This is a genomic window from Selenomonas sp. oral taxon 137 str. F0430 (assembly GCF_000183625.1).
Classification (GTDB): domain Bacteria; phylum Bacillota; class Negativicutes; order Selenomonadales; family Selenomonadaceae; genus Centipeda; species Centipeda artemidis.
Genome location: NZ_AENV01000005.1, coordinates 80,001 through 137,671 on the forward strand (window position 1 = coordinate 80,001; position 57,671 = coordinate 137,671).

General features: G+C 55.9%; 46 protein-coding genes, 15 tRNA genes, 2 rRNA genes and 1 pseudogene (2 of these 64 cut by a window edge). 53 read left to right on the forward strand and 11 right to left on the reverse strand.

Annotation, left to right across the window (positions count from 1 at the left end):
- The 15 genes from HMPREF9162_RS01705 to HMPREF9162_RS01775 all read left to right on the forward strand — a co-directional run.
- A 23S ribosomal RNA gene (locus HMPREF9162_RS01705) occupies positions 1-1,985 on the forward strand; it begins 1,104 nt to the left of the window's first position.
- A 74-nt stretch (positions 1,986-2,059) separates the two neighbouring features.
- Positions 2,060-2,176, forward strand: a 5S ribosomal RNA gene (rrf, locus tag HMPREF9162_RS01710).
- 5 nt (positions 2,177-2,181) lie between these two features.
- Positions 2,182-2,257, forward strand: a tRNA-Asn gene (locus HMPREF9162_RS01715).
- A gap of 160 nt (positions 2,258-2,417) precedes the next feature.
- A tRNA-Gln gene (locus HMPREF9162_RS01720) sits at positions 2,418-2,494 on the forward strand.
- Positions 2,495-2,535: 41 nt separating this feature from the next.
- A tRNA-Lys gene (locus HMPREF9162_RS01725) sits at positions 2,536-2,611 on the forward strand.
- A gap of 85 nt (positions 2,612-2,696) precedes the next feature.
- Positions 2,697-2,772 (forward strand) — tRNA-Lys (locus HMPREF9162_RS01730).
- 6 nt (positions 2,773-2,778) lie between these two features.
- Positions 2,779-2,854 (forward strand) — tRNA-Val (locus tag HMPREF9162_RS01735).
- 19 nt (positions 2,855-2,873) lie between these two features.
- Positions 2,874-2,950: transfer RNA gene (locus HMPREF9162_RS01740), tRNA-Asp, on the forward strand.
- 8 nt (positions 2,951-2,958) lie between these two features.
- Positions 2,959-3,034 (forward strand) — tRNA-Phe (locus HMPREF9162_RS01745).
- Between the two features lie 71 nt (positions 3,035-3,105).
- Positions 3,106-3,181 (forward strand) — tRNA-Thr (locus HMPREF9162_RS01750).
- A 1-nt stretch (position 3,182) separates the two neighbouring features.
- Positions 3,183-3,256, forward strand: a tRNA-Gly gene (locus tag HMPREF9162_RS01755).
- 14 nt (positions 3,257-3,270) lie between these two features.
- Positions 3,271-3,359: transfer RNA gene (locus HMPREF9162_RS01760), tRNA-Leu, on the forward strand.
- 19 nt (positions 3,360-3,378) lie between these two features.
- Positions 3,379-3,464 (forward strand) — tRNA-Leu (locus tag HMPREF9162_RS01765).
- A gap of 39 nt (positions 3,465-3,503) precedes the next feature.
- Positions 3,504-3,589 (forward strand) — tRNA-Leu (locus HMPREF9162_RS01770).
- A 1-nt stretch (position 3,590) separates the two neighbouring features.
- Positions 3,591-3,676 (forward strand) — tRNA-Leu (locus HMPREF9162_RS01775).
- Positions 3,677-3,742: 66 nt separating this feature from the next.
- Here HMPREF9162_RS01775 and HMPREF9162_RS01780 read toward each other — a convergent pair.
- Positions 3,743-4,867: a cation diffusion facilitator family transporter gene (locus HMPREF9162_RS01780; protein WP_009438227.1), complete on the reverse strand. Its 1,125-nt coding sequence runs from the start codon at positions 4,865-4,867 to the stop codon at positions 3,743-3,745.
- Positions 4,868-5,176: 309 nt separating this feature from the next.
- Here HMPREF9162_RS01780 and HMPREF9162_RS01785 point away from each other — a divergent pair, with 309 nt between their 5' ends.
- On the forward strand, positions 5,177-6,517 hold the full coding sequence (locus HMPREF9162_RS01785) for a triacylglycerol lipase (RefSeq protein WP_009752673.1): 1,341 nt from the start codon (positions 5,177-5,179) through the stop codon (positions 6,515-6,517).
- A 571-nt stretch (positions 6,518-7,088) separates the two neighbouring features.
- A complete protein-coding gene (locus HMPREF9162_RS01790) occupies positions 7,089-7,742 on the forward strand; it encodes a trimeric intracellular cation channel family protein (RefSeq protein ID WP_009752737.1) in 654 nt (217 codons plus the stop codon).
- A 243-nt stretch (positions 7,743-7,985) separates the two neighbouring features.
- Here HMPREF9162_RS01790 and HMPREF9162_RS01795 read toward each other — a convergent pair whose 3' ends face one another.
- The gene (locus tag HMPREF9162_RS01795) at positions 7,986-8,210 is read right to left on the reverse strand and encodes a molybdopterin-binding protein (protein ID WP_009350094.1); all 225 of its coding nucleotides are present in this window, start codon (positions 8,208-8,210) and stop codon (positions 7,986-7,988) included.
- A gap of 122 nt (positions 8,211-8,332) precedes the next feature.
- Positions 8,333-9,241, reverse strand: a complete 909-nt coding sequence (locus tag HMPREF9162_RS01800) for an LPP20 family lipoprotein (RefSeq protein WP_009438294.1) — start codon at positions 9,239-9,241, stop codon at positions 8,333-8,335.
- A gap of 193 nt (positions 9,242-9,434) precedes the next feature.
- Here HMPREF9162_RS01800 and HMPREF9162_RS01805 point away from each other — a divergent pair.
- Positions 9,435-9,523 (forward strand) — tRNA-Ser (locus HMPREF9162_RS01805).
- Between the two features lie 154 nt (positions 9,524-9,677).
- Here HMPREF9162_RS01805 and HMPREF9162_RS01810 read toward each other — a convergent pair.
- Positions 9,678-10,946: an SLC13 family permease gene (locus tag HMPREF9162_RS01810; RefSeq protein WP_009752762.1), complete on the reverse strand. Its 1,269-nt coding sequence runs from the start codon at positions 10,944-10,946 to the stop codon at positions 9,678-9,680.
- Positions 10,947-11,250: 304 nt separating this feature from the next.
- On the opposite strand from HMPREF9162_RS01810, the gene secA reads away from it, so the two are divergent.
- The 6 genes from secA to csaB all read left to right on the forward strand — a co-directional run bounded on the left by secA (position 11,251) and on the right by csaB (position 20,316).
- Complete coding sequence (secA, locus tag HMPREF9162_RS01815) at positions 11,251-13,893, forward strand: preprotein translocase subunit SecA (protein WP_009752749.1); 2,643 nt, start codon at positions 11,251-11,253, stop codon at positions 13,891-13,893.
- 316 nt (positions 13,894-14,209) lie between these two features.
- Positions 14,210-15,316: a peptide chain release factor 2 gene (prfB, locus tag HMPREF9162_RS01820; RefSeq protein WP_009752660.1), complete on the forward strand. Its 1,107-nt coding sequence runs from the start codon at positions 14,210-14,212 to the stop codon at positions 15,314-15,316.
- A gap of 192 nt (positions 15,317-15,508) precedes the next feature.
- Entirely contained in the window at positions 15,509-16,390 is an 882-nt protein-coding gene (locus HMPREF9162_RS01825) for an alpha-1,2-fucosyltransferase (protein WP_009752702.1), read from the forward strand.
- A gap of 16 nt (positions 16,391-16,406) precedes the next feature.
- Positions 16,407-17,090 carry an LmeA family phospholipid-binding protein gene (locus tag HMPREF9162_RS01830; protein ID WP_009752603.1) on the forward strand — a complete coding sequence of 228 codons (684 nt, stop codon included), beginning with the start codon at positions 16,407-16,409 and terminating at the stop codon, positions 17,088-17,090.
- 25 nt (positions 17,091-17,115) lie between these two features.
- A complete protein-coding gene (locus HMPREF9162_RS01835; RefSeq protein WP_009438311.1) occupies positions 17,116-19,164 on the forward strand; it encodes a DUF5693 family protein in 2,049 nt (682 codons plus the stop codon).
- 57 nt (positions 19,165-19,221) lie between these two features.
- Positions 19,222-20,316, forward strand: coding sequence for a polysaccharide pyruvyl transferase CsaB (gene csaB, locus HMPREF9162_RS01840; protein WP_009752581.1), 1,095 nt, complete (start codon positions 19,222-19,224; stop codon positions 20,314-20,316).
- Positions 20,317-20,454: 138 nt separating this feature from the next.
- Here csaB and HMPREF9162_RS01845 read toward each other — a convergent pair.
- Both HMPREF9162_RS01845 and HMPREF9162_RS01850 read right to left on the reverse strand, forming a co-directional pair.
- Positions 20,455-20,530, reverse strand: a tRNA-Ala gene (locus HMPREF9162_RS01845).
- An 83-nt stretch (positions 20,531-20,613) separates the two neighbouring features.
- Positions 20,614-20,865, reverse strand: a complete 252-nt coding sequence (locus HMPREF9162_RS01850; protein ID WP_037350133.1) for a hypothetical protein — start codon at positions 20,863-20,865, stop codon at positions 20,614-20,616.
- 147 nt (positions 20,866-21,012) lie between these two features.
- Between HMPREF9162_RS01850 and rfbF the strand changes: the two genes are divergently transcribed.
- From rfbF to HMPREF9162_RS01870, 4 genes are all read left to right on the forward strand, one after another.
- The gene (gene rfbF / locus HMPREF9162_RS01855; protein ID WP_009438233.1) at positions 21,013-21,792 is read left to right on the forward strand and encodes a glucose-1-phosphate cytidylyltransferase; all 780 of its coding nucleotides are present in this window, start codon (positions 21,013-21,015) and stop codon (positions 21,790-21,792) included.
- Positions 21,793-21,889: 97 nt separating this feature from the next.
- On the forward strand, positions 21,890-22,729 hold the full coding sequence (locus tag HMPREF9162_RS01860) for an N-acetylneuraminate synthase family protein (protein WP_009752569.1): 840 nt from the start codon (positions 21,890-21,892) through the stop codon (positions 22,727-22,729).
- A complete protein-coding gene (locus HMPREF9162_RS01865) occupies positions 22,726-23,199 on the forward strand; it encodes an HAD family hydrolase (protein WP_009752754.1) in 474 nt (157 codons plus the stop codon). Before HMPREF9162_RS01860 ends, HMPREF9162_RS01865 begins: the two co-directional genes overlap by 4 nt.
- Before the next feature lie 2 nt (positions 23,200-23,201).
- Positions 23,202-24,986, forward strand: a complete 1,785-nt coding sequence (locus HMPREF9162_RS01870) for a thiamine pyrophosphate-binding protein (RefSeq protein WP_009438295.1) — start codon at positions 23,202-23,204, stop codon at positions 24,984-24,986.
- A 151-nt stretch (positions 24,987-25,137) separates the two neighbouring features.
- On the opposite strand, the gene HMPREF9162_RS12915 is transcribed toward HMPREF9162_RS01870, so the two are convergent.
- Positions 25,138-25,650 carry a hypothetical protein gene (locus HMPREF9162_RS12915; protein WP_050782853.1) on the reverse strand — a complete coding sequence of 171 codons (513 nt, stop codon included), beginning with the start codon at positions 25,648-25,650 and terminating at the stop codon, positions 25,138-25,140.
- A gap of 124 nt (positions 25,651-25,774) precedes the next feature.
- Between HMPREF9162_RS12915 and HMPREF9162_RS12920 the strand changes: the two genes are divergently transcribed.
- From HMPREF9162_RS12920 to HMPREF9162_RS01920, 10 genes are read left to right on the forward strand one after another with little or no spacing between them, the layout of a single operon-like run.
- Complete coding sequence (locus HMPREF9162_RS12920; protein ID WP_050782855.1) at positions 25,775-26,101, forward strand: FkbM family methyltransferase; 327 nt, start codon at positions 25,775-25,777, stop codon at positions 26,099-26,101.
- A 12-nt stretch (positions 26,102-26,113) separates the two neighbouring features.
- The gene (locus HMPREF9162_RS01880) at positions 26,114-27,190 is read left to right on the forward strand and encodes a radical SAM/SPASM domain-containing protein (RefSeq protein WP_009752653.1); all 1,077 of its coding nucleotides are present in this window, start codon (positions 26,114-26,116) and stop codon (positions 27,188-27,190) included.
- On the forward strand, positions 27,187-28,230 hold the full coding sequence (locus HMPREF9162_RS01885) for a radical SAM/SPASM domain-containing protein (RefSeq protein WP_009752572.1): 1,044 nt from the start codon (positions 27,187-27,189) through the stop codon (positions 28,228-28,230). The genes HMPREF9162_RS01880 and HMPREF9162_RS01885 overlap by 4 nt, the downstream gene beginning before the upstream one ends.
- The gene (locus HMPREF9162_RS01890) at positions 28,227-29,153 is read left to right on the forward strand and encodes an FkbM family methyltransferase (RefSeq protein ID WP_009438303.1); all 927 of its coding nucleotides are present in this window, start codon (positions 28,227-28,229) and stop codon (positions 29,151-29,153) included. The genes HMPREF9162_RS01885 and HMPREF9162_RS01890 overlap by 4 nt, the downstream gene beginning before the upstream one ends.
- A 35-nt stretch (positions 29,154-29,188) precedes the next feature.
- Entirely contained in the window at positions 29,189-30,316 is a 1,128-nt protein-coding gene (locus tag HMPREF9162_RS01895; RefSeq protein ID WP_009752570.1) for an FkbM family methyltransferase, read from the forward strand.
- 13 nt (positions 30,317-30,329) lie between these two features.
- Complete coding sequence (locus HMPREF9162_RS01900; RefSeq protein WP_009752618.1) at positions 30,330-31,460, forward strand: class I SAM-dependent methyltransferase; 1,131 nt, start codon at positions 30,330-30,332, stop codon at positions 31,458-31,460.
- Positions 31,457-32,359, forward strand: a complete 903-nt coding sequence (locus HMPREF9162_RS01905) for an NAD(P)-dependent oxidoreductase (RefSeq protein WP_050782857.1) — start codon at positions 31,457-31,459, stop codon at positions 32,357-32,359. Before HMPREF9162_RS01900 ends, HMPREF9162_RS01905 begins: the two co-directional genes overlap by 4 nt.
- Positions 32,356-33,417 (forward strand): CDP-glucose 4,6-dehydratase, encoded by a 1,062-nt coding sequence (gene rfbG / locus HMPREF9162_RS01910; RefSeq protein ID WP_009438273.1) that lies wholly within the window; start codon positions 32,356-32,358, stop codon positions 33,415-33,417. Before HMPREF9162_RS01905 ends, rfbG begins: the two co-directional genes overlap by 4 nt.
- Positions 33,418-33,443: 26 nt before the next feature.
- Positions 33,444-34,808 (forward strand): lipopolysaccharide biosynthesis protein RfbH, encoded by a 1,365-nt coding sequence (gene rfbH, locus HMPREF9162_RS01915; RefSeq protein WP_009752748.1) that lies wholly within the window; start codon positions 33,444-33,446, stop codon positions 34,806-34,808.
- Positions 34,808-36,643: a glycosyltransferase gene (locus tag HMPREF9162_RS01920; protein WP_037350075.1), complete on the forward strand. Its 1,836-nt coding sequence runs from the start codon at positions 34,808-34,810 to the stop codon at positions 36,641-36,643. The genes rfbH and HMPREF9162_RS01920 overlap by 1 nt, the downstream gene beginning before the upstream one ends.
- Here the strand turns inward: HMPREF9162_RS01920 and HMPREF9162_RS01925 are convergent.
- The 3 genes from HMPREF9162_RS01925 to pyk all read right to left on the reverse strand — a co-directional run bounded on the left by HMPREF9162_RS01925 (position 36,627) and on the right by pyk (position 40,208).
- Positions 36,627-37,775 (reverse strand): YibE/F family protein, encoded by a 1,149-nt coding sequence (locus tag HMPREF9162_RS01925; protein ID WP_009438317.1) that lies wholly within the window; start codon positions 37,773-37,775, stop codon positions 36,627-36,629. The two genes, HMPREF9162_RS01920 and HMPREF9162_RS01925, sit on opposite strands and share 17 nt — an antisense overlap.
- A gap of 407 nt (positions 37,776-38,182) precedes the next feature.
- Positions 38,183-38,554: a RidA family protein gene (locus HMPREF9162_RS01930; protein WP_009438255.1), complete on the reverse strand. Its 372-nt coding sequence runs from the start codon at positions 38,552-38,554 to the stop codon at positions 38,183-38,185.
- A gap of 238 nt (positions 38,555-38,792) precedes the next feature.
- On the reverse strand, positions 38,793-40,208 hold the full coding sequence (pyk, locus tag HMPREF9162_RS01935) for a pyruvate kinase (protein WP_037350137.1): 1,416 nt from the start codon (positions 40,206-40,208) through the stop codon (positions 38,793-38,795).
- Positions 40,209-40,414: 206 nt separating this feature from the next.
- Between pyk and HMPREF9162_RS01940 the strand changes: the two genes are divergently transcribed.
- The gene (locus tag HMPREF9162_RS01940; protein WP_009350116.1) at positions 40,415-41,134 is read left to right on the forward strand and encodes a DUF4198 domain-containing protein; all 720 of its coding nucleotides are present in this window, start codon (positions 40,415-40,417) and stop codon (positions 41,132-41,134) included.
- Positions 41,135-41,523: 389 nt separating this feature from the next.
- Positions 41,524-42,273, forward strand: coding sequence for a hypothetical protein (locus HMPREF9162_RS01945; RefSeq protein ID WP_009438312.1), 750 nt, complete (start codon positions 41,524-41,526; stop codon positions 42,271-42,273).
- Between the two features lie 85 nt (positions 42,274-42,358).
- Here HMPREF9162_RS01945 and HMPREF9162_RS01950 read toward each other — a convergent pair whose 3' ends face one another.
- The gene (locus tag HMPREF9162_RS01950) at positions 42,359-43,729 is read right to left on the reverse strand and encodes an FAD-dependent oxidoreductase (RefSeq protein ID WP_037350079.1); all 1,371 of its coding nucleotides are present in this window, start codon (positions 43,727-43,729) and stop codon (positions 42,359-42,361) included.
- A gap of 213 nt (positions 43,730-43,942) precedes the next feature.
- On the opposite strand from HMPREF9162_RS01950, the gene HMPREF9162_RS01955 reads away from it, so the two are divergent.
- The 13 genes and pseudogenes from HMPREF9162_RS01955 to HMPREF9162_RS11720 form a co-directional block, all read left to right on the forward strand.
- A complete protein-coding gene (locus HMPREF9162_RS01955) occupies positions 43,943-44,884 on the forward strand; it encodes an AEC family transporter (protein ID WP_009752704.1) in 942 nt (313 codons plus the stop codon).
- Positions 44,885-44,899: 15 nt separating this feature from the next.
- The gene (gene wbaP / locus HMPREF9162_RS01960; protein WP_009752538.1) at positions 44,900-46,333 is read left to right on the forward strand and encodes an undecaprenyl-phosphate galactose phosphotransferase WbaP; all 1,434 of its coding nucleotides are present in this window, start codon (positions 44,900-44,902) and stop codon (positions 46,331-46,333) included.
- Positions 46,334-46,382: 49 nt separating this feature from the next.
- Positions 46,383-47,378 carry a glycosyltransferase family 4 protein gene (locus tag HMPREF9162_RS01965; protein ID WP_254655338.1) on the forward strand — a complete coding sequence of 332 codons (996 nt, stop codon included), beginning with the start codon at positions 46,383-46,385 and terminating at the stop codon, positions 47,376-47,378.
- Between the two features lie 283 nt (positions 47,379-47,661).
- Complete coding sequence (locus HMPREF9162_RS01970) at positions 47,662-48,654, forward strand: glycosyltransferase family 4 protein (protein WP_009752732.1); 993 nt, start codon at positions 47,662-47,664, stop codon at positions 48,652-48,654.
- A gap of 76 nt (positions 48,655-48,730) precedes the next feature.
- Positions 48,731-49,585 carry a glycosyltransferase family 2 protein gene (locus tag HMPREF9162_RS01975; RefSeq protein ID WP_037350081.1) on the forward strand — a complete coding sequence of 285 codons (855 nt, stop codon included), beginning with the start codon at positions 48,731-48,733 and terminating at the stop codon, positions 49,583-49,585.
- Between the two features lie 28 nt (positions 49,586-49,613).
- Positions 49,614-50,645 carry a GDP-mannose 4,6-dehydratase gene (gmd, locus tag HMPREF9162_RS01980; protein ID WP_009752636.1) on the forward strand — a complete coding sequence of 344 codons (1,032 nt, stop codon included), beginning with the start codon at positions 49,614-49,616 and terminating at the stop codon, positions 50,643-50,645.
- A pseudogene (locus tag HMPREF9162_RS01985) lies at positions 50,642-51,585 on the forward strand (GDP-L-fucose synthase family protein). Before gmd ends, HMPREF9162_RS01985 begins: the two are co-directional and overlap by 4 nt.
- A gap of 125 nt (positions 51,586-51,710) precedes the next feature.
- Complete coding sequence (locus HMPREF9162_RS01990; protein ID WP_009752775.1) at positions 51,711-53,456, forward strand: ABC transporter ATP-binding protein; 1,746 nt, start codon at positions 51,711-51,713, stop codon at positions 53,454-53,456.
- Positions 53,457-53,476: 20 nt separating this feature from the next.
- Positions 53,477-54,769 carry a class I SAM-dependent methyltransferase gene (locus HMPREF9162_RS01995; RefSeq protein WP_009752501.1) on the forward strand — a complete coding sequence of 431 codons (1,293 nt, stop codon included), beginning with the start codon at positions 53,477-53,479 and terminating at the stop codon, positions 54,767-54,769.
- Complete coding sequence (locus HMPREF9162_RS12925; RefSeq protein WP_037350083.1) at positions 54,759-55,265, forward strand: hypothetical protein; 507 nt, start codon at positions 54,759-54,761, stop codon at positions 55,263-55,265. The genes HMPREF9162_RS01995 and HMPREF9162_RS12925 overlap by 11 nt, the downstream gene beginning before the upstream one ends.
- A gap of 130 nt (positions 55,266-55,395) precedes the next feature.
- A complete protein-coding gene (locus tag HMPREF9162_RS02005; protein WP_009752671.1) occupies positions 55,396-56,280 on the forward strand; it encodes a GDP-mannose 4,6-dehydratase in 885 nt (294 codons plus the stop codon).
- A gap of 226 nt (positions 56,281-56,506) precedes the next feature.
- A complete protein-coding gene (locus HMPREF9162_RS02015; RefSeq protein WP_009438234.1) occupies positions 56,507-57,565 on the forward strand; it encodes a hypothetical protein in 1,059 nt (352 codons plus the stop codon).
- Positions 57,528-57,671, forward strand: partial view of a hypothetical protein gene (locus tag HMPREF9162_RS11720; RefSeq protein WP_139057069.1) — the 5' portion only. 1,302 nt of this gene lie beyond the right edge of the window; 144 of the gene's 1,446 nt are visible here — the first part of the coding sequence; the start codon lies at positions 57,528-57,530; its stop codon lies off the right edge, out of view. Before HMPREF9162_RS02015 ends, HMPREF9162_RS11720 begins: the two co-directional genes overlap by 38 nt.

Genomic DNA, 57,671 nt, shown 5'->3' on the forward strand with positions numbered 1-57,671 from the left:
AATGGCTTATATGGGCAGCTTAGGAGTCAGCGTGCGAGTGATAAGACCCGTACGCAAGAGGGAAACAGCCCAGACCGCCGGCTAAGGTCCCAAATGCTGTGCTAAGTGGAAAAGGATGTAGGACTTCGAAAACAACCAGGATGTTGGCTCAGAAGCAGCCACCATTAAAAGAGTGCGTAATAGCTCACTGGTCGAGAGGCCCTGCGCCGAAAATATCCGGGGCTCAAGCACAGAACCGAAGCCGCGGCAAAGTAGTAATACTTTGGGTAGGGGAGCGTTCTTACTTGGAAGAAGGCAGACCGGAAGGACTGCTGGACGAGTAAGAAGTGAGAATGCCGGTATGAGTAGCGAAACGACAGGTGAGAATCCTGTCCACCGAAAGCCTAAGGGATCCTGGGCAACGCTCGTCGCCCCAGGGTAAGTCGGGACCTAAGCCGAGGCGTAAAGCATAGGCGATGGACAACCGGTGAAAATTCCGGTACCGGGTCAGTTTGTTTGAGGATGGAGTGACGCAGGAAGGAAGCTGAGCGCGCGACTGGTTGGGCGCGTCGAAGGCGGTAGGCTAGTACGGAGGCAAATCCCCGTACTATAAGGCCGAGAACCGATAGATAGGAGAGACTACGGTCAATCTGAATTCAGCCGCACTACACTGCCAAGAAAAGCTTCTAACGAGAACTGATCCGCCCGTACCAAAACCGACACAGGTAGGCGGGGAGAGAATCCTAAGGTGCGCGGGAAAACCCTCGTTAAGGAACTCGGCAAAATGCATCCGTAACTTCGGGAAAAGGATGGCCGGAGGTTGTGAAGTTATTTACTGATGGAGCGACAGCCGGCGGCAGAAAAGAGGCCCAAGCGACTGTTTACCACAAACACAGGTGCCTGCGAAAGCGCAAGCTGAAGTATAGGTGCTGACGCCTGCCCGGTGCAGGAAGGTTAAGGAGAGTTGTTAGTCTTTGGGATGAAGCAGCGAACTGAAGCCCCTGTAAACGGCGGCCGTAACTATAACGGTCCTAAGGTAGCGAAATTCCTTGTCGGGTAAGTTCCGACCCGCACGAAAGGCGTAACGATTTGGGCACTGTCTCAACGAGGGACCCGGTGAAATTGAAATACCTGTGAAGATGCAGGTTACCCGCGACTGGACAGAAAGACCCCATGGAGCTTTACTGCAGCTTGGCATTGGTCTTTGGCATATAACGTACAGGATAGCCGGGAGACTGGGAAAATATCTCGCTAGAGGTATTGGAGTCACCGTTGGGATACCGGCCTTTATATGCTAAGGATCTAACCGGAATGTTAACAGCATTCGGGACAGTACCAGGCGGGCAGTTTGACTGGGGCGGTCGCCTCCGAAAGAGCAACGGAGGCGTCCAAAGGTTCCCTCAGCGCGGACAGAAATCGCGCGCAGAGCATAAAGGCAGAAGGGAGCTTGACTGCGAGACTGACGGGTCGAGCAGGTACGAAAGTAGGGCTTAGTGATCCGGTGGAAAGAGAGTGGAATTGCCATCGCTCAACGGATAAAAGCTACCCTGGGGATAACAGGCTAATCTCTCCCAAGAGTCCATATCGACGGGGAGGTTTGGCACCTCGATGTCGGCTCATCACATCCTGGGGCTGAAGCAGGTCCCAAGGGTTGGGCTGTTCGCCCATTAAAGTGGTACGTGAGCTGGGTTCAGAACGTCGTGAGACAGTTCGGTCCATATCCATCGCGGGCGCAAGATACATGAGGGAGGCTGCTCCTAGTACGAGAGGACCGGAGTGGACGAACCAACGGTGTACCGGTTGTCCTGCCAAGGGCACGGCCGGGTAGCTGCGTTCGGAAGGGATAAACGCTGAAAGCATCTAAGCGTGAAGCCCGTCCCGAGATGAAGTATCTCATCTCAATCAGAGAGTAAGACCCCTTGCAGAAGACGAGGTAGATAGGCTGGGCGTAGAAGTGCGGCAACGCATGCAGCTGACCAGTACTAATCGGTCGAGGGCTTGATTTATTTTTGTTGGTATTTCGCAACTAATTTGCAAAAGAGTTTCTTCTGTCTAGTTTTGAGTGAACAACACTCAATAGTGCGGTGATGATGCCCGGACGGTTCCACCTGTTCCCATTCCGAACACAGCAGTTAAGCGTCCGCAGGCCGAGGGTACTTCGTTGGAGACGACGTGGGAGAGTAGGTAGTTGCCGCAATATATTCCTCGGTAGCTCAGTTGGTAGAGCGTCTGACTGTTAATCAGAATGTCACAGGTTCGAGTCCCGTCCGAGGAGCCATTTTTGATTTCTCGCTGTAATTGCAGTAATAGATACAAGCGGTCAACGTCTGCCAATCACACGTCGCTCACGCTCGTGTTCTTGGGACGTTTTCGCATACGACCTGTTACCCGTTCATCGTTCGCGCTGTGCGCTCCGATTCACGGACAGGATCAGTAGTTGGGGTATAGCCAAGTCGGTTAAGGCACGGGACTTTGACTCCCGCATCCGTTGGTTCGAATCCAACTACCCCAGCCAATTTATCTCATCTCCGGATGGGATGTGTGGCGGCTGATAAAGGTTCACTAGCTCAGTTGGTAGAGCATCTGACTTTTAATCAGAGGGTCCCGGGTTCGAGTCCCGGGTGAGCCACCACTTTTTACTTTTTTAGGATACACTAGCGAAACGGAAGTTTTGATGCATCACTAGGCGCAAAAATCCCGTTTTGCGTCTCTATCATGACTCACTAGCTCAACTGGCAGAGCAACTGACTCTTAATCAGTAGGTTCACGGTTCGATTCCGTGGTGGGTCACCATTTTATGGGCGATTAGCTCAGCTGGGAGAGCGCTTGCCTTACAAGCAAGATGTCGGCAGTTCGATCCTGTCATCGCCCACCAAAGGATGCTTTTAGCACACGGCCCGGTAGTTTAGTTGGTTAGAATGCCGCCCTGTCACGGCGGAGGTCAGGGGTTCAAGTCCCCTTCGGGTCGCCATTTTTTATGCCTCGGTAGCTCAGTTGGTAGAGCAGGGGACTGAAAATCCCCGTGTCAGTGGTTCGATTCCGCTCTGAGGCACCACTTTTGACCATGTTGGTCATCTTTTGACGCAAAGGACAGTATCTCCGGCAGTTTGCTCCGATGTATCTGCCGCTGGCGTAGCTCAATCGGTAGAGCAGCTGATTTGTAATCAGCAGGTTGGGGGTTCAAGTCCTCTCGCCAGCTCCACGCGGGTGTAGCTCAATGGTAGAGCCCCAGCCTTCCAAGCTGGTCACGTGGGTTCGATTCCCATCACCCGCTCCATTATTGCCTACTGCGCCGGGGTGGCGGAACAGGCAGACGCAGGGGACTTAAAATCCCCCGGTTGGCAACAACCGTACCGGTTCGATTCCGGTCCTCGGCACCATTTTCACCTATATTGTCACGCGGTCGTGGCGGAATTGGCAGACGCGCTACTTTGAGGGGGTAGTGTTCACAAGACGTGTGGGTTCAAGTCCCACCGACCGCACCATTTTTTAGGCAGTAAATACCATTAACTAAATACAGTCACGCGGTCGTGGCGGAATGGCAGACGCGCTAGCTTCAGGCGCTAGTGATGGCAACATCGTGGAGGTTCAAGTCCTCTCGACCGCACCACGCGGTTGTGGCGGAATTGGCAGACGCGCTACTTTGAGGGGGTAGTGTTCACAAGACGTATGGGTTCAAGTCCCATCAACCGCACCATTTTGAAAAGATACCGTTACGGGAAACCGCAGCGGTTTTTTGTTGTGTTTTAACGGAAGAAAGAATTTAATACTCTCCGTCGGCATAATTGATGTCCGGGCGCGCGACGACGGTATAATCGGGGAAGAGGGCGGCGATTTCGCTGCGAATACTCTTTAGGATAGGGCGGTAGTCATAGCCAAAGTGGAAGGTGACGTCGAAGAAGAGTTCTTTGTGGCTGTCGTAGAGGCAGATGCCGTGGAAGCCGGCGATCGCTTCTTGTGCGGCGGCATGACGCGCTAAGATGTCGTGTACCTTTTTTGTATTCGGCGAGGTGAAATCGATGGCGTAGAATCCTACGGTGACGATGCAGTTAAATTCTTTGAGGAGGTCTCGCTCGATTTGGAAGAGCAGGGGATAGGTTTCGCTCAAGGTTTTGCTGCCGTCGAGCTCCACGTGGATGGAGCCGAGGTAGGAATCGGGACCATAGTTATTGAGCCGTAAATCATGCGCGCCGAGCACGAAGGGATAGGAGCGCACCTTATCATAAATCTCTTTCGTGAGTTCGCTGTCGACACGCTCTCCGAGGAGTATGGAGCCGGTTTCTTTGAGGATGTCAAGCCCTGCTTTGATAACGGCAAGGGAGATGAGACCGCCCGCATAGGCGTCGATATTGAGCTCCCATAGGAAATAAGCGGCTGCCGAGAGGAGCGTCACGACGGAGATGAGGGCGTCGCTTCTGGCGTCGATGCCGGCGGCTTTGAGTGCGCCCGAATGCACTGTCTGCCCTACGTTGATCGTGTAATTGGCAAGGAATACTTTTGCAATGATCGTGATGATAATGATGAGGACAAAGCCCGCGGAATATTCGACCGGCGTAGGATTCAGGATGCCTTCGACGGACTCTGCGGCGGCGCCGATCCCGGCGGCAAGGACGATCGCGCCGATGATGAGGGCGGTGATGTACTCAAGGCGCCCGTGGCCAAAGGGGTGTTCTGCATCCGGCAATTTGCCCGCCATCTTTGTCCCCGCGATGGTAATGATGGATGAAATGACGTCGGACAGGTTGTTGACCGCATCGGTGACGAGCGCAAGAGAGCCGGCAAGTGTGCCGACGGCAGCTTTGACGATGACGAGGAGGACGTTTGCGGCAATGCCGATATAGGATGTGCGCAGGATGCGCGCCTCGCGTGAGCCGGATGGAACGTTCATAATAGCTCCTTACTGTCAAGATGATATTCTGCGTGATGCGTACGATACCGGTATCTGACGTTATGCAAAGTGTATCGATCGTTTTTGTAGACCCTATGGAGAGCCGCCTGCCGGGGAGCGTCGTTAATTCATCGATTTTACCATAAAGATCCGGGGATTGCCAACGGATCATGGGAAAATCACTGCTTTGCGGTTAGGGGAGGGGGAGACGATGCACGATTGCGATTGAAATTGACAAAATGGAAAAAGTATATGAAAATATAGTCGGTATGAATTTGACGGGGCGATAACGAGGAGATCATTGATGTGATGAAAGCGGCGAAGGAGCGGAACATGCTTGCACGAGTTCTATTATGCATTGTCTTTTTCGTTGTCATTGGCATGCCGCAGCGTGCGCTTGCTGTGCCGTCCGATCTGCCGTCGCTCCTTTTTGTGACGGCCGCGGCATCGGAGGCGGCGTACAGCGGGGAGCTCTCCGAGATGCTGCGGGCACGGCTCGTCGCAGCGGGCTGGCGCATTGAGGGATATGAGACGCCGGGACGACGCCGGACGGTGGGACGGTTCTTCCATATGGTGCGGATGGCGCCGGACGGCAGCGAGACGCATCTTCTTTCGTTCCCGGGGACGGAGCGCGGGAGCGATGTGTGGACGGATCTGCGCCTGGGGCGTGCGGCGTTCGGCGGGCAGACGCCGACGGAGTTCCTGGAGACGGCGAATGAACCTATTTCTGACCGCAAAGAGACGCCGCTCGTGCATCGCGGCTTCCTGGACTATACGCAGGCGGCACTTTTTACCGACACGCTCGATGAATACGGCGGGCGTACGGCGGGGGAGGTGATTGCGGCGGAGCTGCGGGTACATCCGTCGGCAAAGATTTATCTTACGGGGCACAGTCTCGGCGGGGCGGCGGCGACCCTCGCAGCGGCGCGGCTCGCGGATATGGGCGTTTCGCCCGCGCAGCTCGAGGTGGTGACGTTTGGCTCGCCTGCGGTTGGTAATGCGGCATTTGTGCGCGCATATGCAGATAAGTTTACGCTGCATCGGGTGGTGATGCAGGGCGATCCGATGAAGGATTTGCTCGCGGCACCGCTCGGGTTTCGGCAGTTTGGTGAGAGGATCGCGTGGCATCCCGCGCCCTCGGTGGCGGCGTTCCCCCATGCGATGATTGTGTATGTGGATGCGGCGATTCGACAGCTCTATGACAGCGCGGGGACGGACAGCTTTCTCTTTCTCGCAGCACAGCCGAATCGGACGGCGGGACAGACGGTCTATGTTGCGCCGATCGCAGCGGATGTGGAGGGCGTGCTCGAGGCGGATGCGCCGTATATGAAGGCGCTTCTGCGCGATGCGCTCTATGCGCGTAATGCGGCAACGGTTTTCTCAGCGAAAGGGAGCGGCCTCTCTGAGACGGGGCTGCTGTCGGAGCTGGAGGAGCACCTAGCGGCAGCGCAGGAGGCAGGTGCGACGATGCTCTATGCGTACCGCATCTCCGGGGCAAAAGTACGTGACCAACGAGAGACGTACCGATTGACGCTTGAGCGCGCGGTCTACGATATGGAAGGGAACCTCGTCGCGGCATCGTCGCGGTCACAGGTGACGGGGACGTTGACGCCGATTGAGACGGTACTGTATCTGTTCACCCAAGACTGAGATGTGACGTGCGATATTTGCGCATGGCGTTGTCATATCATCGAATGCTTCGCTAGGAGTAGCTTTTTACTACGCCGTCGCTCGCATTCTCCTCATTCCTAGCCCTGCATCAAATCTTGCACGTCACTCAGGTTACGGCGGGATGTGACACGGGATTTTCGCGCCTAGCAGCGTCATTTTTGGCAAACGCTTCGTCGACGTAGGTTTTGGCTGCGCCTTCCTCGCGTTTGCCGCAATTCCTATGTACGCAAATAAAAAGACACGTACGCAACGTGTCTTTGTGCTGATATAATGGTTTGTGAGGTGCTGCCACAGCGGTAGGCGGTCAAATCTTGCCCCTAATTTTGAGGGGATGGGTGCTATGAACGAGACAAATGCAACACTGTTGCTTTTTATCGTCCTTGTCGTACTCTTAACAAAAAAGTAACCGCCCCTAGCTCACAACTTTAGGCGGTTACTTTTCCGTATAAAAGATTTGGGGCTGACCGTCTGCCGGAACACCTTTTCTAGGCATATTATACGATAAGAGACGATTGATGTCAAATCTTACATAGTAACAGGAGGTACTTTTGTGGATGCTGCGGCGCTTTGGCGACTGTTTGATATGATTGGGACGATTGCGTTTGCGGTGTCGGGGACGCTGGTCGGGATTTCGCGGCGGATGGATATCTTTGGCATCTCGGTGCTTGCTCTCGCTACGGCGATTGGAGGCGGGATGATTCGCGACTTGCTCGTGGGGATTACGCCGCCGATGACGCTGCGCGATACGACCAATTTCCTCCTGTCGGTCGGTGTTGCCGTTATCACCTGTCTGCTCTACCAATGGACGGCGCTTCATCGGCTGCGGCGCCGGCGTCTCCTCACGGTGTTCAATGTGTCGGATACGATCGGACTTGCGGCGTTCACGGTCACGGGGACGTTGACGGGGATTCGGTTTGTGCCGGAGGGCAGCTTTGTTCTGCCGATCCTGCTCGCTGCGATCACGGCGGTCGGGGGCGGGATGATCCGCGATGTACTAGCCTCGCGGATGCCTGTTGTGCTCTATGCGGAGGTCTATGCGGGGGCGTCGCTTGCGGGCGCGTTTGTATTTTGCCTCCTGCGCCCTGTGCTCGGCGTAGAGGTTAATTCGTGGCTTGCCTTTACGCTGGCACTCCTGATTCGGTTTGCAGCGATTCGGGGGAATTGGAGCCTTTACCATCCCCGCCCCCCAAGGCGGAAGAGATGACACGGGATTTTGGCGCATCGCTGTGTCATGTCGTCGAACGATTCGCTAGGAGCAGCTTTTTTCTGCGCCGTCGCTCGCGTTCTCCTCATTCCGCGTGCGCTGCATCCAAACTTCTGCTTCACTCAGGTTATGGTAAAGATGGGATCTTGACGCCTAGCGTTGTTACTCCGAAAATCCTGTACAAAAAATCCCTCTGCCCGTATGGTGCAGGGGGATTTTGTATGTCGTTATAGCACGGCGGTTTTATTTGCAGTGGTGGTGATCGACGCCGACCATGACGGACGTCGCCTTGATGACAGCGTATGCATCGCCGCCGACTGTGAGCCCGAGCTCCTCGATGGCGCTGAGAGTGATGGTCGCACTGATGACGTCGCCGCCCTTGAGCTCAATGCCGACGATGCCGTTGACGGCGCCCTTTTCGATTGATACAACCTTGCCCTTGAGCTGGTTTCTTGCACTCAGTTTCATAAAAAGTTCCCTCCTTAATTCATAATACTTATTTATTATAACACAAAACCCTCTGTAGATTTCGTGACAAAGGTCACATTTTACAGAGGATTTTGCAGAGGAAGGTGTATCGGCAGAAAGGGTCAGCGGATGAAGACGACGTTGGTGGCGTCGAGGAAGCCGCTTGCTCCGTTCTCGATCAGAACGCGGCGCGCATCGTCGGCGGAGAGGATGGGATTTGCCCCCGCATCTACGGCGACAGCGCGGACGACAAGCGGATTGCGTCCCGCACGCGTCGCGTCGGATTCGCTGCGGACATAACCCGCCATTCCGTTCTGCACAACTTTGTCGCTGTCAAGGTTCTTGTACCCGTAGATGGGACGTCCGTTGTCTGCCTTGATGACCGGGCTCATGACGGGACGCAGACCAAGTCCGCGGCAGTCGACGATGAGACCCGTATAGCTGCCGACGGCACGTCCGGAAGGCGCACTTGCGGCGGAACTGGTCGAGGGGGTGCGGCGTGCGGGCGCGGCAGGTGTTGTGTAGGTGCCGTATCCCGTGGTGTCGTAGCCGCGTCCGCCGTCGTAGGGCTCATAGACGCTGTCGGGAGACACCCATTGTGCACGCGTTTCGTTCCGTGTAAAGACGGAGCTTGCGAGTGAACCGACGCCAAAGACGGGAACCTCGAGGGTGACGGTGTAGGCACCGTCCTTCAGCGCTTTTTCACTTACGATACGTGCGCCGCGTACGAGGGCGCTGACGTGGGTGCGGACGGTGTCGTTTGCGACCATCATGTTCTCAACGGTGGTCGTGGCATCGACGTCCACGCCCTGAATCTGCTCGGCGAGCGCCCGGTAGGCGTCGGCAATGGCGGCACGTCGGGCGAGCGCACGTGCCTGTGCGGCACTGACGGTGCGCGCGGGGGCAATACCCGTCCCCTCGGCGCGGATGCTCCCGCCGTTCCAGTCAGTCGCCGCCTCCGCTGCGGGGAGCGAGATGAGCGCGAGCGCACACACGAGGAGTGCGCAGATGCCGGATTTTAATAGATGCATAGAGAAACCTCCTTGGCAATATTTGTGCTTATGCTTTCTCTAGCAATATCGCAAAGAAAGGATAAAGGAGGATGAAGCCGGGATTAGTATTCTGTGAAATCGTGGGGGAGGCGAGTTCGGGCGTGTTTTGCGGAAAAATTCCTTGCCAATGCGCCCGCGCGTGTGCTATAATGCCACATGTCGCAATCGCGATGGAGAGGTGTCCGAGTGGTCGAAGGTGCTTGACTCGAAATCAAGTGTGGTGATGAGCCACCGTGGGTTCGAATCCCACCCTCTCTGCCAGTAAAATCAATGCTCCCGAGGATTTTCCCCCGGGAGCTTTTTTGTGCCTGTTTTATAGGTGCCTGCCTCATATATGCCCGGCAGAAAACCCCGCCGAAGCATTACACCTCGGCGGGGTCGATATGTGTGCTCCAATTATAATAATGGGATGTTTTTATTTGAACGGCCACACGAGCGGGATGATCGCGACGCAGACGATGAGCGATACAAAGACGAGCGGCAGTCCGATCTTCACATAGTCCATGAAGCGGAATTTGCCGGGGCCGAGCACGAGCGTGTTCGGCGGGGTCGCGACCGGGGTCGTGAATGCGCAGGATGCCGCGATGCCGATCGCCATGACGACCGGGTACGGCGAGACGCCGATGGACTGCGCGATGGAGATGGCGATCGGCGCCAGCAGCGCCGCCGCCGCGGTGTTCGACATGAACTGCGTGAGACCGCACGAGAGGATGAACATGGCGACGACGATGAGGTACGGGGAGGGGGCGTCGCCCATCAGCTCGACGACGAAGTTCGCGATGAGTGCGCCCGCGCCGCTCTTTTCCATCGCGCTCGCCAGAGGAAGCATCCCGGCGAAGAGGAAGATGGTCGTCCAGTCGATGCCCTCGTATGCCTGCTTTTCATTGAGGCAGCCGGTGAGGACGCAGAGGAGACCGCCGATGATGGCGGACATCTGCATCGGGATGTGGATTTCCTTTTCGAGTACCATGGCGGTGACGACGCCGAGGAGGATCGCGGCGCAGATCATCATCTTGCGTGTGTCCTTTGCCTCTTCCTTTGCGCCGCTGCCGTCGGAGGTGTCGGAGTCGACCATGTGGCGCGGGCAGAGCTTGCGCCCAATGGTCAGCATGTAGATCATGCCCGCGATGGAGAGCGGCACGCCGATCCATGCGAACTCGAAGAAGCCGAACGGCTCAAGCCCTGTCGCCTGAAGCGTGGCGCTCATGAGGATGTTCGGCGGGGTGCCGATCATCGTGATCGTGCCGCCGACATTCGCCGCGACGGCGAGCGCCATGAGCTGCGGGGAGACGGGCAGTTTTGCCGCGGCGCAGATCTGGATGACGACGGGCATGAGGCATGCGACGGTCGCGGTGTTGGATGACACCGAGGACAGCACGATGGTGATGAGCATCAGCGCCGCCATGAGCGGCCGCTCGTCACTGCCCGACTTCTTGACGACGGCGATGCCGATTTTTTGCGCGAGTCCGGTCTGGAACATTGCCGCGCCGATGATGAACATGCCGGCGAACAGGACGACGGTGGAATTTGACAGGCCGGAAAAAACCTGCGCGGGCGTGAGGACGCCCAAAAGTCCGAGTGCGATCGCCGCGCCCATGGCGGTGACGGCGAGCGGGATAATTTCGGTGGCGAAAAGAAGTGCCGCGACGGCGAGAACGCCTAATGTGAGCATTGCTGCATCCATTGATTCAACTCCATTTCTTCAGTTCTAACTGTGTTTCCATCGAAAAAATTTAGAAACCTTCTATAATGTACTTCCTGAGAGAATACATAGATGTTAATATATACACCTCCTTTATTTCATGATAATAACACATAACTTGAATTAATTCAATTCATAAATGATTTCGATTAAACTTGAATACGCTTTTCAGGAGCTCACTTCAACTTTAGATATTGAACTTTTTGTGCAAAGGCGGGGGCTTTGTGCTATAATAAGGCGGATATTGTCTTTCGATCGGATATAATCATTAGGAGTGTGAAACCACTTGTTTGGAATATCTTCCATTTTGAAGCGTTTTCTTGGCGACAACAATGATAAGGAAATTGCGCGGTATCGCGAAATCGTCGATCAAATCAACGGTCTCGAACCGGCGATGACGAACCTCACGGACGATAAGCTGACCGGCTACACGCGCCGGTTTCGTGAGCAAATCGATAACGGCGCCCCGCTCGAGGAGATTCTCCCCGAGGCATTTGCGGTCGTGCGCGAGACGTCGCGGCGCGTGCTCGGAATGCGGCATTTCGACGTGCAGCTCATCGGCGGCATATGCCTGCACGAGGGGCGCATCGCGGAGATGCGCACGGGCGAGGGCAAGACGCTCGTCGCGACGACGGCGGTCTACCTCAACGCGCTTTCGGGGCGCGGCGTCCACATGGTCACGGTCAACGACTACCTCGCGCGGCGCGACAGCGAGTGGATGGGCAAACTCTACCGCTACCTCGGGCTCTCGGTCGGACTCATCGCGCACAACATGGATTTCCCGGAGCGCAAGGCGGCGTACGCCTCCGACGTCACGTTCGGCACGAACAACGAGTTCGGCTTTGACTATCTGCGCGACAACATGGTGCTCTCGGAGAGTCAGATGGTACAGCGCGATCTGCATTACGCGATCGTCGACGAGGTGGACTCCATCCTCATCGACGAGGCACGCACGCCGCTCATCATCTCCGGCCCCGGAACGAAGTCGACGGACAACTACGCCGTCATGGCAAACGCCGTGCGCCACCTCAAGGAGGGCGAGGACTACACCGTCGACGAGAAGCAAAAGACCGTCGCGCCCGCCGACAGCGCAGTGCCAAAGATCGAAAAGCTCGTCGGCATCCAAAACCTCTATGCGCCCGAGAACATCGAGCTCTCGCACTGCTTCACCGCCGCGCTGCGCGCCAAGGCGCTCATGCACCGCGACCGCGATTATGTCGTGCGGAACGACGAGATCGTCATCGTGGACGAATTCACGGGGCGTCTCATGGAGGGACGCCGCTACTCGGACGGTCTGCATCAGGCGATCGAGGCGAAGGAGGGCGTGAAGATTCAGCGCGAGTCGCAGACACTCGCGAGCATCACGTTCCAGAACTATTTTCGCATGTATGAAAAACTCGCGGGCATGACGGGCACGGCAAAGACCGAGGAGAACGAGTTCCTCAAGATTTACAAGCTCCCCGTCATCGTCATCCCGACGAATAAGCCCGTGCAGCGCATCGACCATCCCGACGTCATCTATAAGACGAAGGCGGCGAAGTACCGCGCGGTCGGGCAGTCGGTGAAGGAGATCCACGCGTCGGGGCAGCCCGTCCTCATCGGCACGACGTCCATCACACAGTCCGAGGAGATGTCGAACGTCCTCAGGAAAAACGGCATCCCGCACGTCGTCCTCAACGCGAAATTCCATGAAAAAGAAGCCGAGATCGTCGCAAACGCGGGGCAAAAAGGCGCCGTCACGATCGCGACGAACATGGCGGGACGCGGCACGGACATCAAGCTCGGCGAGGGCGTCGAGGAACTCGGCGGACTCTTCATCGTCGGCACGGAGCGGCACGAGTCGCGGCGCATCGACAACCAGCTCCGCGGGCGTTCCGGGCGTCAGGGCGACCCCGGCGCGTCGAAATTTTTCCTCTCGCTCGAAGACGACCTCATGCGTCTCTTTGCCTCCGACCGCATCGCAAGCATCATGGACAAGCTCGGCATGGAGGAGGACGAGCCGATCGAGCACGCCATCATCACGCGCTCGGTGGAGCACGCGCAGAAAAAAGTCGAAGCGCGCAATTTTGACATCCGCAAGCACGTCCTCGAATACGACGACGTTATGAATCAGCAGCGCGAGGTCATCTACGGCGAGCGGCGCAAGATCCTGTGCGGGGAGAACCTGCGCGAGAACATCCTCGCGATGGTCAAACACATCATCAAGGACGAGATGACGCAGTACGCGAACGAGAAGCTCTATCCCGAGGAGTGGCAGCTCGACGCACTCATCGAGGATGCGGAGAAGGTCTATGCGCCGCAGGGCAAGTTGAAAAAGGAAGAACTCGAAGCGCTCGCGCGCGACGAGATCCAAGAACTCCTCGAGCAGGTCGCCGAGGAGGGCTACAAGAATCGTGAGCTCATGTTCGGCGAGGAGAATATGCGCGAGCTTGAGAAGGTCGTCATGCTCCGCGTCGTCGATCAAAAGTGGATGGATCATCTCGACCACATGGATATGCTGCGTGAGGGCATCAACCTGCGCGCGTATGGACAGCGCAACCCGCTCGTCGAGTACAAGATCGAAGCGCTCGAGATGTTCGAAGCGATGGAAGCCTCGATCATGGATCAGATCGCGAACCTCATGTACCATGTGAGCATCGTCACCCCGCAGACCACGCCGCCCATGCAGAGTAATGTTGCGCCGGACGGTACGCCCGCACCCGCACCCGTCGCCGATCCCGCCGCCGCACAGCGCGCGCACGAACTGCTCGCGCGCGAGCGGTCAAAACTCGAGGATCACCTCCGTACTGCGCGCACCTCGCACGGCGGCGAGAGCGCACCCGCAGAAGCGCGCGCCGAAAAGGACGAGGACGGTAAGAAGATCGGGCGGAATGATCCGTGTCCGTGCGGGAGTGGGAAGAAATATAAAAACTGCCACGGCAAGGCGTGACGCGGGATTTTCGCGCCTAGCGTCGTCACTGTGTCGGTCGCGGCGGTCGACGTAGGTCTTAACTACGCCTTCCCTTGCGACCTCCTTGTTCCTAGCTATGCATCGAAACTTCCGCGTCACTTACGGTACGGTATGACGTGCGATCTTGGCGCATAACTGTGTCACTGCGGAAAATACTGCGCTTGACGTAGCTCTTAACTACGACGTCGCTTGTATTTTTCTTGTTCCTTGTTCTGCATCCAAGCTTACAGTTCACTATAGATCCTCCCTGTGAGGGAAAAGAATATTTTTGATTTTACTTTAGGAAAGAAACAACATGCTGGAAGATCTGAAACCAACACTCAATGATTTGGGCGAAAAGCTGGATCAGATGCGCATTTCCCTTGAAATCCCTGCGAAAGAGGAAAAAATCGCCGAGCTCGAATACAAAATGAGCGAGCCAACCTTTTGGGACGACGCGGCGGCGGCGCAAAAAGTCAATCAAGAACTCGCGGGACTCAAGGGCGGCGTCGACACCTACAAAGCGCTCGCCGCGAAATATGAAGACGCCGAAACCCTCTACGAGATGGGCATTGAGGAAAACGATCCCTCCATGGAGAGGGACATCCGGGCAGAGCTTGACCTCATCGCTGAGGGACTGGAGACACTCCAACTTGAGGTGCTCCTCTCGGGCGAATATGACGCGAACAACGCCATCCTCACGCTCCACGCGGGCGCGGGCGGCACCGAGGCGCAGGACTGGACGCAGATGCTCCTGCGCATGTACGGGCGCTGGGCGGAGCGGCACGGATTTACCGTCGAGACCGCCGACCTCCAGCCGGGCGACGAGGCGGGCGTCAAGTCCGCGAGCCTTTTCATCAAGGGGCACAATGCCTACGGCTTTTTGAAATCCGAAAAAGGTGTCCATCGTCTCGTCCGCATCTCCCCGTTTGACTCGCAGGCGCGGCGGCACACCTCGTTTTCTGCGTGCGACGTCATGCCCGAGATCGACGATGCCGTTGAGGTTGACATCGACATGGACGACGTGCGCGTCGACTACTACCGCGCGAGCGGTGCGGGCGGACAGCACATCAATAAGACCTCGTCCGCCGTCCGCATGACGCACGAGCCGACGGGCATCGTCGTACAGTGCCAAAATGAGCGTTCCCAGCTCCAAAACAAGGAGCAGTGCCTCAAGATGCTCCGCGCAAAGCTCTTTGAGCTGGAGCAGGAGAAAAAGGAAGAGGAACTCGCCAAACTCGAAGGCGTCCAGCAAAAAATCGAGTGGGGCAGTCAGATTCGCTCCTACGTATTCCAGCCGTATACCATGGTCAAGGACGTCCGCACGAACGCCGAGACCGGCAACGTACAGGCGGTTATGGACGGGGAGATTGATCCGTTTATTAGGGCGTATCTTAATGCAAAGGCGAACCACGACTTCTAGGTGTGACGCGGGATTTTCGCGCCTAGCTATGGCATGATTTCTAACATCGTGGGAAGTCGTGCCAATTAGGCGCGTCTTGTAGGGGCACACCACACGTGCCGTGCCCTCCCGCGATCTATGCGCGCGTACCGATAGAAGCCGAATGAGAGGATCGCGTCATTTTCATAAGGCGGCAAACGAAGGGAGCTGGTCATGAATATCGTTCTTATGAACGGAGGTCTCGGCAATCAGCTCTCCCAGTTCATCTTTCTCCGTTGGTTGGAGACGAAAACGGTCGCTCCGTGTATGATTGATGACAGTGCGTTCTTTGGAAGTCATGTGGAACATAACGGTTATGAACTTGAGCGTATCTTCGGCATTCGCCTGCCTCGACTGAGTGAGCGGTTTGATGCAGGCGTGTGGACGGATATGATACGCCGACGCGATGAGGGGATCAGCATTCCGCAGCAGTTGTATGATGCGGGCGGGCTGGCGGTTTTTGCCTATGATGCGGAGAACTTCAGTTATGACGGAAACACTGTCTCCATCGCCGCACAGGGCGTGCCTCTTGTCTCCGGCGGGAATGCATATTATCATGTCTACAACCTCGGAGCGACGGATCAGTGGGCGGAAATCGGCGATGCCGTGCGCGGGGAGCTGCGGCTCCCCTTGCTTTCTGACGGTACGGCGAACGCGTATTATGCGCGTCGTATACAGGCGGAATCGTCTGCTGCCGTTCATGTGCGGCGCGGAGACTTTTTGGAATGCGGACTGGACTCTCCGCCTGAGGATTTCGTAGACGGGATTGCAACGGTGGAGCGCGTATCCGGCAACGCGGTACACTACTACCTCTTTTCCAATGACCTAGACTATTGCCGATCGCATTGGCGGGCGCTCGGTCTGGAGAATGTCGCGGGTCGGCTGACTGTCGTTGAGGGGAACCGCGGTAAAAACGCCTATATCGATATGCAGCTGATGTCGCTCTGCAAGTATTTTATCACCTCTCGCAGCTCATTTAGCCTACTCGCCTACATGCTGAGCACGGTGCCCGGAAAAATGCTGATTGCGCCGATTTGGCAGCGATATAACGTATAAAGGAGGGACGCATCCCATGTGGAAAGCCGCCGTCACACTGCTCATCGTCGTTATCATCGCCGCAGGGGCGATGCTCGCCCTCCCTGCATTCGCCACGAACCTCATCGTTGATGCCCTGCGTGAGCAGACAGCGGCAGAGGACGTGCAGATTTCCATCACGGACAGCCCGCGTCTCATTTTCGGTGAGATCGGTGCGGTGGACGGCGTCATGCGGCAAGGGCGCATCGGCAAAATCTTTGTCCGCGAGCTCACCCTTACGGGAACAGGGCTGCACATCGCCCCCATGACGCTCCTGACCGAACACAAGGCTGTCCTCACCTCTGCCGAGACGGCGGAGCTGCGCGGCGTGATCGACGCGGAGGCGATCCGCGAGCTGATTACAAAATCCTCGGGGAAATTCGAGGATGTCGCCGTGACCGTAACGCCTGCGGGCGTTACCGCGACCGCAAAGACCAAGGCGCTCGGGCAGACCTTTGACGTGACGCTTGAGGGCGCGTTCGAGGTCGTATCGGGCGATCTTTACTACAAGATTCGCCGCATTTCGGCGCGCGGGCGCGGCATGAATACGCTCAGCCTCGACTCCCTGTTTCCCGACGTCGTTGTCGCGCGTGCCGATGCGCTCCCCCTCGGGCTTACCTTTCGGAGCGTAGAGGCGCGCGATGATGTCGTTATCGTGACGGCGGGTAAAGACGCACCGTGATTTTCGCAGCGGAGAAGGAAGGTTCATGAAGAAATTTCACTATCATCCCGTGCTGCTCGCAGCCATATTCATCGGACTTATTGCCTCGCTTGTCATCGGTATGCAGCGCCACGCCGTCGAGGAGGAGAGCCGCACGGTGGAGCTCGCCATCGACTATGAGGGACTCTTGGAGCTCGCCGCGCGCGAGGGACTGCCCGCGGACGAGGTGTTCGCGCGTGCGAAGGACGCGGGTATCACATCGCTCGCCGTCTACGAGACGACGTTTAAGAAGTTCAACGTGAACGGCAAGGCGGTTGCACTCACGGGCGCAGACATCCTCGCGCGCTACCATGCGGGGATGCTGACCAATCCGCTGTGGCGCGCAATGGTCGAGGACGGGAAAATCGTCGGGACGGAGATCTACATCGTCGGGCATGATGCGGCGGCATTCGCAGAGCTCAAGGACGATCTCTTCCGCAGGTTCGGCGCACAGCGCGTGACCGTCCACACAGTCGGGAACGACGAGGTCGTTGCAGTCAAGGACTATTACGAGGCATTCGAAAAGCGCAACATCGGCTTGCCGAGCGATGAGCTGCGCGCTGTGAATGCGGCAGGGTTCGACGTCATCGCGCGTCCGTCGAACTATCATACGGCAACGTCCGATGACGTGCGGGCGGTCTTTGCGCGGCTCGACGGTATCCGTGTCTCGGACATTGTATTTTCGGGGACGGAGACGCTCGGCGCGCCGAAAGCGCTCCAAACGACCATCGACGAGATGCGCGCGCGCAATTTAACGCTCGGGCTCATCGAGGGCGTGACGCAGCTGCAGTTTTACAACCAACAGGGCATGGAGGAGATCGCAAAGGGCGTCGGCTACGATCATGTCGCACGTCTCTACTCCATCCCAAAGGATGAGCTGACAAAGCTCAAGATCGACGCCGCCGTTGAGCGATGGGTGACGACGGACGAGGAGCGCAACATCCGCATCAACCTCCTGCGCATCTACGAAGATCCTGCGCCGAATATGTCGCTGCTCGAAACGAATATGAAGTATTTTTCCGATACGAGCGCGGCGCTGCGTGCGCACGGATTCAAAATCGGAAAAGCAGGGACATTTGCCGCCTACGAACCGCCGCGCATCCTGCGTGCTCTTGTCATCATGGGTGTTGCGGCGGCGGGCGTGCTCTACCTCTCGCTCGTTGTGCCCGCACTGAACCGCAGGCGGCGCGCCGTCCTGCTCTTCTTTGCCATCGCTGCGCTCATCGGGATGATGCCGATCCTGCTCGGCGCGGGGAGCAAAATTCGGATTCTCGCGGCGCTCGCGAGCGCCAACCTCTTCCCCGCGCTCGCGATGGTTGGCCTCCTCGACCTCCTGCGCGGCAGGCGGTTCCAAAAGGACGCCCCCGTATGGCGCATCATCGTCGCGGGGCTGATACTGCTCTCCATCACAAGCGCGCTCTCGATGATCGGCGCGTCCTATCTCTCGGGCGCGCTCGCCGATACGCGCTACTTCCTTGAGTTCGATATTTTCCGCGGGATCAAGCTGACCTTTGTCCTGCCGATGATCCTCGTCGCCGTCGCCTTCATGCAGCGGTTTGACATTTTTGACGGACGATTTGATGCCTCTGCAGGCGTCATGGGTCAGGTGCGCGAGATTTTGGACACCCCTGTGCGCGTCGGTTCGCTGCTCGGCGCGCTCGTGCTCCTTGGTGCGCTCGTTGTGCTCGTTCTGCGCAGCGGACACACCTCGGGGATGCCCGTGCCGGGCGTCGAGCTGAAACTGCGCGCCTTCCTTGAGCAGCTCTTTTATGCGCGTCCGCGGACGAAGGAATTTCTGATCGGGCATCCCGCGTTCCTGCTCGGCATCTACGCGGCGGCGCGGCGGTGGAAAACCATGATCGTGTTCGGACTTGTCCTCGCCGCCACCATTGCGCAGGGATCGATGGTCGAGACATTTGCGCATATGCGCACGCCGATCGAGATGTCGCTCGTGCGCGGCGTCGGCGGTGTCCTGCTCGGAGGGGCGATTGGAGCCGTGCTTGTCGCGCTCGTTGCGGCATGGAATCGATTGCTCGAGCGGGTCAAGGCGGCATGATGCAGAGGGAACACAACCAATACTATGGGATCGAAGGAACGGAGGGGATCTGACCCGATGAAGCGGATCGTCGTATCGGGGTACTACGGCGCAAAGAATGCGGGCGACGAGGCGATGCTCGCGGCGATGCTCGAGGTGCTCGGAGACCTGGACCCGGAACTTCATATCACGGTGATCTCCGCCGATCCCGCCGACACGCGCCGCCGGCACGGCGTCGAGGCGATCGGCTCGTTTGATGCGGGGGCGATTTTCTCCGCCATGCGCCGCGCCGATCTCGTCGTCAGCGGCGGCGGGAGCCTCCTCCAGAACGTCACGAGCGGGCGCAGTCTGTACTACTACATGGCGGTGATCTTCCTCGCGCTGCTCCTCGGCAAACGCGTTATGCTCTACGCGCAGGGGATCGGCCCCGTCACGGGAGTGTTTGCCTGCCGCGCGATGCGCTGGCTTGGCAACCGTGTGTCGCTCATCACCGTGCGCGATGAGGGCTCCATGGCGGAGCTGCGGCGGCTCGGCATCATGCGTCCGCCTATGGAGTGCACCGCCGACCCTGTGCTCGGCATCCATCCCGTCGGAAAGGAGGCGGGGCGCGCCATCCTCGCGCATTACGGCGCGGACGGCGCAAAGCCCGTTGTCGGCATCTCCGTGCGCGACTGGCAGGGGTGGCAGCATTATAAAGAAGTCCTCGCCGAGATCAGTGACGCCATCGTCCGGGAGCTCGGCGCGCGCGTCATTTTCCTCCCCATGCAGTACCCCGAGGACGTCCACACCGCCGAGACCGTTGCCGCCCGTACGCACGAGGAATGCACCGTCCTCACGGACGAATACACGACGAGCGAACTCCTCTCCCTCGTCGCGAACATGGATCTCATGATCGGCGTGCGCCTGCATGCACTCATCTTCGCCGGCGTCATGGGCGTCCCCATGATCGGTATCTCATACGACCCAAAGGTCGACCGCTTCCTGCGCTCCATCGGCGAAAAACCTGTCAACGACCTCCAGGACATCACAACGGCAAGTGTCCTCAAAGAAGTGCGGCGCAAGTGGAACGAGCGCCGCAGCTTTGCCGAGACAAGCGGCGAACTCCTCGCGCAGATGCGCACTCTCGCCGCGCGCAACGCGGAGCTTGCTCTGCGGATCATTCATGAAAATTGAGCAATAAAATTGGGCTTGCATCGCCGGAGAAATCCGATGGTGCAAGCCCGGTTTTTATTTGTTTTTCCTTGTCGCGGTCAATTGCCATACATACAAAAAACGGAGAAACCGTGCGGTTTCTCCGTATACTGTCGTCGATGGTGGAGACGAAGAGGATTGAACTCTCGACCCCCAGATTGCGAACCTGGTGCTCTCCCAGCTGAGCTACGTCCCCATGACTGACAAGGGACATTATAACGCGGCACCGGGAAAAAATCAAGCTCTTTTTTCTCATCGGGGGCAAAGCTTGTGTTGTGGTCAATGCGCGTGGCTGTGGTCGTGTGTGTGTTCGCCTGTAGTGCCGAAATCGGCGGGGGCTGCTTCGCTCTCGCCGTGCGAATGGGTGTGGTGATGATCGGAGGACTGCACGTCATGCTTGTGCTCCACGAAATGCTGATAGACGGGGATGGCGATCATCACGGCGAGCATGAAGAGAATCGTGATGATGAGCGATCGGCTCGGGCGGCGGCTGCGTTTCGGCGGCTCCTGCCCCTGTGGAATATATTCCATGCGGACGACCTTCTTTCTCGGTGCAGACGCTGCGCATGTTCCAAATATCGACAGCATACCATAATTTTTAGAAAAGTGAAACAGGAAAAAACGCATCCGGCGCGAAAATAAATAAGGAAAGGGATCTGCGTCAAAGAGGGAGGTCATATGAAAGTTGTACTTCTAGCGGGCGGCTGGGGCACGCGCATCACGGAGGAGTCGGAGCTGCGTCCCAAGCCCATGGCGGAGATCGGCGGGATGCCGATCCTTTGGCACATCATGAAGGAATACAGTCATTACGGATTCTATGAGTTCATCATCTGCGCGGGCTACAAGCAGCATATGATCAAGGAGTGGTTCGCCGACTATTTCCTCTACACATCGGACATCACCTTCGACTTCACACGGGACAGCTACCGCACCGTCGTGCACGACCGCCGGGCGGAGCCGTGGAAGGTCACGGTCGTCAACACCGGGCTGAATACGATGACGGGCTCGCGCATTCGCCGCGTGCAAAAATACATCGGCAACGAGACCTTCATGATGACCTATGGCGACGGTGTCTGCGACGTCAACATTCAAAAGCTCGTGGCGTTCCACCGCGCGCACGGAAAATTGGCAACCCTAACGACCGTGATGCAAAAAGAACAAAAGGGCGTGCTCTCGATCGGCAGAGACAACACGGTAAGCTCCTTCCGTGAAAAGGCGCAGGAGGACGCCGCGCCCATCAATGCGGGCTATATGGTACTCGAGCCGGAGGTGTTCTCCTACATCGGGACCGGAGACGATGTGGTCTTTGAGGGCGCGCCGCTCGAGCGACTTGCCGGGGAGGGGCAGCTCATGAGCTACCGGCACGAGGGCTTTTGGCAGTGCATGGATACCTTGCGTGAAAAAGTTCTGCTCGAAAAACTCTGGCAGGAGCAGAGAGCTCCGTGGCGCACATGGTAGGTGCCGCTTAAGTATGTGAAGAAGTATCCGATATAATATGATAAGGGAGTGCGTGCCGCAGTGCGCACAGAGTAAGAACCGGGGAGGCTGCAAACGCATGGAAAACAGCAACAAGAAGGTCTTTTTCATCGCCGAGATCGGCATCAATCACAACGGCGACATGAAGATCTGCAAGGAACTCATCGACATTGCCGCAGAGGCGGGGTGCGACGCGGTAAAATTCCAAAAGCGCACCGTGGACAAAGTCTACACCGCAGCGTTTCTCGCGGAACCGCGCGAGAGCCCTTGGGGAACGACACAGCGCGAGCAGAAGGAAGGACTCGAATTCGGTCTCGAAGATTACCGTGAGATCGACCGTTACTGCAAGGAGAAAAACATCGAATGGTTCGCCTCCGTCTGGGATGTGGATTCGCAGATCTTCCTGCGGCAATTCGAACTGAAATATAACAAAGTCGCCTCCGCGATGCTCGGGCATATGGAGCTGCTCGAGGAGATGGCGAGCGAAGGGCGCTATACGTTCATCTCGACCGGCATGAGCACATGGGAGGAAGTGGACGCTGCCGTGGCGGTGTTCCGTCGGCACGGCTGCCCCTTTGAACTCCTGCACTGCAACAGCACCTATCCGATGGCGGTCGAAGACGCGAATCTCCTCCTGATCCCGGAGATCCGTGCGCGCTACAGCGTGCCGACAGGATTTAGCAGTCACGAGACCGGATATGTCGCGACGCTCGGCGCGGTCGCACTCGGCGCAACGTCGATCGAGCGGCACATCACCCTCGATACGACCATGTACGGATCGGATCAAAAGGCATCCATCGAGCCGGCGCCGCTGAAAGCCCTCGTGCGCGACATTCGCCTCATGGAATCCGCGCTCGGCACGGGCAAAAAGACGCTGAGCCCCGCGGAGATGGCAGTGCGCAAGAAGCTCAGAGGATGACGGTGAAAAATATCAAATACATCTTTGCGGACATCGACGGCGTACTCACGGACGGCACCGTCCGCATCGACGAAGCCGGCAGGGAGAGCAAGGCGATCTCGTTCCGCGACCTCGACGCCATCGGCATCGGGCGTGCCGCAGGACTAGACTTTGCCTTCATCACCGGGGAGGACACACCGATCGCGCACTTTATGGCGCAGCGGTTCGGCGTGGAGATTGCCGTCTTTGGCGCAAAGGATAAGGGGAAAGCCGTTGCATCGCTGCTCAAAGAGCTCGGTCTTACGGCGGATGAAATTTGCTACATCGGAGACTCGGCACGCGACGTGCCCGCGATCGAGATGGCGGGGATCGGCGCGACCGTGCGCGACGGCGTTCTCGCCGCGCGCAAGGCGGCGGACATCGTAACGGAATGTAGGGGCGGCACGGGCGCATTGCTTGAGCTTGTAGAAACGATTGTGGAGAACCGGTAGGGATGAGATTATCAGATTACGTCATGGCGTTTTTGGCGCAGAGGGGAGTCCGCCATGTATTCATGCTGCCCGGCGGCGGCTGTATGCATCTCGTGGATGCGCTCGGACGCAGTGAACAATTAGAATATATTGCCTGCCTGCATGAGCAGGCTTCTTCTATTGCGGCGGAGAGCTATGCGCAGCATACGGGCGGGCTCGGCGCCGTCCTCGTCACGACGGGGCCCGGCGGCACGAACACCGTCACGGGGCTTGCCGCCGCATGGATCGACTCGACGCCCGTCCTCTTTCTCTCCGGACAGGTAAAGCGCAGCGACCGCATCGGCACGAGCGGCGTGCGGCAGATGGGGTCACAGGAAGTCGACATCGTGCCCGTCGTCACACCGCTCACGAAATACGCCGTGACCGTCAGAGAGCCGAGCGAGATCCGCTTTGTCCTCGAAAAGGCGTATCACCTCGCCATGCACGGACGCCGCGGCCCCGTGTGGATCGACATCCCGCTCGACGTACAGGCGGCGGAGATCGAGCCGGCGGAGCTCGGCGGCTATACGCCCGGGGAGACGGATGTACCCCTCGATACGGACGCCGTGCGGCGCATCGCCCGGATGCTCTCGGAGGCAAAACGCCCCGTCATCCTCGCCGGGAACGGCGTGCGGGCGGCGGGCGCGGAGGAAGCCCTCTACGCGCTGCGGGAAAAGACGGGCATCCCGACGCTCCTCACATGGAAGACCATCGACCTGCTCGATGCCGACGATCCCCTGTACTTCGGCTGTCCCGGCGGCATGGGGCATCGCGCCGCGAATTTCATCTTGCAGAATGCCGACGCCCTCCTCGTGCTCGGCAGCCGCCTTGACAGCAGTCTCACCGCGTGGAATCATCGGAATTTCGGAAAACACGCGCAAAAGATGATCGTAGACATTGATCCCGCCGAGATCGATAAGCTCGACATGGAGATCGCCGTGCGTCTCGCCGCCGATCTGCGGGCGGTACTCCCCGCGCTCGCCGCCGAGGAATATCCCCGGCGCGCGGGGGAACGTGACGCATGGCAGGATTACTGCGTGCGGATGCGGGAGAAATACCCCGCGATTACCGCGGAGATGCGCACCGAGACCGCATACATCGACCCGCATGTCTTTGTCGACGAGCTCTCGCGGCAGATGACCGCAGAGGACATCCTCGTCCCCGAGAGCTCCGGCGCCGCGGGCGAGATCACCTATCAGGCGCTGCGCGTCAAATACGGACAAAAGGTGAAGAACGCCGCTGGACTCGGCTCGATGGGATTCGGCGTCCCGTACGCGCTCGGCGCATGTCTTGCGAATCGCGGACGCCGCACCATCCTCATCGACGGCGACGGTGCGTTCCAACTCAACATACAGGAACTCGCGACCATCGCGGCACGGCGGCTTCCTATTAAGATATTCATCTGGATGAACGGCGGCTACGCCAGCATCATGGGGACGCAGCGCAATTTCTTCGGCGGCAACTACGTTGCGGCAAACGCCGAGAGCGGACTTGCCATCCCGGACATCGGCGCGGTCGCGGCGGCCTACGGATGCAAGGTTTTCAGCATGAATACGCCCGCCGAGATGCCGGAGGTCATAGGAGAGGCGCTCGCCGCAAAGGGCCCCGTACTCTGTCTCGTCAGCGTCACGCCGACGGCGACGGCAACCCCGCGGACAAAGGCGGAGAAACTGCCGAACGGCTCGATGATCTCAAAACCGCTTGAAGAGATGTGGCCCTATCTGCCGCCGGAGGAAACCGCAGCGAATATGATTGCGGAGGACGCCTGATATGGACTACGCAGAGCGAATCCGCGCCGTCATCGCGCGGGAGATGGGGAACACGGCATCCGAATCCGTTCGTTTTTTGAAGAACATCCAAGCAAAGCCGAAGCTCTGTCTATGGGGGCTCGGCAGTCACGGATATAATTGGCGCGGCTATCTAAAGTCGCTCGGGATTCACGCGGACTATGTATACGACGCGTCGCCCGAGGCGCGCGCCGCATGGATCGGCACAGAGCATCGGATCGAGACGCGCGCAGAGCTGACGGCGCTCCTGCCGGAGATGGCCGTGCTCGTTACGATGCGCAATGCCGCGCCTGTCATGGGAGAACTGCGCGCGCTTGGCACGAATGCCTTTGCGGCGACCGTGAACTTCTTCTCCTTTGACGCGTGTCTGCGCTATGAGGGACATCCCGAGATGCTGCGCACGATGGAGCGCGAGGCGCTTGCCCTGCTCGAGCTCTGTGCGGACGATACCTCGCGCGAGATCGTCTGCCAAACGATAGAGAAAGATTTCGACGAGGCGCATGTGGGCATCGACTGCATCCCCGATCAATACTTCGTTCCGTCCATTATGCCGCTGACCGATGAAGAATGCTTCGTCGATGTCGGTGCGTACGACGGTGATACAATGGATGCTTTCCTGCGCGCCGTACATGGGAAGTACCGGCATATCTATGCTTTTGAAATGTCGCGGCGCAATTTTGCAAAACTCTCTCATAAAGGGACGACCGATCCGCGCTATGACGCGGAGAAAATCTCACCATATCCGTACGGATGTTCCAATACGGGGGTGGATGCGCTATCACGAAAACGCCACCAGCTCCGTATTTGCCGAGGACGGTTCGGAGCGGGCGGAGTTCCGCCCCTTGGACGAGGTGCTTGGGGAGGCGCCCGTCACACTCGTCAAAATGGACATCGAGGGCGCGGAACCCCTTGCGCTGCGCGGGGCGGAGCGCATCATCCGCGAGCACGCGCCGAAGCTCGCCATCTGTACCTATCACCGCGCAGAGCATCTGTGGGAGATCCCCGCGCTGATCCGGGAGATGAATCCCGCGTATCGATTTTATTTTCGGCATCATGACACGGATGAAACGGAGACCGTGTGCTATGCCATTATTTAGGAAAGGGAAATCATGGAAGAACGCTCAGAATATCAGAAGAAAACGGAGCACGACAAGCGCGAAAAGCTCCGAAAGATAAAGCCGAAGGTCGTTGCGAAATTCGAGAAATACGAGGAGCTTCACGCACGCGGACAATTCACGCCGATTGTCGAATTTATTTATGACTATCGTTGTAATATGACCTGCCCGCATTGCAGCAATCTTTGCTTTTCGCCCAAAAAACGTTGGCTCACACCCGAGATCATCAAACGGTTCTGCGACGAGGCGGATGCTTTGGGACTTGCACAAATGAGCGTATCGGGCGGCGAACCGCTGACATTTCCCGATCTTGAGGATGTTGTCAAGGCGATCGGACCCGATCGGTTCCACATCAGCATGAGCACGAACGGCGCACTGCTGACGCTAGAGAAGGCGAAATGGGTGAAGTCCATCGGCATCGATAAACTAAAGATCAGTCTTGACTGTATTGACGAGAACGGTCCCTCCTTCCATGACAAGGGGCAGACGAGCGCGGCGCTGCGAGCACTCGATAATGCTTTGGCGGCAGATTTGCAGCCCGTCGCGCAGACCGTGGTCACGCGTCAGAACTGTCAAACGGAGCAGACAGAGCGCATGGCGGAATACTGTCAGGAACGCGGCATACAGGTGGACGTTCTGCTTGCAAAGGCGATCGGTCGCTGGGAAGGACAGGAGGAGATCCTTGTCAACGGATCCGACTTGAAATATCTTCGCAAACTTCATGAGAGATACCCTGTTATTCACCTAGATACCTTCCCCACTTATCAAGAGAAACAGGGATCGTGCGGCGCAGTCAAGAAGATCCTCGTGGTGACAAAGTACGGGGACGTGATGCCCTGCGTCTTTATGCATTTTTCGCTGGGCAATATCATTGATGATTCGCTTGCAGAAATCCTGCGGCGCGGTCTTTCTGTAAGGCATTTTCGGGAGAGCAGCCCGATCTGCCTCTCGGGCGTGGATCGCCGCTTCATTAAAGATCATATGTCGAAATTCTACGGAAAAAAACTGCCGATCGATTACCGGGAGGCGTTCTCCGAAGAGGATTTTGTCAAGGATGATGATGCCGAATGAGCGCAGTGCGCTACACCGAGCTGAAGAACACCGCACGGCACAATCTGCGCGACGTCATTCCGCTCGCAAAACCCTATACGCTGCTCATCGAACCGTCAAGCACATGCAATTTTCGCTGCCGCATGTGCTTTCAAAGCGCGGCGGAGGAAAAATTTAAGGAAAAGCGTCATGTCATGGATATGGCGCTCTTTCGGCGCATTATCCGGCAGGCGCAGGCGTGGCAGGGCGAGCGGTTCAAGGTGCTCAAGCTCTGCATCTACGGCGAGCCGTTCACGAACCCGCATTTTATAGAGATGCTGACGCTCGCACATGCGGCGGACATCGCCGACCGCATCGAGACAACGACGAATGCGTCACTGCTCACCGAGGATATCTGCCGCGGGCTCGTGCGCGGGGGGCTCGACTATCTGCGCGTCTCCATCTACTCCGCGATCCCCGCGAAGCACCTCGAGATCACGGCGTCCGGCGTACCGATGGCGCGCGTGCATGACAATCTGGCAATGCTGCAGCGCGTAAAGAGGGAAATGGGCAGCGAGCGCCCCTTCATCGCGTGCAAGATGCTCAACACCTACGACGAGACGGAGAATCAGACCTTTCGCGACGCCTATGCGGACGTGGCGGACGAGATCTACCTCGACGAGCCGCACAGTTGGGTGGAGATCGACGGCGAGCAGTTCATCGACCGGCTCTACGGCGCGGACATGGGCAGGGTCGAACGACACCTCACGGGGCGCAGCGCGTGCCCTATGCCCTTTACCACGCTTGCCGTGCGCTCCAACGGCGCGGTTGCGCCCTGCTGCAACGATTGGTTCGGCGGGACGAATCTCGGCAATGTGCGCGAGGAGACCATCGAGGAGATTTGGAACGGACGGCGCATGTACGATTTTCAGGTCATGCAGCTTGAGGGGCGCAACCGCGAGAACATCAGTTGTCGGGGCTGTTCCGTCTACAAGAGTGCGCACTATACGCGGGACGATATCGACGGCGTGCCGGTCTCGCAGCTGCGCCGCCCGATCGAAAAAACGAGGGAATGTATATGAACGGGAACACATTGGTCTATGGGCTTGCCCATGACTACGAGGAACATCAAGACTGGATCGCGGCGCATTTTCATGTGACCGGGTACTGCGACCAAGACGAGAGCCGCCTGCCTGCCGCAGGGGCGGTCCGCAAAGAAGAACTGCGCGATCGCCTTGGGAAATTTGACATCGTGCTCGTCACCGCCGATCCCGTGAGCATCGTGGAGGATCTCATCCGCACCTTTGACGTACCGGAAGAGAAAATCCGCGTGCTTTTTTACGAGATGGCGAAAGAGGAACCGGCGCTACGCAGATTTTACGGCGAGAATGCCGAGGATGCGCTGCTCATGCTCGTCTGCGGAGAGCTGGGGCTGCCGCTGCGCGGACTGACCTATATCGAGGTCGGGACGAATGATCCCGTGCGGTTCAACAACACCTACAACCTCTATCGTGCGGGGGCGCGCGGACTGCTTGTCGATCCCCTGCCCGCCGTCGGGCGTCTCGTCGCGATGGCGCGCCCCGGCGATCGCTTTCTCCATGCCGCGGTATCGGCAAAGAGCGCGGCGGAGCCCATGACGTTCTACGCGAGCAAGAGCTCCCTCGTCAGCAGTCTCTCAGAGGCGCATCATCACGCATGGGACGGCATCACGCACAATGAAGTCTATGAGATTCCCGTCGACGTGATCGGCATCAATGAAATTGTAGACACATGCCCCCCCCTAGTAGACATGCTGCTCGTGGATGCCGAGGGCGAGGACGAGAAAATCATGCGCGCCCTCGACTACGCGCGGTTTCACCCCGCCGTGATCATGGTCGAGATGGATCATCTCGATACGAGCCGCGCGGCGCTCATAGACTTTATGCGGACAAACGATTACCTCGAATACACAACGATCGCGTACAACACCATCTTTGTCGCCAAAGACGCATGGGAGCGGCGGTGACCTGCACCGGGCATCGTGAAACTTAGGAGTATATCATGAACCAGCAAAAAGACCGTGCCGTACGGCTCATCCGCGAAAACCTCACATCCGCCGTTGCCGCATGGCAGGCGTGGTATACGGAGCTAATCGAGACGTTCCGCGCGGAAATGTGCTATATTTGGGGTGCGGGCGAAGTGGGACGCGCCGCCGCGCATATCGCAGCACACGCGGGCGGACGATGCGCCTTTGTCGATCGTGATGCGGGCAAATGGGGAACGCATATCGGGAAGGCCATATGTATCTCCCCTGAGGAACTGCGTGCCGTGCGTGATCCGTTGGTCTTGATCGCGGTCGGACTGCATGGCAAAGCCGTTGCGGCACAGCTCGGAGAGATGGGGATTCGCCGTGTCATCGACATGGAACATATCTCCATGAGCGCGATGTATGATGATCTCTGCGACGCCGACCCGGAGACCGTGGCGGAGCGTGCCGGCGCATGTTTTGACCTGCTCGCAGACGAGGCATCGCGTGACGTGCTGTTGACGCGTCTGCGCGGATTTTTTGATTTCGTCCCCGGCTTTGGTAAATATCGATACTACGATGACATCTACCGCGGGGATCAGTACTTCCAAGATGACCTGATTCATTTCAATGAGGAATCTGTACTCGTTGACTGCGGCGCATATACGGGTGACACGCTGGCGGATTTCCTCCGGCGCGGGCTTCCGTTCCGCAAGTATATTGCCTATGAACTCAGCCACAAAAATTATGAGATTCTGGAGAAAAACATGCGTGTCCACGGGGGGGGGACAGGAGAGCTCGTCGCCTACAACTGCGGCGTAGGCGCGCGGCATGAAAAAATTTTCTACAGTGACGTTGTGTCCGCATCCGCGATTACGGCGGAGGGCATTCCCGGCGAGATCGTCCGCATGTCGGATCATCTAAAGGACGAGGACGTTACCTTTATCAAAATGGACATCGAGGGCGCGGAGCGGGATGCTCTCACGGGTGCGGCGGAGCTCATTCGGCGCTGCCGTCCGGAACTTGCGATCTGCGTCTATCACGCGATCTCGGATCTTTGGGAGATTCCCCTCATGATCCATGACATTGAGCCGTCCTACCGCCTCTATATGCGCCATCATACCCCGCTCATCTACGAAACCGTTTGCTATGCAGTGATTTAAGGAGCGAATATCTATGCAGTGCCGTATCTGCGGGCAGGGGATTCCGGGGGATCCCCTGCTTTCCTATCACAATATGCCGAAGTCGGCGCAGTTTTTTCCGGCGCTCGATGCGGCGGAGACGGAATGCGGCGTCGATCTGGATCTCTATCAATGCGCATCGTGCGGGATGCTCCAGCTCGGCGGAGAACCCGTGCCTTACTATCGCGAGGTGATCCGTGCGACGCGTGTATCGAGGGAGATGCGTGCGTTCCGCGTGGCACAGTTCCGTGACTTTATCGCGCGGTATCGTTTGCAGGGGAAACGCATCGTTGAGATCGGCTGCGGCGGCGGCGAATTCCTCTCGATGATGGCGGAAGCGGGGGCGGATGCCGTCGGCATTGAGTACGCGGAGAATCTTGTGCGGCAGGCGCGCGCAGAGGGGCATACGGTCTATCCGATGTTTCTTGAGGAGGGATCGGAGGAAATCCCCGAGGCACCGTACGATGCGTTCTACATTCTGAGTTTCCTTGAACACAACCCCGATCCCTGCGCGTACCTGCGCCGCATTGCGCGCAATCTGATGGACGGCGCGGTCGGCATCGTGGAGGTGCCCGATGTCGATATGATTCTGCGGGAGCGGCTCTATGCGGAGTTCATTCAGGATCATCTGCTGTACTTCACGGAGGACACGCTGCGGCGGACGCTTGAGATGTGCGGCTTCGAGGTGCTTTCCTGTGCGTCCGTTTGGCACGGCTATGTGCTCTCGGCAGAGGTGCGCAAACGGCGGAAAATCGATGTCTCGGGCTTCCTCACGCAGCAGGCGTCGATGCGCCGGAGCGTCGATGCGTTCCTTTCGGAAATGGAAGCGGAGGGGCGCGTGACCGCCGTCTGGGGGGCGGGGCATCAGGCACTCGCCGATCTCGCGCTGCTCGGGATGGTGGGGCGCATCGACTGTGTGCTGGATTCTGCGGATTTTAAGCAAAATAAGCAGACGCCCGCGACGCACATCCCTATCGTTGCGCCCTCTGTGCTCGCAGCGGGGCGGATCGGAGCGGTGCTCGTGATGGCGGGGAGCTATTCGGAGGAGATTGTGCGCATTTTGAAGCGCGAGCATCCGGAGGTCGTGCGTGCCGTATTTACGCCCGGCGGGGTACGGCGGGCATGATGCGGCGCGTACTTGTGACGGGGGCGGCGGGCTTCCTCGGGTGGAACCTCGTTCAATATTTACTGGCGCAGGGGTTCTTCGTCGAGGCGATTGTGCGCCCCGCGTCAAAGAGCAATGCGCGCCTCCTTCCGCATCCGCATCTGCGCGTCGTTCCGCTCGCGATGGAGGAGATCGCCCATTTGCCGGAGCATGTGACGGAGCCGCTTGACAGTGCGGTGCATCTGGCGTGGGATCCGCGGCGCATGGACATGTCGGTGCAGATGGAGAGCCTTTCTGCGGCGGTGGAGCTTGTCACGGCGCTCGGGATCATCGGCTGCCGCCGGTTCCTCGGCATCGGTTCACAGGCGGAGTATGGGAACGCGGACGATGTGATGCGCGAAGATGCCGTGCCGCATCCCGTGACGCCCTACGGTGCGGCGAAGGTCGCCGTGCTCCATCTGACGCGCGTGCACGCAGCGGTGTGCGGCATGGACTGGATGTGGGGGCGTGTGTTCAGCGTTTACGGGACCTGTGAGCCGGCGACGACGCTGCTCGCATCGCTTGCGGCGGCGCTCCGGCGCGGAGAGACGATGCGGATGACGGCAGGGACGCAGATGTGGGACTATCTCTATGCTGCGGATGCGGCGGCGGCGATGACGGCGCTTCTTACGCACGGCAGGGCGGGCGAGGTCTACAATATCGCGCACGGTGATGTGCGCCCCCTGCGATCCTTTACGGAGGAAATGCGCGCTCTGCTCGCGCCGGATGCGGTGATCGCGTACGGGACGGCGGATCGTGCGGCGTTGTCGCTGCGCCCCACCGTTGAGAAAATCGCTGTCCATACGGGCTGGCGTGCGGCGACGTCCTTTGCAGAGGGCGTGCGGCGGACGTATTTGCCGCACGAGGGAGGGAGCATATGAACGATCTAGTATTTTACCGTGGCAAACACGTATTCCTCACAGGGCATACGGGCTTTAAGGGCATGTGGCTGACGATGCTCCTCCTGCGCGCGGGGGCGGAGGTGACGGGCTATGCGCTCGACGCGCCGACGCCGGAGGGGGCGGAGACGCTCCGCCGGCTCGGTATTCTCGATGAGATTCGCTCTGTGCACGGCGATGTGCGCGATCTCGCCGCGCTGCGCGCCGCGTTTGACCGGGCGAGCCCGGAGGTCGTCTTTCATCTGGCGGCGCAGCCGATCGTGCGCACGGGCTATGCGGCTCCTGTGGATACGTTCACCGTCAATGTGATGGGGACGGTCAATCTCCTCGAATGTGTCCGCACGAGCGATACGGCGCGCTCCGTGCTCGTGGTGACGACGGATAAGGTGTATGAAAATCGGGAATGGGCGTGGGGCTATCGCGAGTGCGACCGTCTGATGGGGCGCGATCCCTATGCGGCGAGCAAGAGCTGTGCGGAGATCGCGGTGCACAGCTACCGCGAGAGCTATTTTGCGGACGGTGCGGTACGCCTTTCGACGGCTCGCGCGGGCAATGTGATCGGCGGCGGCGATTTTGCGCCCGACCGCATCGTCCCGGACTGCATTCGCGCGGCGCTGCGCGGTACGGTGATCGATATACGGAATCCTGCGTCTACGCGTCCCTATCAGCATGTGCTCGAACCGCTCGCCGCCTATCTCGCGATCACGGCGCGGCAGGCAGAGGACGCGCGTTTTGTCGGGGCGTGGAATGTGGGCCCCGATGATGCGGACTGTGTGACGACGGGCGCACTCGCCGATCTGTTCTGTGCGGCGTGGGGCGAGGGGCTGCGTTGGCGCACCGCAGGGGACGGCGGCCCACACGAGGCACATTTTTTGAAGCTGGACGCATCGAAGCTGCGGGCGGAGATGAACCTGTATCCGCGCTGGGACATCCGCACGGCGGTCACGCAGACGGTACGATGGGCAAAGGCATGGCAGGCGGACGCGGATATGCGCGATTTCAGTGCGCGTCAGATACGGACATTTTTAGCGCAGGGCTGAGGTTTTGCAGAAAGGGAGAGCGGTGTATGAGCGAAGCGGAGATGCGCGGGGAAATCCTTGCGATGGTGCGGCGGTACTGTGCGCTGTATCACCGCCCGTCGGAGGAGTTCCACGCGGGAGATCGTCTGCCCTATGCGGCACGGGTCTACGACCATGAGGAGATGGAGGCTCTTGTCGAGAGCGCGCTGGAGTTCTGGCTGACGGCAGGGCATTATACGGAGGAGTTCGAGCGGGGACTTGCGGCGTTCCTCGGGGTGAAATACTGCGCGCTCGTGAACTCGGGTTCTTCCGCGAACCTCCTTGCCTTTATGACACTCACCTCGCCGCTCCTCGGCGACCGCGCGGTGCGGCGCGGGGACGAGGTCATCACGGTGGCGGCGGGATTTCCGACGACGGTCGCGCCGATGATTCAGTACGGGGCTGTGCCGGTCTTTGTGGATGTATCGCTGCCGACGTACAATGTGGATGTGTCCTTGCTTGAGGGGGCGCGCTCCCCGCGGACAAAGGCGGTCATGCTCGCTCATACGCTCGGCAATCCGTTCGATCTCACGGCAGTGAAGGCGTTTTGTGACCGTCACGGGCTCTGGCTTGTTGAGGACAACTGCGACGCACTCGGGTCGCGCTACACGCTGGACGGTGTAGAACGATATACGGGGACGATCGGAGACCTCGGGACGTCGAGTTTTTATCCGCCGCATCATATGACGATGGGGGAGGGCGGCGCGGTCTATACGAACGATGCGCTGCTGAACCGCATTGTGCGCTCGCTGCGCGACTGGGGGCGCGACTGCGTCTGCGCGTCGGGGCAGGACAATCTCTGCGGACGCCGGTTTGACCGGCAGGATGGACAGCTTCCGCGCGGCTACGATCACAAATATGTCTATTCGCATTTTGGATATAATCTGAAGGCGACGGATATGCAGGCGTCGATCGGCACGGCGCAGCTGAAAAAACTGCCTGGCTTTATAGAGCGGCGCCGGCATAATTTTGACCGTCTGCATGCAGCGCTTGCGGATTTAGAAGATGCGTTTATTTTGCCGGAGGCGACGGCGCACAGCGTACCGAGCTGGTTCGGGTTCCTGCTGACATGCAGGGAAGGATACGAGCGCGCGGCAATCGTGCGGCACATCGAGTCGAAAGGGATCCAGACGCGGATGCTCTTTGCAGGCAATCTGACGAAGCATCCCTGTTTCGACGAGATGCGTGCGGCGGGGACAGGCTATCGCATCGCGGGCAGTCTCGCGCAAACCGACCGCATCATGAACGATACGTTTTGGCTCGGCGTCTATCCGGGGCTCACGGATGAAAAGATCGACTACATGGCGCGCATTATCAAAGAAGCCGTACACGCATCAATGCGCATACGGCAATCGAGTGAAAGAGGCATATGATGGAGCAGGAACAACTGCGCGGGCTTCTGGATATATCCGTGGAGGCGGCGGACTATCTTTTGGAGAAGTCCGCGTCCGGTGCACCGGATGAGGAGACGCGCGAGCTGCTGGACAATCTGCGGCAGATCGCGGCGCTCGTCGAGACGGAGATGCAGGCGGCGGAGGGAGGTCTGCGGCAGATCTATCTCTATGCGAAGAATGTGCAGGCATCGCTTGACGATATAGACGCGCGCCCCGAACGCTTCGCGCGGATCATATGCATGGAGATTCGTCCCTTTGTGCGTGAGATGCAGCAGCTGTGGGCATTCCAAACCGATGTGCTCGCCTCGGGCGAGCATATTGCCGCATACCGCCGGAATGTCATGGAGCAGATGGAGGCGCTGCATGATGCGCCGCAGGAAGAATATCCATACGAAGTTTCTATTGTTCTGCTCGGGTATAATAAACTGGAATATACCAAGTGCGCGGCGGAGAGTATTCTCGCGCACACGGATTTTTCGCGCGGCAATGTCGAGCTGATCGTGCTCAACAACGGATCGGACGACGGGACGCGGGAATATTTTGAACAACTGCCTCATGCGAAGGTGATGAACTTAAAACATAATATTTTGGGAACATACGCCTATACGCATGTGGTGACAGGGAAATACTTTCTCGGCTTCTCCAACGATGTTGTCGCAACGCCGCATTGGCTGGATCATCTGCTTGCCTGCATGAAGTCGGACGCGCGCATTGCGATGGCGGTGCCGACCTGCAATGAGGGGAGTATTTCGAATTTGCAGGGCGTGCCTATTCCATATCGAAATACGTTTGAGGATATGGAGAAAATGCAGGTATTTGCGGCGGATTTTAACCGTCTGAATCCGCGGCTGTGGGAGGATCGCAGTCAGCTCATGACGTTCCTTGCCATCATGCGCAGCGATATGATTCGCTTGATCGCGGCAGATCCTGTCTTTACAAAAGCAGAATTTGTGGACGACGATATGTCCACTGCACTGCGCCGTACAGGGTGGCGGCAGGTGCTCCTCAAAGATACCTTTATGCATCACTTCGGCGGGGTGACGCTCAGTGCCGACCGCGTGCGGGAGAAAGGGAACGCGCTCGATGCGATGCGCCGCGTCTATTATGATAAATGGGGCGTGGATGCGTGGGATTCGCGGGGCTGCTTCCCCGGTGTGGAAAATATTTGGGATTGGCACGCATTTGCCGCGGGGGAGCGCGTGCTGATGCTTGAACCGCGGTTTGGCGATCTCGCTTGTCAAATTTACAACCGTTACCGCATGGAATCCGCCGCAGTGCATATGACGGCGGCAGTATTCGATGAACGCTATCTGCCGGATACGGACTATCTTTTTGATGCGACAATCGCGGCAGACTCCATTGGAGACGCCGCCGCACGCTGCGCCGCAGCGTATGATCTCATCAGCGCCGGATGCTATTTGGACGAGCTGCCTTTGGGCGATGTCATCGCAAATTTAGAGCAGCTATACGGACTGCTCGCGCCGGGCGGACTTCTGCTGCTCCCCGTGCGGAACCCCGGCAGTGCCTATGAACTCTCGCATCTCATGAATACAGGCATGCGGGCCGTCTATATGTGTCCCGATGAAGTCAAACGATTTTCCTCCATTGCATATAAAAATCTGCTCGCTGCACTGCATGCGCATCCCCAGCTGCATTCGTATCGGACATATTCTATCATGTTTGAGGCGGATCAACCGCTTGCGGAGAAGCTCAAGCCTTTACTCGAACTGCAGCACGATGTGAGCAGGGAGGAGGCGGAGCTGAGCCTTCACGTCCATATGTTCTTCCTCGGCATCTCTAAGCCCTCGGTGTAGCGGATGTTCCCCGCCGCCTGCGCGCCTTTTTTACGGTCAGTAGAAATGCGGTCGCGTACGCGGTGATGGGGATGGCGCAGAGGAGCCCGATGCTGCCGATGAGCGAGCGTACGATCTCGGCGGCGATCATGTTGAGGTTCAGCACGCGAATGAGGTCGATATTTGGCTGCGCGGAGATGAGGAGAATGAGCGGCAGTGCGCCGCCGATATAGGCGAGGACGAGGGTGTTTGCCATTGTCCCCATGACGTCGCGCCCGACCGACAGCCCAGAGGAGACGAGCGCTTTGAACTTTGTCGCGGGGGCGAGCTGCTTCATCTCGTACTGCGCGGCAGCGATGGAGACGGCGACGTCCATGACCGCACCGAGCGCGCCGAGGATGATGCCCGAGAAGAGCAGTTCGCGGAAATCAACATCCTGCAGATAGAGCACCTTGAGCATGGTCGCCTGCTCTTCGTCGATGCCGGTCAGGTACGTTCCGTGAATGGCAATCAGCGCCAGAATACCCGCAACGAAGATGCCGCCGATGGTGCCGATGATCGCGCCCGCCGATTTCCGATTCCGGCCGCCGATGATGAGCTGCGTGGCGAGCGTGATGACGCTGCCGATGAGGAACGTCCAAAAGAGGATGTGCGACGGGGAAAAGAGGATGAAGGAGATCAGCCCCTTTGCGATGAGGAGCACCGCAAAGAGGAGGACGAAGAGTGCCTTGAGTCCCGTCAGCCCGCCAAAGAGCACGAGGAGAACGCCAAAGCCGATGAGTAGCCACACGATTCCGGGCAGGCGGTCATAGTCCGCGATGGCATAGCCCTCGCCTTCGGCGCGCAGGAGCACCTCCTCACCCGCCTGCGGGTGGATGTCAAAGGCGGGATTATTCGCAGTCGCGTGCAGGAACGAGACCTCTGTACCTGCAGCAGGCCCCGACGTGAGTCGTGCCGTCACGTCGTACTGGACGCTGCCGGGGGCAAAGGAAGAAAATGCGCCGTCCGTCTGTGCCGCGGAGATGATTTCCGCCTTGTAGGTCGGGGGATCGCCGTCCTCGCCGCCCGGCAAGTGGAAGATGCAGTAGAGCAGCACGGAGAGCGAGAAGCAGACGGCGAGAAAGCGTGCAAATCGGCGCGGGTGAATTTTCATAGCAGGCAGCCTTTCGTCTAGCAGTGGGAATGATTGAAATTATCATACAATAAAAACGTGATAATTGCATGAAGGAAAATGGGGCGTGTGCGCAGGATAAAACTTGACGAATCACATCGGAAGTCATATAATAAGCATAGAAAAGGTGCTGTATCTGCGGTGACGCGGTAAAGCCCCATATATGTGTTTTGGAATTAACCGCCACAAGATTGGAAGCTAGGGGCGGTTACTTTCTTTGTAGGAGAACCACGAGGACGACGAGGAGCAACAAAGTTACATTCGTGTTATCCATGGCGCTCACCCCCTTCCAGGGGTAAGAGTTAACCGCGCCTCCGCTGTGCAGAACAGCACCTCAAAACCATTATATCAGCTTGCAGGCACGATGACAACGTGCCTTTTTGTTTTGGCTATACCTCGGCGATGACCTCGATCTCGCAGAGCGCGCCCGCAGGCAGCGCCTTGACGGCGAAGCAGGAACGGGCAGGTTTGCCTGTAAAGCAGCGTGCGTAGACCTCGTTGAATGCGGCGAAGTCCGCGATGTCCGCGAGGAAGCAGGTCGTCTTGACAACGCGTGTGAGATCCGTGCCGGCGGCTGCGAGCACGGCGCCGAGGTTTTTGCAGACCTGCTCTGTCTGCGCGTCGATCGCTCTTGCCGTGATCTTGCCCGCAGCGGGATCAATGCCGATCTGTCCCGAGGTATAGACGAGATTGCCGACCCGCATGGCTTGGCTATATGGGCCGAGGGCGGCGGGGGCGTTGGGGCTGTGGATTACTTCCATTTTTATCCTCCTTAAAGACGTGACGCGGGATTTTCGCGCCTAGCGTCGTCACATCGTCAAACACTTCGGTCGACGCAGCGCTGCTGCGACTCCACTCGTGTTTTCCTCGTTCCTAGCTATGCATCGAAACTTCCGTGTCACTTACGTCGCGGTTATCGGACGCGGGGTACATCCGCGCACCTACGAAAAGAAGCCGTCCAAAATCCTTGAGACGGCTCCTTCCGGTTCGGGTCAAAAATCAGCTAATGGTCGTGACGCGTATGGCGACGGAGCTTGCCTCGTTGTAGGTCATGCCCGCGACCATGACGACTTTATCGCCCTGCGCGACGTAGCCGTGTGCGAGTGCACCGCGCGTGCAGGACTCGATCATCTCCTCGACGCTCGACCATTTGCGCCCGAGGATGGAGTAGACGCCCCAGCGCAGGTTGATGTGGCGTGCGACCATGTGGTTCGGCGCGTAGGCGACAATCGTTGCCTTCGGGCGGTACTTCGACACAACGCGCGTGGTGTAGCCGGACTGGGTCGGCGTGAGGATCGCCGCCGCGCTCGTCTCGTACGCGAGCTGTACGGTCGCGTGCGAGACGGCGTCTGTGACGGAGGAGCGTTCGCGGATGCTGCGCGAGCGGATGATGGTGTCGTACTCGAGCGATTCCTCCATGCGCAGGGCGATGGTACTCATCATCTTGACCGCCTCGACGGGGTAATCGCCGCTCGCGGTCTCGCCCGAGAGCATGATGGCGTCCGCGCCGTCAAAGATGGCGTTGCCGACGTCCGAGACCTCCGCGCGCGTCGGGCGCGGGTTCGTGGTCATGGATTCGAGCATCTGCGTGGCGACGATGACGGGCTTGCCGACGGCGTTGCACTTGCGGATGATTTCCTTTTGGATGACGGGGACATCCTCTGCCGGAACCTCGACGCCGAGATCGCCGCGCGCGACCATGATGCCGTCCGAGACGGCGAGGATCGCGTCGAAATTATTGACGCCCGCGAGGTTTTCGATCTTTGGGATGATCTCCATGTGTCCGCCGTGCTTGGCGATGAGGTGTCGGATCTCCTCGACGTCCGCGGGGCGCTGGATGAAGGAGGCGGCAACGAAGTCCATGTCGTTCTGGATGCCAAAAATAATGTCGCGCTCGTCCTGCTCGGAGATCGCGGGCAAGCTCAGCTCGATGCCGGGCGCGGCAACGCGTTTGCGCGTGGACATGGGACCGCTATTCTGGATCGTCGTCACGATGTCCTTGCCGCGCACCTCGTCAACGACGAGTCCGACGAGACCGTCCGAGAGGAGGAGCGTGTCGCCGGGTTTGACCTCTTCCCAGAGTTTCTTATGGTTGACGCTGACGTGCGTCTCGTCGCCGGGCGCGTCGTCGTAGGTCAGTGTGAATTTGTTCCCCTTTTCGAGATGCACCTTCCCTTCGGCGAACTCGCCGAGGCGCATCTCCGGTCCTTTGGTATCGAGGATGAGCGAGATGACCTTGCCCGAGCGCTCCGCCGCCGCGCGCACCTTCTTGATGCGCACGAGGTGTTCCTCGTGTGTGCCGTGGGAGAAGTTAAAGCGCGCGCAGTTCATCCCATTCTCGATGAGCGCGTCCACAATCCCGTCCGGATCGGTCGACGGCCCCTGCGTGCATATGATCTTGGTTTTCTTCAGCATCATAAATATCCCCGCCTTTTAATCCCTGAGTGTTTGTAACTGATAATATTTTACACTCTTTTTTAGGAGAAGTAAAGAACGGCGCGGTGTTATTTGAAAAATCCGCCAGGCGGTACGCTTGCAAATATCTCTCATTTTTATTATAATAAATGAAGATGTGCGGGGGATCCCGCGAAAATCTTCTCTCTGCGTTAGGAGGATGACTGATGAAAAAATTTCTTTCTGCCGCGCTCGGCGCGGTCGTAGGGCTCGGGCTCTATGCGGCACCCGCGGATGCCCACGGCGTGTACTTTGCCAATCGTTTTGACCAAAAGGCGCTCGTTCTGGGCGAGGGGCCGATCGACAATGCGTATGATCCGGCATGTGCGCTCGGCATCGATGCGTACGATGTGGACTTTATGCCGACGACGATTGAGCGCGTCGATTACAGCGACCACATGTCCGTTGTCCCGTCTGACCGGCTCGGCGTGACGGCGACGTTCTTTGACTACGGGTATTTCGCAAAGACAACGGACGGGCAGGTCATCCCGACGCGCGACTACTCGAACATCGAGAATCTCGTCTCGGTGACGCACGCGCGCAAGTACAATGTGCACTATTGGAGCGACGCGGTAAAGCCGGGCGGGCTCTACAACGTGCCGATCCAGATTGTGCCGAGCGTGAACCCGCTGACGCTCCGCCGCGGCGATACGCTCGAACTCCGCATCTATAAGGACGGTCAGCCGTACGCGAACGCGCCCGTCATCGCGGACGTCATCGGCAATCTCGCATCGGAGATGCAGGCGGATGCGAACGGCTATGTGTCCGTGCGCGTTGCGAACAACGGACTCAACGTCATCGGCGTCGAGGTCGCGTTCCCGACCGCCGATCCGAATGTGAAGGAGAAGGTGTTTAGTTCGTTGTCCTTCATTCTTCCCGCCGAGTGAGTGAGACGTGACGTGCGATCTTTGCGCACAGCGTTGTCATATCGTCGAATGCTTCGCTCGGAGTAGCCTTTTTACTACGCCTTCGCTTGCATTCTCCTCATTCCTAGCTGTGCATCAAAGCTTGCACGTCACTTACGTTACGGTATGAGGTGAAATCGTGACACGGGATTTTGGCGCATAGCGTCGCCATTTTTGGCGAACGCTTCGTCGACGTAGGGGTCATCTACGCCGTCCTTGCGTTCGTCTCAATTCCTTGCTCTGCATCCAAACTTCCGTGTCACTCACGCTGCGGCGGGGCAGCACGAGATTTTGGCGTATCAAATGAGACAGCCACCCTGCGCAACCATGCGTCCGGGCGGTTGTCTCGTTTATTTTATGGGGGAGTACCAATGAAACATCAAATAAGCGACGCCTACATCCCCTTCGTCTTGGGGCGTCAAGCGGCGCTCGATGCGGTACGCGCGCATGTTGGGGTGCGGCTCTCCTCCGCCGCCGGTGATGTCTTGCGTCCGGAATCTGTCCGCGCCGTCTATGTCCCTTTTTGGCGGTTTCGTACCACTGCAATGTGCGAATATCGCGGTGCGTGGGACGAGGAGCAGGACTATGAGGACAGCGACGGGAACTGGCAGACGGACACGGATCGTCATTACATCAGCGGCACGGCACACTATGATCTCGATGACGACATCCTTATCTGCGGTGCAGAGGAATATACGGATTTTTTCGAGGAGGGGCTTTTCCCTTATGACCTTTCACAGGGAGAAAACGGTGTCCCGGGGCATACGGCGGGCGTTGATATTGTCTCCTGCACTGTCAATTCACAAGACGCGTGGGACGGTGCGCAGGCGGAGATACAGGACTTGCTTGCAGGAGGCATCGAGGATGATCTGTGCGGAGAATATCAAACGCAGTCGGCAGAGGTGCATACGCTCCATATCTCCTATACAGACGTTGTGCCGGCGTGCATCCTCCTGCCGCTTTGGGTGACCTCCTTCATCCATGACGGCGCGACCTATAACGTCTGTGTGAACGGTCAGACCGGAAGTGTCTGCGGGGATCTGCCGCTTGCTCCGCGGCGCACAGGATGCCTGGCGGCAGCGGCGGCGATACTGTCTATATTGCCGGTTTTATGGCAGTAACGTAAAAGGAGCATCGTGATGGGATGCTCCTTTTTGGTATGCCGGTTTATCCTGTGACGGGAGGTCGTGTCTCTTTCCGTCCACCTTACACAAACAGATCGTTCAGCGCCTCGCTCATGGTCGGGTGGTTGTAGATACTCTGTCCAAGCGTATGCGCGGTAATGCCGGCGTCAATGGCGAGTTTCATGAGGTTGATCATCTCTTCCGAGCCGGGGCAGAAGAAATGTGCGCCGAGGACTTTATCCGTCTTGGTGTCGACAATCGCCTTGAGCAGACCGACAGGGTTCCGAAAGACTTGCGCCTTTGGTACGGCGGCGGCCTCGAGCTTCAACACGCGCACGTCGTATCCCGCTGCACGCGCTTCATCCTCGGTCATACCGACGCGCGAGAGCGGCGGATCGAGGAAGACGGTGTAGGGGACGGCGCCGCGGTTCTCCGTTGTGCGTGCCCCTGTACCGACGAGCTGATCCCGCACAATGCGGAAGTCGTCGAGCGAGATGTAGGTGAACTGAAGTCCGCCCGTCACGTCTCCCATCGCCCAGATATGCGGCACATTGGTCTGCAGATGCGCGTCCACGGCGACCGCACCGCGCGGCGTGACATCAATGCCTGCTGCCGCGAGTTCCAGCCCTTCGGTGTTGGGTTTACGACCCGTGGCGAGGAGAACCGCATCGGCGGAGATGGACTGCTCGCCGACAGAAGTCCGAACGACAACCGTCGTCTCTGCCGCACTGTCCTCAATGTGCTGCGGCGCGGCGGCGGTCAGTACGGTGATGCCGCGTGCCTTGAGCGATGCCTTGACGCGTGCCGCGATCTCCGCGTCCTCGCGCGGGATGAAGTCCGCACCGTGCTGCACGACCGTGACCTCCGAACCGAAATTCGCATAGTACGAGGCGAACTCAAGTCCGATATAGCCGCCGCCGATGATGACGAGACGGCGCGGGAGTATGTCGAGCTCCATCATCGTCTCGCTTGTATAGCACCGCGTACTCTCCGCCGCGCCGGGGATGGCGGGGATGATGGGCAGGGCGCCTGTATTGATAAAGATGCGCTCTGCATATACCTGTGTCTCTGCGCCGTCCTCGGCGGTCACACAAACGGTGTGCGCATCAATAAAACGGGCCTCGCCGTCGAGGATGTCCGCGCCCGTACCCGCGACTTTGTCGTAGTTCTTTTGCCGCAGCATGGCGGTGAGACGGCGCTTCTCGGTGATGGCAGCCGCGTATCGGCGCGCCTTTTCTTCGAAACTGCCGCCCTCCGCCGCCGAGAGGCGTGCGCTGTATTCGAGCGATTTTGACGGGATGCACGCGACGTTGATGCAGGTGCCGCCGTAACGCTGTTTCGAGCGTTCCACGAGTGCGGTTTTCTCGCCGCGCTTTGCGAGGAATCCGGCGAGGGTCTTGCCCGCCTTACCGAATCCGATGATGAGGTTTTGCACGTTTATTTCATTTGCCATGATCGGGTCTCCGTTTCTATCATTCATAATATGCGGCTCGCTGCCGCCTGCTTGTATCATAGGCGGTGCAGCGGCACTTGTCAAGAAGGCGGGAGACTGTCGTATCGTATTGTACGGAACGCTCAAATATTCCGACGGGAATTGTACAGGATAATTGCGCTGTTCTCACTTTCCTGTTATAATAAAATGGGATAATCAGGAGGGGGCATCTGTATGCTTAGCAACTTTTTCGTTGCACTTGGCGGCGTGGTGCCGCTCTTCTGCTTGATGGCGGTCGGGCTCTTTGTACGGCGCGTGCGGCTGCTCACGGATGAAGAGCTGTTCCATGTGAACGGCATGGTGTTCCGGGTGTTTTTCTTCTTCATGATGTTCTACAACATCTACGCGGCGAAGCCGGGGATGACGGTCAGCCCGCTCCTCGTGGGACTCGGCGCGGGCGGTGTGCTGCTGACCGCGCTCATCGCGACGGGGGTTGTCTGTATTTTTGAAAAGGACAATGCGCGCCGCGGCGTCATCGTACAGGCGGCGTACCGCGGGAACTACGTTCTCATGGGCGTGCCGCTCGTGGCTAATATCTTCGGATCGGATGCGGTCGCTATTCCGACGATGATGATTGCTGCCGTTGTTCCGTTCTATAATGTGCTCTCGGTGTTCATACTTGAGACGTTTCGCGGGGGACGGTTCGATCTCCTGAATATCCTGCGCAGTGTCGTGATGAATCCCATGATCCTCGGCGGTATCCTCGGAGCGCTCTGCCGCGCGGCGGAGCTGCATATCCCCGCACCGATCCTGAGACCTGCCGCAGAGATCGCGGCGGCGACGACGCCGGTAGCCCTCATCATCCTCGGCGCATCGTTCCGGGGCGGGAGTTTCCATACGCATTTACCGCAGCTCATCGGAGCGGTTGCGGCACGTCTCGTCATCGTACCGGGGATCATGCTCGCGATCGCGATCGCCCTCGGCATGCGGGATGTGGAGCTCGTGACGCTCATCGCGATCTATGCAACGCCCTGTGCGGTCGCCGGCTTTGCCATGGCGCAGCAGATGCACGCCGACGCAGAGCTCGCGGGGAACTGCGTCGTCTACAGCAGCGCACTCTCGTGTGTGACCATCTTCGGGTGGGTATTTTTGCTGAAGAGCTTGGGATATTTTTGAGAGAGGAGGCGAAGTGTGGCTAGCCTGTCGCTGTGGGAACGCTATGCTTCCTATCTCCTGCCGCTGCTCATTGTCTTTGTAGACTATGCCGCCGTGGTGGCTGCGGAGCTCCTTTCCTATCAGCTGCGCCGGCACTGGCTGCCCATCGCCGATCCGCATTTTTATATCCCCGACATCTATATCTTCGGCGTCGTTCCCTTTATCTTTCTCGGGTTCCTGTATGCGATGGGGGCGCGCAGCCGCAACATGCCCTTTTGGGTCATGGTGCAAAAGATCTTTTGGGCGTGTGTCTATGCGGTGCTCATCATCATCCTGCTGATGTATTTCGCGCAGGTGAGCGAGGTGGTTTCGCGTATCTTTGTCGGCGTGACAGGGATACTCGCGGTGCTCTTCCTTTGGAGCGGGCGCTATCTCTACCGCAAATGCGTGCGCTCGCTGCATCTTTTCCGCGTGCCGGTGCTTTTCATCGGGGCGGGGCTCACGGCGGAGCGCGTGCTGCGGTCGTTTGAATACGACGCGGGATTTGACTACCACATCGTAGGCTTCCTGGACGATCACCCTGTCAGCGATAAAATCGCGGCGATGTACCCGATCCTCGGCAGATTTGACGATGCGGAGCGTGTCATTCGCACTACCGGAGTGCGCGATGTGATCATCACCGCACCCGGGATGGAGCAGGAAGCGCAGGTGCGGCTCATCAACCGCATTCAGCCGCTTGTTACCCGCGTTATCGTCGCGCCGAATCTCATCGGGATCGCGATGGGGCGGCTCACAGCCATCAGCCTCGTGAGTGAGAAGATCATCCTGCTGGAGACACATAACAACCTGCGGAGTGTCTTCAACCGCGGACTGAAACGCACCTTTGATCTCGTGTGCGGCGTTTTGGGGCTCGTCGCTGTGTTCCCCATTATGGCGGTCATTGCCGTGATGATCTACCTCGACGATCCCGGACATGTGCTCTTTGCGCATCGCCGGGTCGGTCAGAACGGCCGCATGTTCCCCTGCTATAAATTTCGTTCTATGGTAAAGGATGCAGAGGCGCGTCTCGAACACTATCTTGCCGAGAACCCGGAAGCGCGCGCTGAGTGGGAACGGGACTTTAAGCTGAAGGACGACCCGCGCATCACGCGCATTGGTCATTTCCTGCGGCGTACAAGTCTCGATGAACTCCCGCAGATCATCAACGTCATTCGCGGGGAGATGAGCCTTGTCGGACCGCGCCCCATCGTTGAGAAAGAGATCGAGAAGTACGGCGACCTCATCGCGGACTACTATCTCGTTCCACCCGGCATCACCGGGCTCTGGCAGGTCAGCGGCCGCAGCGACACCACCTACGACGAGCGTGTGCAGATGGACTCGTGGTACGTGCGGAACTGGTCGATTTGGCTGGACTTTGTGTACCTTATCAAAACTGTACAGGTCGTATTCAAGAGAGAAGGGGCGTATTGAGTTCGGATATGCTGTTTCTGAAACGATCGCCTGTGCATTGCTGTGATAGATGTGGAAACGGAGCAAGGAAGGGCTTATGAAAGTCGCCGTTGTCTGTGATTGGCTTGTCGTTTATGCCGGTGCGGAACGGGTTCTGGAACAGATCCTGAAACTCTATCCGGAGGCCGATCTGTTTTGCCTCGTGGATTTTCTCCCGAACGACCGGCGTGACTTCATCCTTAATAAAAAGACAAACCCCTCGTTTATCCAGAATCTGCCGTTTGCCAAAACGAAGTATCGCAGCTATCTTCCCTTTATGCCGATTGCGATCGAACAGCTCGACGTCAGCGCGTATGATCTCGTTATATCCAGTTCTCATGCCGTTGCGAAGGGGATATTGACCGGCCCGAATCAAATTCATATTTCCTATGTCCATTCGCCGATGCGATACGCATGGGATCTGCAGCACCAATATTTGAAACAGGCAGGCTTGCAGCGTGGTCTAAAGAGCTGGCTGGCACGCGCAATCCTGCACTATATGCGGATGTGGGATTACCGCACCGCAAACGGGGTGGATCATTTTATTGCCAACTCCCGCTTTATCGCAAAGCGTGTTAAGAAAGTATACGGGCGTGAAGCAACGGTGATCTACCCGCCGGTGGATGTGAGCGCATATACCCTTTGTGAGCAAAAAGAGGATTTTTATTTGACCGCGTCGCGTCTTGTGCCCTACAAGCGCGTGGATCTCATCGTCGAGGCGTTCACCGCAATGCCGGAGAAACGGCTTGTGGTCATCGGCGACGGACCGGAATTCGGGAAAATCAAGAAAAAGGCGGGATCAAACGTCACTCTGCTGGGGTACCAACCCTTTGAAGTCCTTCGCGATAAAATGCAGAAAGCAAAGGCGTTTGTATTCGCCGCCGAAGAGGATTTCGGCATTATCCCGGTAGAGGCGCAAGCCTGCGGCACCCCGGTCATTGCCTACGGGCGGGGCGGGGCGTTAGAGACCGTGATTCCCGGGCGGACAGGAGTGTTTTTCATCAGCAAACGAACTCCGCTATCATAAAAGCGGTTCATGCTTTTCAAGCAGAGGAAAAAATATTTTCGCCTAGAGAATGCCGTGAAAATGCAGAAAGATTCTCTGAGACCACATTTCGAGAGGACTTCGGCAGCTTTGTCGAGCACGTGCTTTATAGCTCCGGTGATTAGACCTACCGGTGGTTGGAATATATCGGGACAGCTAAACTGGGATAGAATTGAAATCCATGAAGAACATAACCGTTGCCTACGTCCTTAAAGATTTCTCTATGGGGGGAGGACCTCGTGCCGTACGTGCGCTATGCTGTGCTATGGCAGATGTTCATATTTTGCTCTATGGAAAAAAAGGAGGGGAACTCTGCGGGGAATTCCTATCCCTGCCGAATGTTGAACTGCGTACCGTCTCTGAATGGAGTCCGTTGACTGCATGGAAAGTATATCGTGAACTTCGCCGTGAAGGAGTTCATATCATTCATTTTCATCATCTTTTACCGGCACTTTACTTCCTTCCGTTTAATAAGATTCCAAAAATTATTACGTTGCATGGATTGCATATTCGTAAATACGATTTTATCAAGGCACCGCTTCGTAAACTGCTTCGCCGGTTTTGTGTCAATATGATTTTATATACGATGGAGAAAATCGTAGTTCTATGTCTTGAAGATAAAAAATATATGTGCAAAGTGTTTTATCATGATAGGGATATCAATAAGGTTGTGGTTATTCCTAATGTGATGGAGCAAGGGCATGATACGGAAATCGCAGACCTTCCTCGAAGAGAGGGACTCAATTTGCTCGTTGTAGCACGATACGATTATCCTAAAGGGCTTGATCTATTGACAGAGATGATAAAAAAAATATCGCGCATGGATACTTCAACGCATGTACCTTTCCAAATTTACCTCATAGGGGATGAAGAAATAATAGGACTGACGGAAGGTACAGAAGGCTATATGAAATATTTAGGAAAGACACTTTCCCCATATGCCTATATGAAGGCGGCTGACTACTTGCTTTTGCCATCGCGGTGGGAGGGATTGCCAATGGCTGCGCTTGAATCCCTTTCTGTTGGTACTAAGGTTATTGCCTCTAATACAGCAAACCTTAATGACTTTGCTGACGGCGAAAATATTGTTACCTATGAATTAGGCAATGAACAGAATTTTCTTCAGGTGCTTGATAGAGCATATCTGAAAAAAGAAAATCCTGTCACATTTGATATGAGCCTGTTTTCACCTGCTCATGTGGGCAAGCAGATGATGGGATTATATATGCGATATATATCGAATATGAAGGAAGTTTAACCGTGTATATCGTGCGTGTATCATTGTGAAATGAGTAAAAATTCTAACCAGCTGCAACGAAAGGGGCAAAAAGTATTTGGGAAGATCACTCAAGATTACGATCATAACGGCCTCATATAATGCGGCATCTACAATCGCACAGACGATATCAAGTGTTGTTGATCAGGATTATCCCAATATTGAGTACATCATCGTAGACGGGGGGTCAACAGATGGAACGGTAGAAATCATAAAAAAATATGCGCCCTATGGTATCCGATGGATCAGTGAACCGGATGGGGGGCTTTATGACGCACTGAATAAGGGCGTTCATATGGCGTCGGGGGATTATATTGAAATTATTGGCGCAGATGATGCTTTGACAAGTCCACATATTATTTCGCGTATTGTAGATTCTATCGAACCTCACACGGATATTTTATGCTGCCAATCATGGTTTGTGGATGAGCAGACTAAGACGCAGCGTCCCCACACAAATACGCACCCGCAAGACCGGGAGAATTATCATGGCGGGATGGTGTCACATGCCGGTATGTTTGTCCGTAAATCGCTGCTGTTGCATTATCCGTTTGATATAAGTTACCGGATTGCTGCAGATTATAAGTTCTTTTTGCAGTGTTACTATGATACGCGTGTACATATTCAATATAGCAATGAAATGGTGGCTTTTTTTGCAACATCGGGGCGCAGCTCAGATGCAAAGGAATGCATAGTGGAAAATAATCGTATTTATCGAGACTTGGAACTTCCTTTTCACGCGCCTAATGATGACTGGTCTCATCCTTTGAAGCGACTGGTCAAACGAGGCCTTTTAGCCTTGGGTGCATTTGATTTTGTTAGGTCATTATGGCGGGGGATTGATGCTAGAGTATGCTGGGAACAACATACGTGTGAGAATAAGATCTGCCGCTGGTGCGGAAGGTATGAATAATCCCAGGGAAAGGATTTTACGAAATATCATGAAAAAAGCACTGATTACAGGCATCACAGGACAGGACGGTTCATATCTCACAGAGCTATTGCTTGAAAAGGGCTATGAGATTCACGGTGTCGTACGCCGCCATAGTACGCCCTGCACAGACCGCATAGACCACCTTCTCGAAGATCAACATTATGATGGACGACTCTTCATTCATCACGGAGATTTAACGGACTCGAGCAATGCGCATGCGTTGATCCGAGAAGTTCAGCCGGATGAGGTGTATAACCTTGCGGCACAGTCCCATGTGGGCGTTTCGTTCGAGGTGCCGGAGTATACGGTCGATGCGACGGGCGTGGGGACGCTGCGTCTGCTTGAAGCCGTACGTCAGAGCGATCTGCCGATACGGTTCTATCAGGCGTCCACCTCGGAACTCTTTGGCGGGATTCCCGAGACTGCGCCGCAGAGTGAGACAACGCCGTTTTATCCGAAGTCGCCCTATGGCGCAGCGAAGCTCTATAGCTACTGGATCACAAAGAATTACCGCGAATCGTACGGTATGTTCGCGGTCAACGGGATTCTCTTCAATCATGAGTCTCCCCGCCGTGGGGAAACGTTCGTGACACGCAAGATTACGCTGGCACTTGCCCGTATTCTCGCGGGAAAACAGGAGAAGCTATCCCTAGGCAATCTCTCAGCGAAACGTGATTGGGGATTTGCCGGCGATTATGTTGAAGGAATGTGGCGGATGCTCCAGCAAGAACATCCCGACGACTATGTACTCGCGACCAATGAGACGCATACTGTACGCGAGTTTGCAGAGCTGGCGTTCCGTGCAGCGGATATTGAGCTTGAATGGCGCGGCTCGGGGCTTGAGGAAAAAGGATATGATCGAAAGAGCGGGCGGCTGTTGATCGACGTAGATCCGAGCTATTTCCGCCCCGCAGAGGTTGAACTCCTGTGGGGGAATCCGGCGAAGGCAGAACGTGAGCTTGGTTGGCATCGCAATGTTTCGTTCCTAGAGCTTGTTCGGATGATGGTCAGAGCCGATCGGGAAGTGTATGGACAATGATGGAGAAAAAGGATAAAATCTATGTTGCGGGACATCGCGGCATGGTCGGCTCAGCGATTGTTCGCGAACTCGAGCGGCAGGGCTATCAAAATATTGTTGTGCGGACACATACGGAGCTTGATTTGACGCGGCAAGAAGCGGTGGAAGCTTTCTTTGCCGAGGAAAAGCCCGACTACGTATTTCTCGCGGCGGCAAGGGTGGGGGGCATTGGCGCGAACAGCGAAGCCCCTGCAGATTTCATGTATGACAATATGATCCTTGAGATGAACGTGATTCATGCGGCATGGAAAAATAATTGCAGGAAATTGGAGTTCCTCGGCTCGTCTTGTATCTATCCACGCATGGCGCCGCAGCCAATGAAGGAAGACTGTCTGTTGACCTCGCCGCTGGAGGAGACAAACGAAGCGTATGCGCTGGCAAAGATCTCAGGGTTGAAATATTGCTCCTATCTGAATCAACAATACGGAACGGATTACATCTCCGTGATGCCGACGAATCTCTATGGACCGAACGATAACTACCATCCGGAGCACAGCCATGTGATTCCTGCACTAATTCGCCGGTTTCACGAGGCGAAAGAAGCCGGCGCACCCTCCGTTACCTGTTGGGGGACGGATCGCCGCTGCGGGAGTTTCTCTATGTGGACGATCTTGCGAACCTCTGCGTATTCCTCATGAACAACTACAGCGGCGATGAAACGGTTAATGCAGGAACGGGAAAAGAACTCTCGATTCGGGAACTGGCGGAAATCGTCGCGTCTGTCGTTGATTACACGGGTGAGATTCTTTGGGATACGACGAAGCCGAATGGTACGCCGCGGAAACTGCTCGACGTCTCCAAGGCGAAAAAGCTCGGGTGGCGTTATAATACTGAGCTGGAGGATGGCATTAGATTAGCATATCAAGATTTTCTTGCGCATGCTCTTCGTGGGAAGGCATAGCGTTTTATTGACACCATATATATGTATATCTTACTATGGTTAAGTGATATATTATTTGGCGCATTCGGGTAACCTTGCTTTGCTTTTGCAATTTTTCCTTTATGGATTAGGGAGCCTTTTCCTATATGAAACAGATGCTTAAAATCTTCTCCATCTTTACACCAAAGGAACTACGATATTGTGCATTCCTCGTTATCATAATGATATTTGGTGCTGTACTTGAAGCCGTTGGTATCGGGGCGATCCTGCCGCTCATCTCTCTGATGGGGCAGCCGGATTTTCTCCTTCGGCACCAAGACATTGCAGGTTATGCGGGAAAGCTGGGAATTCATACACATACGGAACTTATTGTAGGAATGGCTTTTCTCCTGGTCGTTCTCTATGGGTTAAAAAATATTTATCTTGGTTGGCAGCTGCATCTGCAGATGCAGTTTGCATTTTCTAATCAGATTCAGTTCTCCAAAGAGATTATGGCAAATTATCTCGCTAAGCCTTATTTATTTCACTTGAATCATAATACCGCAACGCTCTTGAGGAATGTTGGGGGCGGGGGAAGCGCCATCTTTTCTAATGTTTTAATACCTGTATTACAGCTATTGACGGAACTTGTGACGATCATTGTTATTTGGCTTATGCTGGTCTTTATGGATCCATTTACGGCGATTGTTGTCGCAGGTATTATGGGAGGGGTAATCTATGCTTTGATTCGAACATTTCGCCGCAGCGTTGATGAGGCGGGACATGTGCAAAATGACTATAATGCACGCTATATCCAAGCCATGAATCAAGGGTTAGGGGCGATCAAGGAAACGAAAGTGATGCGGAAAGAAGCATTTTTTCTTCGGGAATTCGAATGGAATTATAGAAAATTTGGCATGGCGAATCAAAGGTTTTTATTTTTAAATCAGCTTCCTCGTATGATTATTGAGACTTTGGTTGTATGGGCGCTTTTGCTGCTTATCATTGGAAAAATAGCTATCGGCAATTCTCCGATGGATATCGTACCTCTTTTAGGTGTTCTTGCTCTTGCGGCATTTCGTTTGATGCCAAGCGCTAATCGGATCGTGAACTTGTCGAATGGGATAAAGTTTCAGTTGCCTTTGTTTGAAGAATTGTACCGCGAGCTTCTCGCCATAAAGTCTAGGAAATACCATCATCGTACACTTAAACTTGTTGAAAATCCGCCGCCGCTTCCTTTTAGCCATGAGATTCGTGTTGAGCATCTAGGATTCTATTATCCGGGGAGAGAAGAAGAGATCCTTTCTGATGTTAGTTTTTCTATTCCGAAAGGAAGTTTTATAGGCATTGTAGGTCCCTCGGGGGCGGGGAAAACAACCTTCGTCGATATCCTTCTAGGGCTTTTTAACCCTACCTGGGGAAAAATCACTGTAGATAACGTGGAGATTCGCCGAGAGCTTCGCGCATGGCAGGCAAATATTGCCTATGTTCCACAGAGCGTCTATTTGATCGATGCCTCTGTACGCGAAAATGTGGCGCTCGGCGAATCTCCGGAGGCGATTGATGATGCACGCGTTGAGAAGGCTCTAGCCATGGCTGAATTGGATACATTTGTGAATACACAGCCCAAAGGTGTATATACCATGGTTGGTGAACGCGGGGTCAAGCTGTCCGGCGGACAGCGGCAGCGCATCGGCATCGCGCGGGCGCTTTATCAGAACCCCACGGTGCTGATCTTGGATGAGGCAACATCCGCCCTTGATACAGACACAGAAAAGAGTATCACGGATACAATATTGAAGTTCAAGGGGCGGCTTACAATTATTGCGATTGCACATCGGCTTAGTACACTAGAAGACTGCGATTTCAAAGTACAATTTGAAAATGGAAAAGCAAGGATCTTGCAGCAATAAACTCTAAGAGGAGAGAAAGCATGCACGTGAAGAAAAACGCCACATATCAAGAAGTGAAAAACTGCCGCGTATGTGGAGCTGAAAATCTGAAGGAGATTTTCAGCTTAGGCGAGCAGTACTTAACCGGGGTGTTCCCTGCCGGAAAAGACAAAAACGCTGCCGGGAAGGAGGTTAGCAAAGGTCCTGTAGATTTAATTTTATGCGAATCGTGTCGACTGTTGCAATTGCGTCAGTCCTATAGTTTATCTGAAATGTACGGTGAGAACTACGGCTATCGTTCGGGGTTAAATGCATCTATGGTGCGACATCTTGAGGAAAAAATAAAGTGGCTTGAGGATTTTATTAATCTGAAAGAGAGCGATATGGTTATTGATATCGGATCAAACGACGCTACCTCCCTAAAAGCCTATCGTACAAAATGCACGCGTGTCGGTATTGACCCGTCGTCAGATAAATTTAGAAACTTTTATCCCCAAGAGATCGACCGTATAGCGGACTTCTTTTCTAAAAAACTGGTTGAAGATCGGTATCCTCACAGGAAAGCCAAGATTATTACATCAATTGCGATGTTTTATGATCTTGAAGATCCGATTGCCTTTGCGAAAGATGTTGAGGCTGTTTTGGCAGAGGATGGCATTTGGCATTTTGAGCAAAGTTATATGCCTCTCATGCTTGAAAGAACCGCATATGATACGATCTGCCACGAGCATCTAGAGTTTTATTCATTTTCCGTGATACAGAGAATTTTGAATGCTGCCGGCTTGAAGACGATTGACGTTGTACTGAATGACGTCAATGGCGGCAGCTTTGCCGTAACCGCAGCAAAACGAGATGCTGCTCATGAAGTAAATGAAGAGAATATTGGTCGAGTTTTGACGCATGAAAGAAACCTCCGACTCGATACCGAAAAGCCCTATCGAGATTTTGTTTTACGTATTGAGCAACAAAGGAAAATCCTGCGGGACACATTAATTCAAATCAAAGAGAAAGGGAAAAAGATCTTCGGCTACGGCGCAAGTACAAAAGGGAATGTTTTGCTTCAGTACTGCGATATAACGAGTGATCTTTTATCTTGCATTGTTGAGGTCAACGAAGAGAAATTCGGCGCATTTACACCGGGGACGAACATTCCTATTATCTCGGAGAGCGAAGGCGAGCGCCTTTTACCGGATTATTATCTCGTCCTGCCATGGCATTTTAAGGATAATATTCTGCCGCGCGTGCAGCCAATTTTAGAGCGCGGTGCAAAATTTATTTTTCCATTGCCGGAGCTGGAAACTATCGGGAAAGATGGCGTGTCGGATGAAGTTTAGAGAAGCTGTTAAGCGTATTACAAGGCGGATAGGGATCTATAAGCAGGCAGCAGGTCTTTTTCGCTGGATATTGTTTTGGAGCGTGCTTTTTCGGCAAGTACCTCGTAATTTTAATCTCTATCTCTACAATCACTGGGTTACGGGGATTCCTATTTATTTGCTGAGACTTTTATGGGCACGGCATATTTTGGGGGTGACTGTGGGGAAAGGATCCTTCCTGCATATGCACGTACGTTTTTATGGGAACGTTGTCATTGGAGAGGATACGGTTATTGGGCGCAATGTTGTCTTTTCAGGAGAGACGACGATTGGAAATCATTGTTCCATCACGGCCGATACTTGCTTTGTGGCAGCATCTCATGATAAGGATAGTGAGGACTTTCGGGGGACTTATGCCCCTATACACATTGATGATTATGCATGGATTGGAATGCGTGCTATGCTCTTACCGGGAGTACATGTGTACACGGGGGGGTGCTCGGGGCTCAGTCTGTAGCAGTAAAGGACGTGCCTGCCTATACGGTCTATGCAGGAAATCCTGCACGTCAAGTAGGAATACGACGCACCGGTATGAACTATGAACTTCGCTATTTTCCTTTTTCTGTTGACATTGACGAGTGAGAGCGATGAAAGAAAAATGTGCGCTTATCTTCGGGCATACCGGACAAGATGGATGGTATATGCGCGAGTTGCTAGAGAAGCTCGGAGTTCGTGTTTTTGGAATCTCTCGCAGCGAGCAACAACTTCCGTGTTCGTTGACCGATTTTGACTCTCTTAAAAGCGTTATTGAACACATAAGACCGTATTTTATTTTTAACTTTGCAGCATCCTCTACAACGAAACATGAGGCTCTTTTTGAAAATCACGCGACGATCAGCACAGGGACTTGTAATCTTTTAGAAGCTGTACGATCGTCTTCACCGTCAACAAAGGTATTCCTCTCGGGATCTGCTTTACAGTTTCAAAATAACGGTATGCCTATCAATGAGGATACTCCTTTTACAGCGTTGTCCCCTTATGCGGTCGAAAGAAATTATACAACTTATTTAGCGCGATATTATCGAGCTGCATTTTCGATGAAGATATATTTTGGCTATTTCTTTACGCATGACAGCCCGCGCAGAAAACCGCAGCATATGACGAAAAAAATAGCACTGGCAGCTAAACAGGCGAAAGAAGGTCTGCTTTCAAAACTTCGCGTAGGAGATATAGATGTTCGTAAGGAATATCTATATGCGGGAGATGCAATGACGGCGGTTTGGCTCCTTATGCAGCAGGAAAATTTCTTCGAGGCAGTGATCGGAAATGGAGAAGACCATTCGATTGCGGAGTGGCTGGAAGCATGTTTTTCTAGGGTTGATCTTGACTGGAGAAACTATGTCGTGATTGAAAATGACTTCGTTCCGGAATATAGGCGTCTCGTATCTGATCCTGCAAGACTGCGCTCGTTAGGCTTTCACCCGCAAGTTTCATTTATTGATCTGGCAGATAGAATGATGGAGTGTTTATGATTTTTGTTTGTGAGCCAAATTGCCAAGGTATTAGTCATGAATCGTTCAATTTAGGCACGCTATATGGTCTCTCTCTGGCGTATCCGGAGGAAGAAATCTTATTTTATGCGCGGAAAAGTCACCAAAAGAATCTCCTGCGTCTACAGGAGAAGTACCATATTAAATTTCCAAATATTTCCTTTTATACAATTCGTGGCTACTTGGGCAATGACAGGGTTCACTGTCTATGGTATTTTGCTTTGCTTTACTACTTAGTGAGGAAAGCGCGAAAAAAAATGCACGAGCTTTTTATCTTCTTGCGACTACACAGTTTCAGCAAAGAGCTTTAAAAGATTTAGCAGCAAAGCCGGAGAATAAAAGTATTATCTTTGCTATGAATATGCATGGTGAATTCGATCGACTGGCATATCCTCATTTCGAGGTTACGCAGTTCCCGTTTTTACGGACAGATCAAAAAGGTTTTTTGGAGAAAATTTGCGCCCATAGGAAAGATCTGCTGAGGCTTGTTTTTGCATATATTCAAAAAGGAATCATCAATTCTTGGGAAAAAATATTACAGGTTGTTTTCCCGGCACCCAAATACGATTTGAGGGAAACTATGTGCCGTAAAAACGGGGCAAATGTGCGATATGTCGCCTTATCAGATCATATTGTAAAGACCCTTCCCAAGTATATTTCGACTGAAGGCATCCATATATGCGCTTTGCCGCTGCCCGCTATTTATGAACCGCTCAAAGAACCTATTAAAAACAAAATGCTCCGTGTTGCCGTCTTTGGCTATGGGCACAGCGCAATGCTCTATCGGCTAAACGTAGCTTTACAGGGAGAGTCAATCAAGGAGGAGTATGAGATTCGAGTGATTGGTATGGACGGGCGTGGGACGGAAGATTTTCCCCGCGTCACTTGGCCGATTCGCCGTGTACTGAATCGAGAGGAGATGGAACAACTCGCCGAAGATATAGACATGTTTCTGATTCTCTATGAAAAAGAACGTTATGTCCTCTCCTGCAGCGGCTCTATCATTGAAGCACATCGCTATGGAAAGCCGATTCTGTATCTTGAAAACCCTTGTATAGATGCATTTAATGATAAGAACCACCCGATCGGTATTCGGTGTACAGATGTAAAAGATATGGCAAAAAAAATGAAGCGGATCATTGAGGAGTACCCGGCATTTGAAAAGGAGTTAGCAGCCTTTCGGCAAAATATAATAAAGCAGAGGGAAAAACTCGATATTCGAAATAATCTTGACCGAATCAGAAAAATTATTGATGTGGCGAACTAGAGGAGGTATGGCAATGCGCGCTATTTTATTTGCGCTGTCGGAAGACAATGCACGCGAGGCTATGCTCGCTTTGGCAAGAGATAAAAAAATAGAAATCGCTGCATGG

What these genes read in the sequence shown, in the direction of transcription:
- HMPREF9162_RS01780 (WP_009438227.1), bottom strand. Translation starts at nt 4,867, where the DNA reads ATGAACGTTCCATCCGGCTCACGCGAGGCGCGCATCCTGCGCACATCC.
- HMPREF9162_RS01785 (WP_009752673.1), top strand. Translation starts at nt 5,177, where the DNA reads ATGAAAGCGGCGAAGGAGCGGAACATGCTTGCACGAGTTCTATTATGC.
- HMPREF9162_RS01795 (WP_009350094.1), bottom strand. Translation starts at nt 8,210, where the DNA reads ATGAAACTGAGTGCAAGAAACCAGCTCAAGGGCAAGGTTGTATCAATC.
- HMPREF9162_RS01800 (WP_009438294.1), bottom strand. Translation starts at nt 9,241, where the DNA reads ATGCATCTATTAAAATCCGGCATCTGCGCACTCCTCGTGTGTGCGCTC.
- HMPREF9162_RS01810 (WP_009752762.1), bottom strand. Translation starts at nt 10,946, where the DNA reads ATGGATGCAGCAATGCTCACATTAGGCGTTCTCGCCGTCGCGGCACTT.
- prfB (WP_009752660.1), top strand. Translation starts at nt 14,210, where the DNA reads ATGCTGGAAGATCTGAAACCAACACTCAATGATTTGGGCGAAAAGCTG.
- HMPREF9162_RS01825 (WP_009752702.1), top strand. Translation starts at nt 15,509, where the DNA reads ATGAATATCGTTCTTATGAACGGAGGTCTCGGCAATCAGCTCTCCCAG.
- HMPREF9162_RS01830 (WP_009752603.1), top strand. Translation starts at nt 16,407, where the DNA reads ATGTGGAAAGCCGCCGTCACACTGCTCATCGTCGTTATCATCGCCGCA.
- HMPREF9162_RS01835 (WP_009438311.1), top strand. Translation starts at nt 17,116, where the DNA reads ATGAAGAAATTTCACTATCATCCCGTGCTGCTCGCAGCCATATTCATC.
- csaB (WP_009752581.1), top strand. Translation starts at nt 19,222, where the DNA reads ATGAAGCGGATCGTCGTATCGGGGTACTACGGCGCAAAGAATGCGGGC.
- HMPREF9162_RS01850 (WP_037350133.1), bottom strand. Translation starts at nt 20,865, where the DNA reads ATGGAATATATTCCACAGGGGCAGGAGCCGCCGAAACGCAGCCGCCGC.
- rfbF (WP_009438233.1), top strand. Translation starts at nt 21,013, where the DNA reads ATGAAAGTTGTACTTCTAGCGGGCGGCTGGGGCACGCGCATCACGGAG.
- HMPREF9162_RS01860 (WP_009752569.1), top strand. Translation starts at nt 21,890, where the DNA reads ATGGAAAACAGCAACAAGAAGGTCTTTTTCATCGCCGAGATCGGCATC.
- HMPREF9162_RS01865 (WP_009752754.1), top strand. Translation starts at nt 22,726, where the DNA reads ATGACGGTGAAAAATATCAAATACATCTTTGCGGACATCGACGGCGTA.
- HMPREF9162_RS01870 (WP_009438295.1), top strand. Translation starts at nt 23,202, where the DNA reads ATGAGATTATCAGATTACGTCATGGCGTTTTTGGCGCAGAGGGGAGTC.
- HMPREF9162_RS12915 (WP_050782853.1), bottom strand. Translation starts at nt 25,650, where the DNA reads ATGCCGGTACTTCCCATGTACGGCGCGCAGGAAAGCATCCATTGTATC.
- HMPREF9162_RS12920 (WP_050782855.1), top strand. Translation starts at nt 25,775, where the DNA reads ATGCGCTATCACGAAAACGCCACCAGCTCCGTATTTGCCGAGGACGGT.
- HMPREF9162_RS01880 (WP_009752653.1), top strand. Translation starts at nt 26,114, where the DNA reads ATGGAAGAACGCTCAGAATATCAGAAGAAAACGGAGCACGACAAGCGC.
- HMPREF9162_RS01885 (WP_009752572.1), top strand. Translation starts at nt 27,187, where the DNA reads ATGAGCGCAGTGCGCTACACCGAGCTGAAGAACACCGCACGGCACAAT.
- HMPREF9162_RS01890 (WP_009438303.1), top strand. Translation starts at nt 28,227, where the DNA reads ATGAACGGGAACACATTGGTCTATGGGCTTGCCCATGACTACGAGGAA.
- HMPREF9162_RS01895 (WP_009752570.1), top strand. Translation starts at nt 29,189, where the DNA reads ATGAACCAGCAAAAAGACCGTGCCGTACGGCTCATCCGCGAAAACCTC.
- HMPREF9162_RS01900 (WP_009752618.1), top strand. Translation starts at nt 30,330, where the DNA reads ATGCAGTGCCGTATCTGCGGGCAGGGGATTCCGGGGGATCCCCTGCTT.
- HMPREF9162_RS01905 (WP_050782857.1), top strand. Translation starts at nt 31,457, where the DNA reads ATGATGCGGCGCGTACTTGTGACGGGGGCGGCGGGCTTCCTCGGGTGG.
- rfbG (WP_009438273.1), top strand. Translation starts at nt 32,356, where the DNA reads ATGAACGATCTAGTATTTTACCGTGGCAAACACGTATTCCTCACAGGG.
- rfbH (WP_009752748.1), top strand. Translation starts at nt 33,444, where the DNA reads ATGAGCGAAGCGGAGATGCGCGGGGAAATCCTTGCGATGGTGCGGCGG.
- HMPREF9162_RS01920 (WP_037350075.1), top strand. Translation starts at nt 34,808, where the DNA reads ATGGAGCAGGAACAACTGCGCGGGCTTCTGGATATATCCGTGGAGGCG.
- HMPREF9162_RS01925 (WP_009438317.1), bottom strand. Translation starts at nt 37,775, where the DNA reads ATGAAAATTCACCCGCGCCGATTTGCACGCTTTCTCGCCGTCTGCTTC.
- HMPREF9162_RS01930 (WP_009438255.1), bottom strand. Translation starts at nt 38,554, where the DNA reads ATGGAAGTAATCCACAGCCCCAACGCCCCCGCCGCCCTCGGCCCATAT.
- pyk (WP_037350137.1), bottom strand. Translation starts at nt 40,208, where the DNA reads ATGCTGAAGAAAACCAAGATCATATGCACGCAGGGGCCGTCGACCGAT.
- HMPREF9162_RS01940 (WP_009350116.1), top strand. Translation starts at nt 40,415, where the DNA reads ATGAAAAAATTTCTTTCTGCCGCGCTCGGCGCGGTCGTAGGGCTCGGG.
- HMPREF9162_RS01945 (WP_009438312.1), top strand. Translation starts at nt 41,524, where the DNA reads ATGAAACATCAAATAAGCGACGCCTACATCCCCTTCGTCTTGGGGCGT.
- HMPREF9162_RS01950 (WP_037350079.1), bottom strand. Translation starts at nt 43,729, where the DNA reads ATGGCAAATGAAATAAACGTGCAAAACCTCATCATCGGATTCGGTAAG.
- HMPREF9162_RS01955 (WP_009752704.1), top strand. Translation starts at nt 43,943, where the DNA reads ATGCTTAGCAACTTTTTCGTTGCACTTGGCGGCGTGGTGCCGCTCTTC.
- HMPREF9162_RS01965 (WP_254655338.1), top strand. Translation starts at nt 46,383, where the DNA reads ATGTGGAAACGGAGCAAGGAAGGGCTTATGAAAGTCGCCGTTGTCTGT.
- HMPREF9162_RS01970 (WP_009752732.1), top strand. Translation starts at nt 47,662, where the DNA reads ATGGCAGATGTTCATATTTTGCTCTATGGAAAAAAAGGAGGGGAACTC.
- gmd (WP_009752636.1), top strand. Translation starts at nt 49,614, where the DNA reads ATGAAAAAAGCACTGATTACAGGCATCACAGGACAGGACGGTTCATAT.
- HMPREF9162_RS01990 (WP_009752775.1), top strand. Translation starts at nt 51,711, where the DNA reads ATGAAACAGATGCTTAAAATCTTCTCCATCTTTACACCAAAGGAACTA.
- HMPREF9162_RS01995 (WP_009752501.1), top strand. Translation starts at nt 53,477, where the DNA reads ATGCACGTGAAGAAAAACGCCACATATCAAGAAGTGAAAAACTGCCGC.
- HMPREF9162_RS12925 (WP_037350083.1), top strand. Translation starts at nt 54,759, where the DNA reads ATGAAGTTTAGAGAAGCTGTTAAGCGTATTACAAGGCGGATAGGGATC.
- HMPREF9162_RS02005 (WP_009752671.1), top strand. Translation starts at nt 55,396, where the DNA reads ATGAAAGAAAAATGTGCGCTTATCTTCGGGCATACCGGACAAGATGGA.
- HMPREF9162_RS02015 (WP_009438234.1), top strand. Translation starts at nt 56,507, where the DNA reads ATGGTATTTTGCTTTGCTTTACTACTTAGTGAGGAAAGCGCGAAAAAA.